The following is a 57,671-nucleotide window of genomic DNA, read 5'->3' on the forward strand; positions in this document are numbered from 1 at the left end:
CCTCAAGGCGATAGTAGGCTTTGCGTTCACCCTTGCTGTTGGTTTTATAGACTGTTCCTATGTGCATGGGACAAAGGTCGGCATTGTACCGACGACAGCCAAAAGTCTGGGGGTACTACAGAGGGGGTATGGAACCAAAATAACCTGATTTTAACACATAGACACAGCAAAAACCGCATAAAACCATCGAAATTAAAGATTGTTTAACCTTACGAAAGGTCTATTGTGGCAATGTGGGTTAAGCGGAATCAGGGTAAAGGCCCAGTTGTATTCCCGGTTTGCTGGTAATGTATAAGCTGGTTCCGGACGCGAACCCCAGCTATCGTAACCTGCTACGCCTTGTTGTTTCAAGTCGACGCAAACCTCAACGAAGTCGCGAGGCGTGATATCGTTGATATGATGCTGGCGGCGTAATACATTCTTTGCCGCGGCTTCATCATGGTTCGCTACTTGCTCCGGTGTGAAATTACTCCATTGACGGGGTAGGCCGGTCGCTTCCTCATCATCGAAATCCTCAATGGAATTTCGCAAAGCGCTAAATCCAATCGTGTTATCCGCTTGGATTAACAAACCCTTCTTCCCGGTGCTGACGGATACCCAACGCGTGTCGGTATGGTGGCCGTTTTCCTGTGGGCGTACATACGGGAAATATAATTCCTCGGCTGTAGATCTATATACGCTAATCATACTGCCGGCGTTTCTATCCCAATAGTTTTCCGCGGGTCCCCGTCCGAAGTATTCCACTTGGTTCATGCCGACCGGTAAGCGGAAGCGGACACCGATACGGGGAACATTCAACTTGGAAGCCTCCTTGCGGGCGGCATCACGTCCCGGAGTGAAAGTTGCCGTACGGGTAGCTTCCGATGCCTCGGTTTGGGCGGCATCCATATCCGTGGATGTGAAACGGGCGGCAATATTTACAGCTCCGCTAGGATAGATCGTATAATTAATAATGTATAGATTTCCTGCCGGCAATAAATAGTTTACGTTAACCACGGCGTTATTGCCTTTCATAGTGGCGGTAGCGTCTGTTACGTTGAAGTTCTTGCTGCTTTCCTTCCAGACCTGCAATCGTTTGGGCATACCATTCCCGTAATCGTTATCGGTCGGCGCACGCCAGAAGTTCGGTCGGATGCCGAAACTCTCGTAGAAATATTCTGTACCATCCACTTTATAAGAAGTAACGATTCCGGTCTTTTTGTTAAACACGAAGTTTACCTTTGAGGAGGATACCGATAAGTTATCTCCATTTGTTGAGACCGTTAATTTAGGACCCTTGGTCTTAAACGCCTTCTTGGGGCTTTCGATCGGTAAGCGGAATTGATCGCGAGCGATCTCGTGTCCGATAGAGAGTAACGGCTCTTTTTCTACGGTCATTACGTTGAAGTTTACGAAATATTCCGTACCGGCTTGTGGCTTTAAGTTGCCTACGGGAACCGTAAATTCCTTAGAGGCTTGTGGCTCTATATCCAAAGAGACTTTACCGGAGCGTACGACTTTGTTATTGGCCGTTACGCTATAGTGGATCCTATATTTCTTTAGGTTCGTGAAATAGAAACGGTTTACGGCGCGGAATAAACCGTTCGCCAAATCGATCGCCTCAAACCCGATATTTTGATGGGCGTATTTAACCTCCGCCATAGCGGGATGCGGGGTACGATCCGGGTTTACCAAGCCGTTACAAAGGAAGTTTCCGTCACTGGGAGCATTTGTTCCGTAGTCGCCGCCATAGGTGTAGTATTCACGTCCGTTTTCATCTTTTTCCAAGATACCTTGATCCACCCAGTCCCAGATGAATCCGCCTTGCAGGTTCGGGTATTTATAGATCGCTTTCCATTGATCCCATAAATTACCGGAAGAGTTACCCATCGCATGTGAATACTCCGAAGGAGTTACCGGACGATCGCTACCTTTACGTCCGATTTCTTCTAACCATTCAGCGCTCGGGTATTGAGGTACGTACATATCCGTATTCCATTCCCAAAGGGCACGTTCGTAGTTCACCGGGCGATTCATGCTATTTGTTTCCTTGTCTTTCAGATATAAATAAGTTTGATAGAAGTTGTATCCGTTTCCAGCCTCGTTTCCGAGTGACCAGAAAGTAACGCTTGGATAATTCTTGTTTCGTTCGTACATATTCATGGTACGGTCCATATGCGGGATCAGCCATTCCGGATTGTTTCCCAAAGTGCCGCCTTTCCTCAGGCTGTAATACATGCCGTGAGACTCGATATTCGCCTCATCGTAAACATACAATCCGTATTCGTCGCAGAGTTCATAGAATTTACGGTCTTGCGGATAGTGGCATAGACGGACAGCGTTGATATTGTTTTGCTTCATCAGTTCGAGATCCTTACGCATGATATCCTCGGTTACGTAATGTCCGGTTTCTGGGTTATGCTCATGGATATTGACCCCCTTGAACTTCACCGGTTGCCCGTTGAATAAGAAGACCGTATAAGGTTTCCCGTTCTCCGCTACTTGGTCGATTTGCCTCATCTCGAGCCGACGGAAACCAACGTTGAATGGGACGACCTCGATTACCTTACCATCTTCTTTGATCGTCATCAATAATTTGTATAGATTCGGATGCTCGGCGCTCCAAGGGGCCACGTTCTTTAAATCGTACTCGAATGATGCTGTTTGAGGACCTGAGGGACTTACCCATATGTCTTTAGCCTCGGAGGTCACAAAATTACCTTTCGCGTCCAAAAGCTCATATCCGACAGTTAAGTCTCTCGTTTCTTGCGTATGATTCTTTAAGTCAACCGCCAGTTTGAAGATTCCGTTCGTATACGTATCGTCCAAGGTCGAGATGACGCGGAAATCTTGAATACCGGCCTTTGGTTGAGACCAAAGGAATACGTCACGCTCGATACCGCTCATTCTCCAGAAATCCTGACATTCCAGATAAGAGCCGGTACTCCAACGGAATATCTTTAATGTAAGCACATTCTTTCCGGGTTGCAGGTATTGATTGATCAGGAACTCGGCGGGATTCTTGGAATCCTCGCTATAACCCACTTCTTTCCCGTTTAAGTATACGTAAAGGCCGGATTTAGCTCCGCCGATGTGTAAATAAATATCCCGGTTGTCCCAACTTGTGGGGATCTCGATATCTCTGCGGTATACGCCAACTGGATTCGCCTCCGGCAATAAAGGGGGTTGGGGATTTCTTGGCTTAAACTCGTAACCATGATTCGTATAAATGGCTACGCCATGTCCTTGTACTTCCCAGTTCCCGGGAACGGTTATATCATCCCATGAAGAGGTATTAACGGAAGGATCTGTGATATTTTGAGGAAGATCTTTGTAAGAGTCGACAAAGAAAAATTTCCAAGTACCGTTTAATAGGGAATAGTACGGGCTTTTCTCAAATCGAGAGGTGAGGGCGGTTTCTCGGTCCGCGTAACTCATGAAGGAGCTTCTGGGTTTTTCCTTGTTTACGGCTACGACTTGAATGTCTTGCCAATAAGGTTTTACGGGCCGGGGTGAAGAACCGTCCGCCGCATAAGTTATTCCGGAAACAAGGCAACCCAATGCTCCGGAAAGCATTATTTTCTTGATAGAGCTCATAGGTATCGTATTTCATTTAGATTAGCATTGAATCGTTGGAAATTGAAAGTTGGAAATTAAAAATCGGGAATAGCTCTTCCTTATAACTCTCAACTTTCAATTTTTGATCCTCGATTAGTTAGCCGCATAGTAAGAATATCCGTAAGCTACCTGCCGGAACGCCAAAACTCCGGATGGGCTTAACGCTACATTCATCTCTTTACCGTCCGGCAGGAACATGACAACTTCGTCATTGCTCTTGAATTTTAACAATTTTGTGCTTTCACCGTCAGCCTCCACATTCCAGCTCTGATCCGCTTCGTTGAAAACGAAGTCAACGGCTTTCTCATCGCCTTCCTTTTGGATATGGTATCCGTCGGCTTTTGTCTCTACGGTATAAACGCCGTCTTTACCATCGATTGTTTTAACGCTACCTACATCCGCTACAGGGTTGCTCCCGCTCCAAAATTCGATAGAGTTGATCACAAGGAAATCAGCCAAAGCAGAAATCTCGTAAACCGGGACAATCCAGAAAGCAATGAACACTAACTCATTAACAAACTTGCTGTCGATGCTTCTATTCCATGTTAAAAGCTTGTTCGTCAAACTAAAAGATCCTATACAGGACGAAAACAGGATGCTACCGGCCACCGTAGTCGCTAGTAATAAAGTTAAGCTTTTCTTTTTCATGATTTAATAATTAGTTATTAACAAGGGACGAAGGTACGAACTTTTTCAGGATAAATAACGGTTTATAAAGGAATAAATGGAATAGGTGCCTTACTATTGATCAGGCTTGTATAAGTCCTCCAATCCGCGACCATTCAATCAATCCTCCGTCGTGTTTGAATTAGGGATTTCTTTTGGAATCGTGTGTGATGTGCTGATATTGATTGAAAAGTTTGTGAGTAAACCTTGAACTGTTGTATCTTCGCGGTTATAAATAAAGAGGTAGTATGATTTCGGTTGAAGGACTAACAGTCGAGTTTGGCGGTTTCACGCTTTTTGATGACATCTCATTTGTAGTAAACAAGAAAGATCGCATAGCCTTGGTGGGCAAGAACGGAGCGGGTAAATCAACAATGTTGAAGATATTCGCCGGTCTGCAATCACCCACTTCAGGAACCGTTAGCGTGCCGAAGGATATCACTATCGGATACTTGCCGCAGCATATGCGATTGGTAGATACTCGTACGGTCCGGGAGGAGGCGGAGTGCGCTTTCGAGCATATCCATGAGATGGAGGAGGAGATCAACCGCCTGAATATCCAGTTGGCGGAGCGTACGGATTACGAGTCGGAAGGTTATCAAAAGGTGATAGACCGCGTCACTTATTTGACCGAGCATTTTCAGATGATGGGCGGCAATAACTATCATGCGGAGCTGGAACGTACGCTGGTCGGGCTAGGCTTCTCCCGTGAGGACTTCGATCGTCCAACTTCCGAGTTTAGCGGTGGATGGCGCATGCGTATCGAACTGGCTAAGCTTTTGCTCCGCCAGCCGGACGTCTTGTTACTGGATGAGCCGACAAACCACCTGGACATCGAGTCTATCCAATGGCTGGAGAGCTTTATCGCGACACGTGCCAATGCCGTGATCCTCGTATCGCATGACCGTGCCTTCATCGATAATACCACGTTTCGTACCCTTGAGATCGAGTTAGGGAACATCTATGATTATAAGGTGAAATATTCGGAGTACGTCGTGCTCCGGCGAGAACGTCGTGAGCAGCAGATGCGCGCTTATGAGAACCAACAGAAGAAAGTGGCCGATACGGAAGCTTTCATCGAGCGTTTCCGTTATAAGGCGACGAAATCCGTGCAAGTGCAATCCCGCATAAAGCAATTGGAGAAGTTGGATCGCATCGAGGTGGACGAGGTGGATAGCGCTATGCTACGGTTGAAGTTCCCACCTGCCCCACGTTCCGGCTCTTATCCGGTTATTTGCGAGGACGTGGCGAAAAAGTATGGTGATCGCGTGATCTTCGAGCATGTGACGTTAACGATCAACCGGGGTGACAAGGTGGCTTTCGTAGGTAAGAACGGTGAGGGTAAATCTACGCTCGTGAAATGTATCATGAACGAGATCACCGATTATACCGGTAAGCTACAATTAGGCCATAACGTGAAGATCGGTTACTTCGCCCAGAACCAGGCGCAGCTATTGAACGAGAACCTTACCGTTTTCGATACGATCGATTACGTAGCCCAAGGGGATATTCGTTTGAAGATCCGTGATATATTAGGCGCTTTTATGTTTGGTGGTGAGGCCTCCGATAAGAAGGTGAAGGTCTTGTCGGGTGGAGAGCGTACTCGTTTGGCGATGATCCGTTTGTTATTGGAGCCGGTCAACCTGCTGATTCTCGATGAGCCGACAAACCATTTGGATATGCGCTCGAAAGATGTATTGAAGGATGCCTTGAAGGAGTTCGACGGAACCGTGATTATCGTCTCTCACGATCGTGAGTTTCTAGACGGCCTAGTAGATAAGGTCTATGAGTTCGGAAGCCAAAGGGTGAAAGAGCATTTGGGGGGCATCTATGATTTTCTGGAGCATAAGAAGATGGATAGCTTACGTGAGTTGGAGCGTTCTTCGCAGACGAATATCTCTGCCGTGAGTATCTCGGAGGCGCGATCCTCCCGGAATAAACTTTCCTATGAAGCCCGGAAGGAGCAGAGCAAGGCGATCAAGAAAGCGGAGAAGGCAGTAGCCGAGGCCGAGGCCCGTATCTCGGAGCTTGAGGCATCCATGGCGGCTATCGAGGCGAAGTTGGCCACGCCCGAGGGTACATCGGATGTCTCCCTATATGGCGAGTATTCCGCCATGAAAAAAGAGCTGTCCGACGCGATGGATCTTTGGACGGAACGTACCCTGGAGCTGGAAGAGCTGTCGTACGCGGGTGCGAAATAATCGCTTGGGTAGGGAACCGTAAAGGGTTGATGAGGCTCGGTGGATTTTATTTCCTTTTGAGTCGAAAATAACCGTAAACAGGTAGTTTATTGTAATGAAAAGTCCTTAACTTTGTCAACCTAAAAGAACGCGAAAGCTTAAAACTCATATCATGTTAACTCAGATCATTAATGGAAAGATTCTTACCCCGCAAGGCTGGCTGAAAGACGGGTCGGTATTGATCAGCGACAGTAAGATTTTAGAAGTAACGAACTGCGACTTAGCAGTAGTAGGGGCAACCTTGATAGACGCCAAAGGTATGTATATTGTCCCCGGTGGTGTGAAAATCCACGTGCATGGAGGTGGGGGGCGTGATTTTATGGAGGGTACCGAGGACGCCTTCCGTGCGGCGGTAGCCACGCACATGAAACACGGTACGACCAGTATCTTCCCCACCTTATCCTCTTCTACTGTCCCGATGATCCGTGCTGCCGCCGAGACTACCGAGAAACTGATGGCCGAGAAGGATAGCCCGGTTTTGGGGCTTCATTTGGAAGGGCATTATTTCAACATGAAAATGGCCGGCGGCCAAATCCCGGAGAATATCAAGAATCCCGATCCGGAGGAATATATCCCTTTGTTGGAGGAGACGCATTGTATCAAGCGCTGGGACGCCGCTCCGGAACTTCCGGGAGCGATGCAGTTCGGTAAATATATCACCTCGAAAGGCGTACTCGCCTCGGTGGGGCATACTCAAGCTGAATTTGAGGATATCTTGACCGCCTATGAGGCAGGTTATACCCACGCTACCCATTTCTATAATGCCATGCCGGGGTTCCACAAACGCCGCGAGTACAAATATGAGGGGACGGTGGAAAGTATCTATCTGCTCGATGATATGACCGTCGAGGTCGTTGCGGATGGTATCCATGTGCCGCCTACGATCCTTCGTTTGGTCTATAAGATAAAGGGTGTGGAACGTACTTGCCTGATCACAGATGCCTTGGCCTGCGCCGCCAGTGATAGCCAAGTCGCTTTCGATCCCCGTGTCATCATTGAGGATGGCGTATGCAAGTTGGCCGACCGCTCGGCCTTGGCAGGTAGTATCGCTACGATGGACCGGCTGATCCGCACGATGGTGCAGAAGGCCGAGATCCCGTTGGAGGATGCTGTGCGTATGGCGTCGGAGACTCCCGCCCGTATCATGGGCGTATCCGATCGCAAGGGAACGTTGCAGCGGGGCAAAGACGCCGATATCGTCTTATTAGACCGAGACTTGAATGTCCGTGCGGTCTGGGCGATGGGTAAGTTGGTTGAAGGTACGAATAAACGAGTCTAAGCAAGAACGATTATGTTGACACAGATTATAAATGGCCGTATCCTTACGCCGCAAGGATGGGTGAAGGATGGTTCCGTATTGATTAGCGACGGGAAGGTCTTAGAGGTTACAAATAGCGATTTAGCGGTGATTGGCGCCAAGGTGGTGGATGCGAAAGGAATGTATATCGTCCCCGGTTTCGTGGCGATGAATATCCATGGCGGTGGGGGCTTCGACTTCTCCGAATGTACGGAAGAGGCTTTCCACGGTGCGGTGGCCGCCCATCAGAAGCATGGGGCCACGACGATATTCCCTACCGTGTTGGCTCCGGAAATCGGGGTGATCGATAAGGCGGTAACCGTATGCGAGGAAATGATGAGGAAAAAAGAGGGTCCTATCTTGGGATTGCATATCGAGGGACCGTATTTGAATCCGAAGATGGCGGCGAGCTTATTTATCGATAAGGAGAATCCCGCCGACCCGGAGGAGTATAAAGAGATATTGGAACGGACGGATTGCATCAAGCGTTGGGATTCCAGTCCGGAGATACCAGGTGCGCTTGAGTTCGCCCAATACCTGAAGTCGAGGGGAATCCTGCCCGCAATCTCGCATACGGAAGCGGAGTTTGATGATATTAAGACCGCTTACAACGCCGGTTTCACGCATGCGGCTCATTTCTATAACGCCATGCCGGGGTTTCATAAACGTCGGGAATATAAATATGAGGGAACGGTGGAAAGCGTTTTCTTGATGGACGATATGACGGTAGAGGTGATCGCTGATGGACGCCATTTACCCTCTACGATCCTCCGATTGGTCTATAAGCTGAAAGGCGTGGAACGTACTTGCTTGGTTACGGACGCTCTTTCTTGTGCCGCCAATGAGGGTAAGCCTTTATCCGATCCCCGCATTATCATCGAGGATGGCGTTTGCAAGTTGGCGGATCACTCCTCATTGGTGGGAAGTATCGCCACGATGGACGTATTGGTGCGTACCATGGTACAGAAGGCTGATATTCCGTTGGCCGACGCTGTCCGCATGGCTTCCGAGACCCCGGCCCGCCTCATGGGGGTAGGCGATCGCACCGGAACCTTGCAGAGAGGGAAGGACGCCGATATCGTGATATTGGATCGTAAGTTGAATGTGCGTGCGGTATGGAGCATGGGAAATTTAGTCCCGGAGACGAATACACTGGTCTAAGTTCGTTAATGATAAGGGAAGGGATTGTCCGGGTTGGCCGGGCGGCTCTTTTTTATTTTTAGACAATATGGATCAAACCTTTCGGCTAATAAATTTGTTCTATCGGCGTATGGCAGAATCAGTACTTATTTCCTATATTTGTGATTCAAGTAAGATTGTAATACTTAATCAATAATTAAACATGAAAACGAACCTTAGTTCCCAAATTACGCTGACGCGTATACCGTTGCGGTATTATCGTCCGGAAAATGCTTTCGAGCATTCTGTTTTGACCCGTCTGGAAAAGATTCCGACAAACATTTATGAATCGGCCGAGGAAGGTTCTTTCGCAGTCGCTAAAGAGATAGCGACACAAATCCGTAAAAAACAAGATATCGGTAAGCCCTTCGTGATCGCTTTACCCGGTGGACGTTCTCCCTTAAGCGTTTACAAGGAGTTGATCCGTATGTATAAAGAGGAGAAATTAAGTTTTCGCAACGTGGTCGCTTTCGTGGAATATGAGTTCTACCCATTGGCTAATCCCAGCGCAGGAAACCTGGCTCGCCTGAAAGAGGAGCTGTTCGATCAGATCGATATCGACCCGGCGAATATTTATTGTTCGGACGGAAGCATGCCGAAAGATGCTATCCTCGATTTCTGTCGCCAGTATGAGGAGACGATTCAATCCGTGGGAGGTATCGATTGCATGTTGTTAGGTATCGGTAACGCCAGTAATATCATGTTCAACGTGGGTGGAACGACGATTAGCTCACGTACCCGCATGGTCTTGTTGGAAGGCGCTTCTCGCAAGGAGGCGGCCCGTACGTTCCCCTCGCAGGAGAATGTCCCGGCAGGTATCATCACGATGGGTATCTCAACGATGATGAACGCTCGCAGCGTGATCTTGATGGCTTGGGGTGAGGATAAGGCCAGCATTGTCGCCAAGACCGTTGAGGGTAAGGTTAGCGATGCCGTCCCTTCCAGCTATTTGCAGAATCATCCGAACGCCAAGGTCGTGATCGATCTTTCCGCCGCTTATGATTTGACTCGTATCAGCCATCCTTGGTTGGTTACTAGCTGCGAGTGGGATAATAAGTTGATCCGTCGTGCGATCGTTTGGTTGTGTCAGTTGACAGACAAACCGATCTTGAAATTGACAAACAAGGATTATAGCGAGCACGGATTGGGCGAGTTATTGGCTCTATATGGTTCGGCGTATAATGTAAATATCAAAATATTCAACGATATCCAGCATACGATCACGGGATGGCCGGGTGGTAAGCCGAATGCTGACGATTCCAATCGCCCGGAACGCGCCAACCCGTACCCGAAGAAAGTGATTGTGTTCAGTCCGCACCCGGATGATGACGTGATCTCCATGGGCGGAACCTTGCGTCGTTTGTGCGACCAGCATCATGATGTGCACGTGGCTTACGAGACTTCCGGTAATATCGCCGTAGGCGACGAGGAGGTAATCCGTTATTGCGAGTATTTGCGTGATGTATGTGAGAAATACGCTCCCGACTCGGCCGTGAAGGATAAAGCGAACGAGATCATCGACTACCTGCGTTACGAGAAGGTGGAGAATGGCGAGCCGGAGCGGAAGGAGGTCCTCTTTATGAAAGGAACGATCCGGCGGGAGGAAGCCCGTCACGGTTGCCGCTACTCAGGCGTGAAGGACGATCATGTTCATTTCTTGGATCTTCCGTTCTATGAGACGGGTTTGGTGAAGAAAAATGAGCTGAGCGAGGCCGATAAGGACGTAGTGAAGGCTTTGTTGCTGGAGATCAAGCCGGATGAGATGTTCGTGGCGGGTGATTTGGCCGACCCGCACGGAACCCACAAGGTTTGTCTGGATGCCGTCCTTGCCGCTATCGACGAGGTGAAAGACGAGGAGTGGATGAAGAATTGCCGTGTATGGATGTATCGTGGCGCATGGGCGGAATGGGAAATGGATCATATCGAGATGGCCGTGCCTATCAGTCCGGAGGAGTTGCGCTTCAAACGTAACGCTATCTTGAAGCATCAATCGCAGGCCGAGAGCGCTCCGTATCTGGGTGACGACGAGCGTCTGTTCTGGCAACGTGCCGAAGACCGTAACCGTGCTACCGCTGAGTTGTATCGCCAGTTGGGGTTAGCTTCTTATGAGGCTATCGAGGCGTTTGTACAATACATCCCGTTGAGGTAATAACTGGCGATCCGGTACATACAATAGTCGAGAGAGGGGGGCTGAGCCGTGAAAAAGAATTACGACCCAGTCCCTTTTCTTGTCGCTTTCGACGGTTTAGGTGATAGTGTTAACAATAGGGATGTTTTTGTTTGTCTCTTTCGATGGAAAGATGTTATTTTGCAGCCCGGATTAAAAAGAATAGGCGTTATGTTGAAATTCTTCAAGACATGGACACTCCCTATCTCCATGTTAGCGGGTGCGATAGGGTATTTTGTTTTCGCCAATGTTACTTTTCTGGAGCCTACAAAGCCGTTCATGTACACTTTGATAGCGTATCTGACGCCTTTTTTTATTTTTGCCCAGCTGCTCCTGACCTTCTGTAAGATCTCTGTCCGGGAATTAATGCCCAGTCCTTGGCACGGTTGGCTATTGCTTATCCAAGCGGTTTCCAGTTTGGCGCTTGCCGCCTTATTGCTCTGGCTGCCAATGGGAGAGGCATACCGAGACGTGTTCGAGGGAGCGATGGTCTGCCTGATTTGCCCGACTGCTACGGCAGCCGCCGTGATTACAGGGAAATTAGGGGGAAGTGCCTCTAGCCTGACTACTTATACCCTATTATCCAATCTATTGGCGGCGATTGTCGTGCCATTGGTTTTCCCGTTAGTGGAACCGCGTGCCGAGATCACTTTCTTTGCTGCGTTCTTGAAGATATTAGGAAAGGTTTTCCCTTTGCTGCTGTTCCCGTTTCTTCTCGCTTTATTCTTGCGCAGGTTCATGCCGCCTATCCATCGCTTTCTCGCGGGACTTCGGGATATGGCCTTTTACCTCTGGACCATAGCTTTGGCTATCGTGACCGGGCAGACTGTGAAATCCTTGGTTAATAGCGAGGCGGAGGTTTATGTAGAAATCCTGATCGCCTTAGGCGGCTTGATAACTTGTATCGTCCAGTTTTATTGGGGAAAGCGTATTGGAACGAAATACAATGACCGTATTAGCGCTGGACAGGCCCTGGGACAAAAAAATACCGTGTTAGCGATCTGGATGTCTTACACCTATTTGAACCCCTTGTCTTCTGTTGGTCCTGGTAGTTACGTACTGTGGCAAAATATTTTTAACAGTTATCAACTGTGGAAAAAGAGGAAGAACGATGCGATGAAACAGTGAATATAAAGTATTCACGCGGTAGTTCTTCCGCCCGTTCGATCTGAAGCAGACTTTTCTTTTTGTCGATGCCTCCGGCATATCCGGTTAAGCTGCCATCGCTGCCTACGACACGGTGGCAAGGAATGATGATGCTGACCGGGTTATGGCCTACCGCCCCACCGATCGCTTGTGCGGACATACTTGATAGACCTTTTCCCCGGGCGATTTCCCGGGCGAGATCTTTGTAGGTTACGACTTTACCATAAGGAATTTTACTTAACAAGTCCCATACGGCAAGCCGGAAAGGCGTATCTTCCAGGTGGATAGGCGGGGTAAATCCGGGAACCTTTCCCATGAAATAGCAATCCAGCCACTCTTTGGTTCGCTCAAATATCGGCAGATTCCTTTCTTGGTTTTCTTCCGATAAAGTCGTGGCGAAATATTTCTGCCCGTCGAACCATAGTCCCGTCAGCTGGTCGCCATCGCTGGCTAGGGTCATTTCTCCCAAAGGAGATTTGTATTTATTTGTGTATTGCATAGTACCTGTCAAAATAGTGGCGTAAGTTAGAGAATTTTTCGAAATAACCCATCTTTAAATTGCCCTAAAAAAAGCGTGGGGCATGCTATCGAATCCGACTTTTAGTTATATTCGCGGAGTGGAATTTCGTGGGCGGATAATGTTTTGACATTTCTAAATAATGATAAAATTATGATCTTAAGTAAAAAATTATCAGAGGCGTTCAATGCCCAAGTTAATGCGGAGATGTGGTCTTCGAATTTGTATTTGTCAATGGCTGTATATTTCCAGAAAGCAGGGCTTTCCGGATTCGCTCATTGGATGAAGAAACAAGCCGATGAGGAATTGGGACACGCTCATAAGTTGATCGATTACGCCTTGGATCGTGGAGGTGATATTACGATTGGCCAGATCAACGTAGTCCCGACAGGCTGGGGAAATCCGTTGGAGGTATTCGAGCATGTTTACAAACACGAGTGCTATGTCTCAGAGTTGATCGACAAATTGGTTGATATCGCCGAGGCTGATAAAGACCACGCTACCCGTGAGTTCTTGACTTGGTTCATCAACGAGCAAGTTGAGGAAGAATCAACGGCGAAAGAAATCGTAGACCAATTGAAGAATTATGGCGAGTGCCATGTAGGTATCATGGATCACAGATTAGGAAAGAGATAATAAATCGTCGTCGGGAAATAGAAAAAGGCTGTATCTTCACCGGATGCAGCCTTTTTTATCGTACTTTTACCCGGCAAAGTCAGAGTAAGGAATACGTATAGATAAATAGAGATATGAGATTAAGCGATGTATGGTTTACGGCTCTCTCGGAAAACGAGTCAGGGCAAATAGTCACCGTTTACGGACGAGACGAGTTGAATGAGTTCATCGAATCCGGTAAGTACAAGGAACGTGTCGAGATCACTTGGAAATACGAGGGAGATGAAAGAGGCCTTCCCGGCGACGACCTTGGCGAGGAAATGGAGACCGTGGGGAAAACGCTTCGTAAGGCGATGGAAAAGAAAGACAAGCTGGCTATCCTGACGGGTGTCTATACTGGAGGAGGAGAGAAGGTCTGGGTGTTTTACACACGTACCGTGCGTGTATTCGGCGAACGCTTGAATGAGGCCTTGGCTCTTTTCGAACTATTGCCCATATCTATTTATACCGAGGTGGATCCGGATTGGGAAGAATACAAGGATATGTATGAGATGAAAGAGTGGGCGGTGGATTGAGCGTATACAAACATCACCCCCTCACACACCGTATATAGGTAGGTATGGGTCCACGCCTGTGTACGTGTGGTGCGATGCCTGTATACGTGTTTTTACCGGCTCATCAAGAAAGATTTGAATCCCTTGAAATCTTTTGCCAGCTCGATGCTTTGCTTGGTCCCTGCCATGAAGGCTTTCAGTTTCGCGGGGATCTCGATATCTGCCTCCAATATCTTATCGACTGTCCCTTTGAATTTTGCGGGATGAGCGGTCTCGAGGAACAGCCCCGTCTCGGTCTCGCTTAGGTCGCTGTCTAGTAATCCTTGGTAGCCACAGGCTCCGTGCGGGTCGAGGATATATCCCGTCTCTTTATAGAGGGCTCGTATCGTAGAGGCGATTTCCTCGTCCGTATAGCGATGTCCGGAGATCAGCGCGCATATTTCTTCGTGGGGATCATGAAATATGCCGAATAGGTCGATGATACGGGCGAAATTACTCGGATCGCCTACATCCATGGCGTTCGCTAGGGTGGCGACTGACGGGCGGGGTGTGTAAGTCCCTGTATTCAGGTATTCTAAGAATACGTCGTTACGGTTGTTTGCCGCTACGAAACGCTTGATAGGGAGCCCCATCCAATAGGCGAACAGTCCGGCGGTGATGTTCCCGAAATTACCGCTTGGCACGCAAACGACCAGCTCGTCCGCTTTCCCCAGCCTGTCCAGCTGAGCGTAAGCGTTGAAGTAGTAGAACGATTGGGGCAAGAAGCGGGCTACATTGATGGAGTTCGCCGAAGTCAGTTTCATATGACGGTTTAATTCCTCGTCCATAAAGGCGGATTTAACCAGCGCTTGGCAATCGTCGAACGTACCGTCTATCTCCAATGCCGTGATGTTCTGTCCTAATGTCGCGAACTGGCATTCCTGTATCGGGCTGACCTTTCCCTTGGGATAAAGCACATACACGTGGATGCCCGGAACACCCAGGAATCCGTTGGCCACGGCGCTTCCCGTATCGCCGGAAGTAGCGACCAATACGTTTACTTGCTTCAATCCCTCTTGCTTTATGAAATAACCGAGCAGACGAGCCATGAAGCGGCCTCCTACATCCTTAAAGGCCAATGTAGGCCCGTGAAATAACTCTAAGCTATAGATATTATCCTTTACGGGTACCACTGGGGTCTCGAAGGAGAGCGTATCTTTTACGATGCCGTCCAATACCTCCGGCTCGATGTCTTCCCCGAAGAACATCCGCGCTACCGTGCAGGCGATCTCGTGGAAGGACTGGTTCTTCATGTTGGCTATCACCTCCTCGTCCAAGGAGTCGATATACTCGGGCATATATAATCCCTTGTCGCCGGCCAGACCTTTTACGACGGCCTCTTCCAGGCTGGCTACGGGGGCTTGTTTGTTTGTGCTGTAATAGTTCATGGTCTAATCGTTTAGAAATGCGTTTATAAATTGATCTTTTTCCAATATGCCATATTTGCCGTTTAATACGGAAAACTCGTCAAATGTGGTAACGGAGTCGGGCTGCTCGCCCGGTTTGTAAATCAGGAATGGAACCGGAGTGCTCGTATGCGTACGGATGGCGCAAGGAGTAGGATGGTCCGGAAGGATAGCGATCGCTACCGGCTCGTCCCATTTTCGCGTTTCCTCATAGATGATACGTACGGCACGGTTGTCCAGATACTCGATCGTCTTGACCTTTAGGTCTACGTCCCCTTCGTGTCCGGCCTCGTCGCTTGCCTCGATATGCAAGTAGACGAAGTCGTTTGTCTTGAGGGCCTCAAGGGCGGCATGCGCTTTTCCCTCGTAGTTCGTGTCGTATAATCCGGTAGCTCCCTCTACGTGGAGCACCTCGAGGCCGGCGTAAACACCGATTCCCCGGATGAGATCGACGGCGGAGATCACGGATCCCTTTCCGAAGCCGTACATCTCCCGCATCGTTCGCATGGCCGGACGATAGCCCGGAGACCAAGGCCAGATGCTGTTCGCCGGATCTTTCCCCGCTGCCATACGTTTGAGGTTCACCGGGTGATCCTTTAAGATCTCTTGCGACTGGAGGATTAATTCGTTTAATAACCCGGCGGTTTCTCTCGCTTCCGGAACTTCCGGTTTTATCATGAAAGGCCGGAAAGGATGGAGAGGTACGTCGTGTGGCGGCGTACAATCCAGACGCTTATCGCCCCCCTTGATGACCAAGAGGTGGCGGTAGGAGATACCCGTATAGAACTTGACACGGTCGGAACCCAATCGCTCGTTGAGGCATTGGATCAACACGTCCGCTTCCTCCGTGGAGATATGGCCGGAAGAGTGATTCATCAAGATTTCGTCCTCTACGCGGATTAAGTTACAACGCATCGCCATCTCGCCGGGCTGCAGGGCGACGCCTATGCTGGCGGCCTCCAATACACCCCGTCCCTCGTACACGGCGGGCAGGTCATAGCCTAATACTGCCATGTTCGCGACTTCGCTGCCGGGATGGAAGCCATCCGCTACGGTCTTCATCTGCCCGGTTACTCCCTGTTTTGCCAATTTATCCATATAAGGCGTCTTGGCGTATCGCATTGGGGTTTTGCCTCCCAGGGCCTCTATCGGCTCGTCGGCCATTCCATCGCCTAAAATGATGATGTGCTTCATACCTATCGAATGTTTGCGATGGATATGATGTCGGCGAATACGCCCGCGGCTGTCACGTCGGCTCCGGCGCCATATCCCTTGATGATCATTGGGTATTCATGATACCTTTCGGTGGAGATCATGATGATATTGTTGCTACCCTCCAACTCATAGAACGGATGGTGGCTGTCCACGGCTTGTAAGCCTACCTCGCAAGCGCCGTTCTCCATCTTCGCCACGAAACGGAAACGCTTGCCTTCCGCTTCCAGCAGCTGGCGTTTCTCCTCGAAGCCGGCGTCTGTGTCCTTGATATGCTTCCAGAAGTCCGCGAGGGAACCCCCGAAGTACTTTTCCGGGATGAACAGGTTTTGTTTTACGTCGGCTTGCTCTACGGAATAACCGGCCTCTCGGGCCAAGATAACCAGCTTGCGGATTACGTCTTTGCCGCTAAGGTCGATACGTGGGTCCGGCTCGGCATATCCGGCCTCCTTTGCCATGTGGATCGCCTCGCTGAAAGGGATATCGGCGCTGATCGTGTTAAAGATATAATTCAGCGTACCGGAAAGTACGGCTTCCAGTCTCAATATATGGTCGCCGCTATTGATCAGATCGTTCATCGTATTGATGATCGGGAGGCCGGCGCCTACGTTCGTCTCGAACAAGAACTTGATGTCGCGGTGGCGGGCGGTCTCTTTGAGCTTGGTATAATTATCGTAGGAGGAGGAAGCCGCTTCTTTGTTAGCCGCTACGACGGATACGTTATTGTTCATCAATGTCTCGTAAAGAGCTGCCACGTCCGGGCTTGCCGTGCAATCCACGAATACGGAGTTGAAGATATTCATCTTTACAATCTCCTCGCACAGATGCTCCGGGTCACTCTCTTCCCCGTTCTCCTTCAGCTCCTCCAGATAATGGTCGAGGTTGATCCCTTCCCGGCATAAAAGGGCTTTCTTGGAGTTCGATATGCCTACGACATTCAGCTTCAAACCGTTTTGCCGCATCAGTTTCGGTCGCTGGATGCGTATCTGCTCCAATAAGTTGCCGCCCACGGTTCCTACACCGGCGATGAAAAGGTTCAATACCTTATATTCGGATAGGAAAAAAGAGTCATGAATGGAGTTCAATGCCTTGCGAAGGTATTTATGCTTGATAACGAAAGAGATATTCGTCTCGGAAGCGCCTTGGGCGCAAGCGATCACGCTGATACCCGCACGTCCCAGCGTACCGAACAGCTTACCGGCGATACCCGGGGTACGTTTCATGTTCTCGCCTACGATAGCGACGGTGGCCAGATCCTTCTCCGCTACGGTGTCGTTCATATCACCCTGCGCGCGCTCCAAGGCGAACTCGTCGTTCAATACTTGTACGGCCAGATCAGCGTCGGCGTTACGTACGGCGAAAGTCGTGTTGTTCTCGGAGCTGGCCTGCGATACCATAAATACGCTGATGCCATTCTTTGCGAGCGTCTTGAAGATCCGGTAGTTTACGCCGATCACGCCTACCATGCCCAGTCCTTGCACCGTGATCAGGCAGGTGTCGTTGATGGAGGAGATCCCTTTGATGATGGCTTTGCCTTCCTCTTTCACCCGCTCTTTCGAGATATAGGTCCCGGGAGCGGTCGGGTTGAAGGTATTCAGGATACGGATCGGGATGTTCTTATGATAAACCGGATAGATCGTCGGCGGATAGATTACTTTCGCCCCGAAGTTACACAACTCCATCGCCTCCGTGAAAGTAAGCCGGTCGATTACGTAGGCGGAGCTGATCACACGGGGATCGGCGGTCATGAAACCATCCACGTCCGTCCAGATCTCCAAGACTGAGGCGTCCAAGGCGGTTGCCAAGATGGAGGCGGTATAATCCGAGCCCCCTCGTCCGAGGTTCGTGACCTCTCCGGTTTCCGTGCTGGAAGAGATGAACCCGGGTACCAAGGAAACCTTGGGAAGCGGCGAGAAGGTCTCTTTTATGAGCTTGTTGGTCAAGTCGAAATCCACGATATGCTTGTTGAATTGCTTGACGGTCTTGATGTATTTGCGTGAGTCGAACAACTTCGCGTCCTTGATCACGTTCGAGACGATCAAGGAAGATAGGCGCTCGCCATAACTTACGATCGTATCGGATGTCTTGGCGGATAAATCGTTAATCAAATAAACACCTTTGAAAATATTGCTCAATTCATCCAGTAAAGCCATCACTTTCTTCTGGACATCCATGCGTACCTCCTTGTTTTCGATCACCCCCTCGATCACGTCCAGATGGCGGGCGATGATCTCCGATAATTGTTTCTCGTAGGCAAGGTCGCCTTGGGAAGCCATGGTAGAAGTGACCAGTAATTTGTCGGTGATGCCCCCTAAGGCGGAGACAACCACGATTACGGGCTCTTCGATAGCCTCTACTATTTTCTTTACACTTAAGATACTATTCACGGAACCTACGGATGTCCCGCCGAATTTTAATACTTTCATCGATATGTATTTTTAATGGTTCATCGAGGATTGACAATCAAGAAAAGGCTTTTTCAGGATTTGCAACCGTCCAACAACCGAATGATTAAACGTATGTATGTAAAAGGAGAAATAAAAAAAGGACGCGACACGAGATCGCGGCATAGCGTGACGCGGGCTACGCGAAGGCTTATTGATAGATTCCAACCCCCCAAGGGGTCATCAATGCCCATGTATAATAGGAGGACTCTACACTCATCATCGATTCTGTACGCTACATATATATATTGTGGGGGCAATATTACGCATTATTTTTCACATTGCAAGCGTTTTTGTCAAAAGATTGACTGTTCTGTCGTTCAAGGTCCGCCCGGCTCTTGCTTTGGGTCACTAAATAGACGCCGGAGAAGACAAGCGCGGCCGATACGAGTTTCATTACGCTAAAACTATCCTGACCGATGCATACGGCGATAAAGGACGCTACGATCGGTTGGATATAGTTGTACATGCTGACGGTAGTCGGGCGGATTCGTTTCAAGGCCAGCGGTATTAACAAATAGGGTACGAACGTGGCCCCGAATAGCACGAAAAAGATGGCTCCCAGCTCTTGGCCGTCGAAGATCTCCTTGTGGAAAGCCGGGGTATTCCAGATGGATTCGATGGCGAAAGGCAGGGTAATCAGCGTGGAGAACAGGAACATCCATTTCATCATCGTGACGGATGAGTATTTGAGTGTCAGTGGCTTGGATACTACCAAATAAATCGAGTACATGAATCCGCTAACCGTAATCAGCAGGTTCCCTCCCGGGCTGCTCGCTTGACCGGGACCTTGCGCGGATTGTAGTATCAGGGAGATCGCTCCGCATATACCCAGGAGTACCCCGAACGTCTTCATCCGTGTGATCGGTTCCTTCAGGATCAGGGCCGCCAAGATCATGACAAAGATGGGAACGGCGGTCGCTATGATGGAAGCGTCTACGGGCGACGTGATGTTCAATCCCCAAATAAACAGCCCTTGGTTCAAGCCTACTCCGCAAAGGGCGCAAAGGCATAGAAGCCCCAAGTCCTTCAGCGGCACCTTCTCATACGGAACGAACATCGAGGTGATCCAGAACATCACGCAAGAGAAGCTCATCCGCATGCAGGTCAACGCCTCGGGTTGCACATGCTCGGGTAGTAAATATTTGGATATGGGCATATTAATGGCGAACAGGATGTTGGTCGCTAAGATAAGGAGATGTCCTTTTAGCTTTTCTTGATTCATCATACGTACGATCCTAGATTGGTATAATATTAATGTATACAGGCTTCTGTTTTGATGAGCAAAGGTCTTACTTTTTTTTGTAAATAAGAAATGATCCGTAGGCAAAGTGTTACAGAGGTGTTGATCACGGCTCTTTCAGTTGGAGCCCAATGACCCGCGCCACCTCCGGAACCTCTTTCTTGCCGCTCCTTACAACCGATAAATCCGATTATCGATAAGATACCTAAATCGACCGCTTCCTTTCTTTCTGATTCTTTTTATAGGTAAATCATGACAGCGATGTTCCTGAGATCGGCCAAACCAGAAGCCAGGAGGAGCCACAAAAGGCTCTTTTGGGTGAGAATATTCCCGTTTTCAAGCGCGAAAGGGGACGAAAACCTACACATTTAGTCGCGTTGGGCAACTTCCAATGCTACCGTTGGGCATTGTAAACCGCTATGAATAGGGTTGTAAACCGCCGTGAATAGGCATCGTAACCCCGTTAGAACCCAGTCGTAAGCCCATGAAATCGCCCAAAGAAGTCAATGGATACGCATTTGGATGAAAGATTTTCGCTAAAACGAAAAGGTGTTTTTCGGTATCTGCCTAAAGATGAATTGATTAAATATATTTTAACGTAGAATCGAAGGCGCCTTGTCCCTTGCCCCGGAATCATCGATTCTCCGGGACTTCCGTTTACAAAATGTCAAAATGTCAAGATGTCAGATCGCGTACGTAACGAAATGATGTTGATAAAGAAAAAAGAGGAATATAGGTGATTTCTCCAACTTTGGAATATCTTTGTGATTGAAACCAATATACCTGCTGGTATAGCAAGAAGCACGAACGAGAATTTAACAAACTGAATAAATATGAAACGAATTGTTGAGATATGCGCGAACTCCGCTCAAAGTTGTGTGGAGGCGGAGGCGGGAGGCGCCACCCGCGTAGAGCTTTGCGCCGGGATACCCGAGGGGGGGACTACACCCAGTTATGGAGAGATCAAGACGGCGAAGGCTTTGACTTCCCGGATCGATATAAATGTGATTATCCGTCCCAGAGGCGGTGATTTCCTGTATACGGAAGCCGAGGTGCGATCCATGGTATTGGATATAGAACTGTGCAAGGAGCTAAAAGTGCATGGCGTCGTTTTCGGCTGTCTTACGAAAGAGGGAGATATCGATGTCCCCTTGATGCGGCGGTTGATCGAGGCGGCGAAACCGCTGTCCGTAACTTGCCACCGTGCTTTCGATGTCTGCCGGGATCCGTTCACCGCGTTGGAGCAGCTGATCGAGTTAGGATGCGATCGCGTCTTGACCTCGGGCCAGCAATCGGATGCCGTGAAAGGAATCCCCTTGATCGCCGAGCTGGTGAAACGTGCGGACGGACGGATCATCATCATGCCGGGATGTGGCGTACGTGAGAATAATATCGGGAAAATAGAGGCGGAGACAGGAGCGAAAGAGTTTCATACGTCCGCCCGGAGTATCGTATATAGCAAAATGGAATATCGTAATGAGAATGTCCCGATGGGAAGCAGTATCGTCTCCTCCGAATTCGAGACGGCGCAGACGGATCGGGAGAAGGTAAAGGCCTATATTTAAGTGCCGGCATCGCCTCATTGCCTATACCGGCGTGAGGCTTTGTCGCGATAAATCGTGGGGAGATGTGCTCTTTTCTGAAAAAAAGTGCGTACCTTTGGAGCCTGTCGCGTTCTTATAGTTTAGGCCATTATGAAATATCTGACTCTACTCGTATTTTTAGGGTACTCATTGTTGTGCGAAGCCCAGCAAGATTCGATCGTCCCTTTTGAGAAAGCGTATAAGCGTACCTATACCATCCGGAAGGTATCAGGCGTGAAACCGGCGATCGATGGTAAGCTGGATGAGGACTTTTGGACGAGGCAGGGTGAGTGGTCGGATCGTTTCGTGCAGATTGTCCCTTATGAGCGGGCGATCACCCCATCTCCCACCCGGGTGAAACTTTTCTATGATGATAAATACATCTACATAGGCGTGTATTGCAAGGAGGCCGTACCGGATAAGATGAACCGTTTTATCGGGAACCGGGATGATAACAGTCTGGGCGATTTGGTCAGTGTCGCTTTCGATACCTACCACGATTATCGGGCGGCGCCGGAATTCAATATCAATCTGGGAGGAAACAAGACCGATTTGATCGTTACCGACAAGTTGGATGTCAATAAGAGCTGGAACGCTGTTTGGGAGGGGCGGACGCATATCGACCGGGCGGATTCCAGCTGGACCGCCGAGTTGCGTATCCCGTTCAGCCAGTTGCGTTATAACCGGCAATCGGAGGATGGCGTTTGGGGCTTGCATGTGCGCCGTATCATCCGTAGGAATAACGAGGTGCAGAATTGGAGCATGATCCCCTTGAAGAATAACGGACATGTCTTTTCGTTCGGCGACATGAGCGGCATGGACTCTCTCCCCAAGCCCCGCGGCACCGAGTTCTTGCCGTATGTAATGGGAAAATATAGGCAGGAACCCCGGATAGCTGGCAGCCCTTATCAAAAAGGGCATAGCTGGAGAGGGAACGTGGGCTTGGACGCTAAGTTCGCCCTCTCGGATTATACGTTGGATATGACGATCAATCCGGATTACGGACAAGTGGAGTTGGACCCCTCCGTGATGAACCTTACGGCTTACGAGACGTTTTACGATGAGAAACGCCCCTTCTTCTTGGAAGGAAAACATATCTTGGATTTCGCGAACGGTAGCGATAGGATGTTTTATACCCGTAGGATCGGCGCCTCTCCCTCTTATACGCCGCGGGGTATAGACAACGTAAGCAGTTATGCCGAGACGAAAGAAAATGTGCCGATTATCGGCGCTTTGAAACTGACGGGCACGAATAAACGGGGCTTGACGATCGGAGTGATCGAGAGTGTAACGGCACGTTCCTCCTCCAAGGTTACCCGTAACGGGGTGGAGGATGTGGAAGTCGTGGAGCCTCTGACAAACTATACCGTGGCCCGTGTGCAAAAGAACTGGGAGGGGAATACCCTGCTGGGCGGTATGGTGACTTCGGTAAACCGTGCCCTGGATCAGCCTTATCTGGAAGATCTTAGGGTGCGTAACGCTTTCACGGCGGGTATTGATTTTACCCGGTATTTCAAGAATCGCCTCTATTATATAGATGTAAAGGGGATGTTGAGCTCCTTGCATGGCAGCGCAAGGGCGATCACGGTTTTGCAGAATAGCGTGGCGCATTATTATCAAAGGGCTTCTTCCGCCGATTATCTGGGGGTGGATCCTACCCGTCGCTCCCTGACCGGAACGGGCGGCTATGTGAAAGTGGGACGGACAGGGAATGCCAAATGGAACTTCTCGGAGACCTTCACCTGGTCGTCACCCGGGTTCGACTTGAATGATATGGGATATATGAAGGAAACGGATTATCTGATGAATGAGACGGAGGTCAAGTATCGGCAGACCGATACCTGGAAAATGTTCCGGTACAACACCCTTACCTTGTCGCAAAAGAATATGTGGAATTACGGCGGTACTCCTTTTAGCAACAACGCTTCCTTGCGTTGGCAAAGTATGGCGACGAACCGGTATGAATGGGATATCAAGGAAACGTTCGGCTGGAATTGGCTGGATAGCCGCTTGTTGCGAGGGGGGCCGGATGTCCGTTTCGGCTCTTATTTCTTAACTTCCGCTAAGTTTAATACCGATAAGGCGAAGCGGATGATGTTCATGCTCCAATACGAGGGGGATCATAATTTCGAGGGGAACCGCTTCAATACGATCTCGCCAAGCCTGACCTTCCGTTTGGGAAACCATGTCTATTTGTCCGGGCAGCTGGATTACGCGTGGAATACGGATGAGATGCAATATGTGGCTACGACGAGGCCGCTTGGCTCGAGCGGCTTGACCCCTTGTTATGTCATGGGGCATATGGATCAGAAGACCTATGGCCTCACGCTGAAATTGCAGGTGAACGTGACTCCCGATATATCTATTCAATTCTATGGCGCCCCATTCACCTCCATCGCTAAATACGATGATTTTAAATTGGCGGCGGATACGGAGTCGCATACCTTTGAGAACCGCTTTCAACGCATTGATCCGGACCGTCTGAGCTATGCGGATGGAGTCTATACCATCGGGGAGGGAGCCGGGCAGATGCCTTTCAAGAACCCGGATTTTAGTTTTAACGAGTTCCGTTCCAACTTGGTAGCCCGCTGGGAATACCTCCCCGGATCCACGCTTTATTTCGTATGGGAGCACCGGATGTCTGACCGGGATAACCGGTACTCGTCCGGCTGGGGAAGTAATTGGGATCGTATGTGGGGGCTTCCCGCGACAAATACGTTTATGATCAAAATGAATTATTGGTTCAACTTGTAAATATGAGTGAGATTCATTAGTTTTGCATATTGATAAAAATACGAAAGAATTATGGAAGAGAAGAAAAAAATGACCCGTTCGAATAACGGGATGATCGGTGGTGTTTGCGCCGGTCTTGCGGAGTACTTAGGCTGGGATCCGACAATCGTACGGATCGTGTGGGTATTGATGGTTTTCTTTGCCGGATTTGGTGGACTGTTATACGTTATCTTGTGGTTGGTAATGCCCAAACGACAGATCGGGTAGAGAATGAATTTTGAGATATCGTCTTCGTTCAGTCCCACGGGCGACCAGCCCGAGGCGATTGCGGCGTTGTCGGGAGGAATCAAGCGTGGTGTCCCTTTCCAGACTCTTTTGGGCGTTACCGGTTCCGGTAAGACGTTTACGATCGCTAACGTCATAAAGGAAGTTCAGAGACCCACCTTGATACTCAGTCATAATAAGACGCTTGCCGCCCAGTTGTACGGTGAGTTTAAAGCGTTCTTCCCCCATAACGCGGTAGAATACTTTGTCTCTTATTATGATTATTACCAACCGGAGGCCTATCTGCCTTCTACCGATACCTATATAGAGAAAGACTTGGCGATCAACGAGGAGATCGATAAGTTGCGTCTGAGGGCTACGGCTTCCTTGTTGTCGGGGCGTAGGGACGTGATCGTGGTCTCATCCGTATCCTGCCTGTATGGCATGGCGGATCCAACGGCATTCGCCGAGAAAGTGACGCGGCTGGAACGGGGTATGCGTATCGACCGGGACAAGTTGTTGCGCCGGTTTGTAGACGCCCTGTACGTGAACAATAAGCTGGATTTCAAAAGTGGCTGTTTCCGCGTGAATGGTGATACGGTAGATATCTTCCCGGCGATCGAGACTTTCGACGGTATGGCGTATCGTATCGAGTTCTGGGACGATGAGATAGACCGTATCTCCTCCTTCAATCCGTTGACGGGCGAGGAGTATGATGAGCAAGATGAGCTGAATATTTATCCTACCAATTTATTCGTGACCACCCAAGAGCGTATCAATATGGCGATTGGCCAGATCGATGTGGATCTGGGTACGCAGGTGAATTTCCTCAAGGAGATCGGCAAGCCCTTCGAGGCGAAACGCCTGTATGAACGTGTCACCTTTGATCTGGAAATGATCCGGGAGCTAGGGCATTGCTCGGGTATCGAGAACTATTCCCGCTATTTTGACGGACGTGCGGCAGGGGAGCGCCCCTTCTGCCTGTTGGACTATTTCCCGAAGGACTTCATGTTAGTCGTGGACGAGAGCCATGTGACGATCCCGCAGATTCGTGCGATGTATGGCGGGGATTATGCCCGGAAGAAAAACTTGGTGGAATACGGTTTCCGTTTGCCCTCGGCGATGGATAACCGTCCGCTTACCTTCGAGGAGTTCGAGTCGTTGACACCTCTAGGCATTTATGTGAGCGCTACTCCCGCCGACTACGAGCTGATAAAGAGCGAGGGAGTGGTGGTGGAGCAGGTGATACGTCCGACAGGCCTGCTGGACCCGATTATCGATGTCCGCCCCTCATTAAACCAAATCGATGATTTGATGGAAGAGATCGCGCAACGCTCGGCGAAAAACGAGCGGGTCTTGGTGACTACCTTGACCAAGCGTATGGCGGAGGAGCTGACTGCGTATATGACCCGCATGGGGATACGATGCAACTACATACATAGCGATGTAGATACCTTGGAGCGGGTACAGATCATGGACGACTTGCGGAATGGCCTGTTTGACGTGCTGATCGGTGTCAACCTGCTGCGTGAGGGGCTGGATTTACCGGAAGTCTCATTGGTCGCTATCTTGGATGCGGATAAAGAAGGCTTTTTGCGTTCCCACCGATCCTTGACACAGACAGCCGGACGTGCCGCCCGAAACGTGAACGGAAGGGTTATCTTCTATGCCGACAAGATCACGGAGAGTATGCGACAGACAATGGATGAAACCAATCGCCGGCGGGAGAAACAGATGGCTTATAACGAGGCGCATGGCATTACTCCGAGGCAAGTCCTGAAAAACAGTGTCTCTTTGCTTGCCGAGAAGCAACAAACGGCGGAGCCTTACGCTTATATAGAGCCTGAACCCAGCTTGGTAGCGGACCCGGTCGTGCAATACATGAACCGTACGCAGCTTGAGAAGGCGATCGAGCGGACTCGCAAACAGATGACGGAAGCGGCGAAGAAACTGGATTTCATCGAGGCCGCCCAATTCCGTGACGAGCTGATGAAATTGGAGGATCTACTGAAAACGAAAAAGGATTAACGTATGAGAAGGATAGTGGTATGGTTCGGTTTGTGTATGTGTGTATGCCTGGGGTTTTTGGCGAACGCCCAAGAGCATGCGTCCCGTATATTGTATTGTACGGATGAGGATCGTGCTATTTTCGATCGGTATTGTATTCGGATGGAGTCTGAGAAATCGTTACCCTTGGGCGAGCTAATGATCCGTACCGCCCTTTTCTTCCGGGAGACTCCTTATGTCGCCTCTACCCTGGAAAAGGAGCCGGAGGGCTTGGTGATCAATCTGCGGGAATTGGATTGCACCACATTCGCGGAGACCGTGTTGGCTTTATCCCGTACCCTGCGAGGAGAGAAACCTACCTTTGAGAACTTCTGTGAGAATCTACGGCAGATCCGGTACAGAGACGGCACGATCCATGATTACACGGATCGTCTGCATTATATGGCCGACTGGTTCTATGAGAATGAGCGAAAAGGAATCGTGAAAGATATGGGGCAGGAGATCGGTGGTGTCTCCCTGTCGTTGGATTTATCGTTTATATCCACGCATCCGGATAGCTATAAGCAATTGAAAAACCATCCGGAAAGGGTTCGAAGGATGGTCGATAAGGAAAAAGAAATAAACCAACGTCCTCATTATTATGTGCCTAAACAAGAAATCGACTCCTGTTCGTCCGGAATCAAAAACGGCGATATCCTCTGTTTTGTCACTTCCATCAAGGGACTGGACGTGACGCATGTCGGGATCGCCTATTGGAAGGGGGGGCAGCTGACATTTATCCATGCCTCTTCTTCCGCTAAAAAGGTAATCGTCCACGCATCCTCCTTGCGAGATTACGCCGAGGGGATAAAGAGCTGTAAAGGGATATGGGTAGCCCGCCCGCTATCCATTCATTGAAATAACTCGAAGGCAAACTTGAATCCCATGCTTTGGTAATGCCAGCGATCGAATCCGGCGAATATCCCGATATTAAAGATATGATTCCCGATCCCGTATCCGACTTCCGTATAGCTGGGCAAGACCGGTGTCCATAGCTGGCTCAGATAAAAGCGTTCGGAGAGGATATAGCGTGAGGCCGTCCGCATGAATTTTTTCGTGGAATTGATCCGGAGAATCTTGAATAAGATAAAAGGACTCTCATACATGAAATGCGCTTGCACATACTTGTCGGAGGCATTGAACCACTCACTTTTCAGCAGATTGAAAACTCCGCCGATCTGATCCTCCCACGTATCGGGGAAATTCCTGCGGGTGAAATACCTGAAGTCTGCGAAATAGGTAGACTTCTGCTGTATATAAAGGCCGGCGCTGATATGATAGTTCAACCGTCTGCACAGGCCCAGCATAAGGCTTTGATGCACGTCTGCCTCTATACGTCCGTAATCTCCCGAGCTTTTCCCGACTCCGGGGATACCTCTCGCTATTTCGATAGATATCGTGGGATAATACGAATAGACATACTCTTTCCGGTATCCGTCCATGCGATAATATTGGCGGGGGGTATAGGAGAAACCGAGCGTGGGCGTAAAGTCGTTGGCGTAATCGATCTCCAGTTGCTTATTAGAGGGGATGCGCCGGTGGTAAGAGATACCCGTTGTTACTTGAAACCCATTGAATAGCTCGATGGAGTTTTTTATTTCCGCGTAGTAATGCTTGAAATACTCAAGTTCCAAATCCTCGAAATCGAAGGTGGAATCCTTTAGCTCCTCGTGGATCTTTTGGATGATCTCGGAAGAATAGCTCTCGTTGCTGTTTCCGACCTCTACCGATAAGATTCCCCGTTTTTGCGGCGAGTATTCCCAATCGCCTCCGATCTTGAAAAAGATCTGCTTGCGCTTGAATACGTAACCGATCTCCGGATGGAAACGAATCTGTTTGTCACGGGCGAATGTCTTACTGATGCGGATTTGTTGTTTGTAGGTGACGCCGTTACGGGCGGAATAACCCAGCTGGAATGGATTTAGAAGGCCGGAATATTTAATACGGGTCGTTTTATAATTCATATTGACCGTATTCGTCAACTGCTCCGTCAGTTTAACATACTTCTGGAGATCATCGGCCGTATCGATCTTACTGATAGTTTGCTCTCGGGCTTTCTTGTATAAGTGGGCTTCCTCCGGACGCAAGGGACTGTCGCGATGGGTATTCCAATATGCGGAATCCCTGATAATAGGAACCGTATCGGACGAGAGTTTGTAATAATTGGTCAGGTCCAAGGACTTCCATTTATGGCTTTCGTTATCCTCTTCCACCCATTCCACCTCCTGATACTTGAAGGAAGAATGGTAGGTGGTGACCACCGCATTCCCCAATATCCTGTATCGGAGGAATAGATCTGCCTTCTCGGGTAGGATGAATCGCCTGAAATCCCGTCCGTAGCTCATGACCAGGTTGAATTCGGCGAAAGAGTAACGGCCGTTCATATCAATCTTATCGATCGTCCATGACTGGTCGATGACATATAAATCCCCGCATACCAATTTCTGGCTCCATTGCTTCGGCAGAAAACGGATTTTGTAAATCGTCAAGCCGTTGATCGTCTCCAGCCCTTCCAGGTTGAACGTATAAAACTTAAAAGCGTTGCCGGCTATCGGCATGAATATGGCATCATCGTAAGCGGTAGGGGAATATACGTTCAAATTCAAGAAAGCCAAAGCCTCCTGTTGTTTCTTTCCGTTGGGTATGCTGTTTCCGTTGATCGCCTTTAGATCATGGAGGTAATTCTGTGGGGCGTTAAATTTGGATTGGCTAACCATTTCAAAAAGCAGATCCTTGTTTTTCCGGTCGATGGGGAAGATGTGGTGGGCGAGACGTATCAATATGTTTTGTTCTAAAATTTCCGTACGTCCTTTGATATAAATCTCGGCCTCATAGTTCGATACCGTGTTTTTGTATTGGGTCGCCTTTCCGATGACAAGGCGCATGATCGAGTCCGCCCGTTCTCTCGTTTCTCGATTTTCCTTGCCAAAAGAGAGAATCTTATCACCATAAGCATCCGTCTCCTTCGCGGAAATACTCATAGCGATTAAAATCAAGGTAAGTATCGAGTATAACTTTTTCAACGATTTTACATTCTTTCCGGACAAACATAATGAATAAATCTCAGTTTAGACGTGAAAGAAAGTAAAATGTTACAATATGGTAAATTAATCGCACAAAAATTTTTATTTTTCCCAAAGAAAAATCGTACATTTGTGCTTCATAAGTATGTTATATAGCAGTCGTGATTAAACAGCAAAAAGAAGAGGTCGATTTATCGGCCAGTTTATCAGAGGTGTGGAGGGTTTTGACCGAGAAGGAACGCGAGATCCTCCGTTATAGTTCGAAGGTCCAGTATTTCAAACGGAACGAGTTGATTTATTGCGAGGGCGACGAGCCAAAGGACATGATGTGCTTGTTGAAGGGTAAAGTGAAGATTTACAAGGATGGAGTAGGTGGCAGAAGCCAGATTATCCGGATGATCAAGCCTGTGCAGTATTTTGGTTACCGGGCCAGTTTCGCGCAAGAAAATTATTTGACGAACGCTTCCGCTTTCGAGTCTTCCACGGTTTGCATGGTTCCTATGACAGTGGTTGTTGATCTTTTGATGAGCAATCCGAATTTGGCGATGTTTTTTATCCGTCAATTGTCCTTTGATTTAGGAGTGGCGGATGAACGTACGGTAAACCTTACGCAGAAACATATTCGCGGACGTTTGGCTGAGTCTTTGTTGTTTCTGAAAGATAGTTATGGCTTGGAAGAGGACGGTGCCACTTTGAGTATTTATTTGTCTCGGGAGGATTTGGCGAATCTGTCGAATATGACTACCTCGAACGCTATCCGCACGTTGTCCACCTTTATCAACGAGCGTCTCATTGCTGTCGATGGCCGGAAAATCAGTTTGCTTGACGAGGGGCGTCTGCGGAAGATCAGTCGGTTGGGATAACGGTCTCTCGTAGAATATATACTGCTTGGCCGATGCATATATACTAGCCGGGGCTAGTTGGTATATATGCGTCGGCCAAGTCTTTCTGTATAGATCCTTTGGCGAGCGAGCTTTACAGGGCTTGTCGTAAGCGTATCAAACGTGTCAGAAGATCCTCCAATAAATCCAGTCTGAGCATATTGGCCCCGTCGGATTTGGCTTGGCTTGGCTCCGGGTGAGTCTCTATAAACAGTCCGTCCGTGCCCACGGCTATAGCGGCTTTCGCTATCGTCTCGATAAGGGCAGGCAATCCGCCGGTCACTCCGGAGGTTTGGTTCGGTTGTTGCAAGGAATGGGTTACATCCATGATAACCGGGAAACCGAATGCCTGCATTTGCGGGATGCCCCGGAAATCGACAACAAGGTCGGTATAGCCAAATGTCGTTCCCCGCTCGGTGATCATGACCTGATCATTCCCTGCGTCCACTACCTTTTGTACGGCGAATCGCATGGCACCCGGCGAAAGGAACTGCCCTTTCTTTATATTGACGATCTTCCCGGTCTCGGCCGCCGCCACCAATAAATCCGTTTGACGGCATAGGAAAGCCGGGATTTGAAGGACATCGACATACGCGGCGGCCATGGCAGCCTCCGTTGCCTCATGGATGTCGGTAACGGTGGGGATATCAAACGTCTCGCTCACCTTCCGTAAGATCTTTAACGCTTTCTCATCCCCGATGCCCGTGAAAGAATCCAGCCGGGAGCGATTCGCTTTCCGATAGGAGCCTTTGAATACATAGGGTATACGCAGCCTTTCCGTGATACCCGCTATTTTCTCGGCGATACGTAACGCCATATCCTCCCCCTCGATTACGCAGGGACCTGCCATCAAGAAGAAGTGCTCGCTTTTATTTAGATCGTTTATTGTTATCATAGCTGATTATTTAGAATTCGCATGGTTGTCGCTATTTTTTCTTCGGTCGGGAGCGTGGCGTCTATCCAATGAATTTCGCAACCCCGGCGTTCCATACCCCGGAACCAAGTCATTTGCCTCTTGGCGAATTGATGGATCGCTATCTCCAGTCGCGAGACCATCTCCTCAAAAGAAAGCTCCCCGATAATATAGCGCGTAAGAAACTTATATTCCAATCCATAATAGATCAAGTCCTCCGGTTTGACTCCCGTGGCCAAGATCGCACGGACCTCGTCCACCATTCCTTCATCCAACCGGGTCCGCAGGCGTCGGGATATTCTCTTCCTTCGTAATTCCCGGTCGATACGGATACCGATGATCAGGCTGTTGATCGGATTATATTCATTTATGCCCGGTGCCTGTGTCTTATAATACGCCTCGATCTCGATCGCACGGATCGCCCGCTGGGCGGTGTCCACGTCCGTTTTATTATGCGATACCTTATAAGAGGCGAGGATGGTTTCCAGCTCCCTCAAGGTTTTGTTTCTAAGGGTTTCCCTTAGCTCTGGGTTTTGAGGCACGTCCAACAGCTTATAGCCTTTCAGCACGGCCTCTATGTACATCCCCGTCCCTCCGCATAAGATCGGGAGTTTACCCCTCCGCCTCATCTCCTCATAGACCCGGAAAAAGTCATGTTGGTACTCGAATACGTTATATTTATAGCCGGGTTCGCGGATATCGATCAAGTGGTAAGGAATTTGTTTCCCATCCACGTTGTAATCGGCCAAGTCCTTACCCGTCCCGATATCCATCGAACGATAGATCTGCCGGGAATCCGCGCTGATGATCTCCGTATCCAAACGGGCGGCGAGAGCGGCGGCGAAGGTCGTCTTTCCGGAAGCCGTAGGCCCTAGAATCGTGATAAGCTCATATGATTTCATGCTACAAACGTACGAAAAAAAAGGCCATCCTCAAAGAGGACAGCCTTTTCTATGTCGTGTGGTAATAACTTACTTACCAGCGATAACGCGAGCCATCTCACAAACTTTGTTTGAATAACCCCACTCGTTGTCGTACCAAGATACGACCTTAGCGAAGTTAGCATCCAAAGAGATACCGGCTTTAGCGTCGAAGATCGAAGTGTTGGAGCAGCCGCGGAAGTCGGTTGAGACAACAGAGTCTTCCGTATAACCAAGAACACCTTTCAACTCGCCTTCAGAAGCTTCCTTCATAGCGGCGCAGATGTCAGCCATAGAAGCCTCTTTCTCAAGAACGACTGTCAAGTCAACAACCGAAACGTCGGAAGTCGGTACACGGAAAGCCATACCTGTCAATTTACCGTTCAATACAGGCAATACCTTACCTACAGCCTTAGCGGCGCCCGTTGAAGAAGGGATGATGTTCTCAAGGATACCACGACCACCTCTCCAGTCTTTCTTAGAAGGACCGTCTACCGTTTTCTGAGTAGCAGTAGCAGCGTGAACCGTAGTCATCAAACCTTTAACGATACCGAACTTGTCGTTCAAAACCTTAGCGATAGGAGCCAAGCAGTTTGTAGTACAAGAAGCGTTAGAGATAATGTCTTGACCCGCGTAAGTCGTATGGTTAACACCGTAAACGAACATAGGGGTAGCGTCCTTGGAAGGAGCAGACATGATAACTTTCTTAGCGCCAGCCTGGATGTGCTTGCGAGCTGTCTCGTCTGTCAAGAAGAAACCCGTAGACTCAACAACAACGTCAGCGTCAACCTCGTTCCATTTCAAGTTAGCGGGATCCATCTCAGCTGTCAAACGGATCTTGCTGCCATTTACAACCAAAGCGCCGTCTTCTACAGCGACCTCGCCGTCGAAACGACCGTGTACTGAGTCATATTTCAACATGTATGCCAAGTAATCAGCATCCAAAAGGTCGTTGATACCTACAACTTGAATGTCGTTGCCAAAGTTAGCAACTGCAGCACGGAACACCATACGTCCGATACGGCCGAAACCGTTAATACCTAGTTTGATCATTGTAATAAAACTTTTTATGGGTTTATTAATAATAAGTCCTTATTTCCATTTCCTATTCCGGCGCAAGGGGTAGATATACACCTCTCCCCTCTCCCGACGACCGCGAATGTAGTCAAGTTTTTTGTATTGAGCCTTATAATATAGGCAGAAAAACCTGCCCCCTAACATAAATTAATTGTTAGAGGCTATTTCTTTTTCTTGAATAAGAGATTAGAGAACCATTTTCTCGCTTTCTTGATTCCCCAGGTCATGATAAATGGTTGAGCGAGATCCCAAGCGAAGGGTATCAAGCCTTTCGCTATGGACAAATAGTCCGATATCCCTAAAGCGATGGGAGGTTGTCCGGCCGCTACGGGAGCTGTGTTTTTGTCAGCTGTTTTTGTCGTTGACTTATTGCCGGGGAAAAGTAGAGACGGTAATCCGGATAACAACAAACTTCCGGCGTTCTCCTGTATATAAGAGAACTCCTCGTTTAATTTCTGTTCCTGTCGCTTACATTGTCTTTGTATGCGTTCTTTGTCAGAAATCAGTTTCTCCAGTGGGGTTTGCCGGTTGTTCATCGTTTGTCGCGTCATTATTATCGTCATTCGCCGTCATGGCGGCTATTACCTCGTTTAATACTTTTGTGCAGATCCTGTCCCTATTCATCATTACTGCACCGATAAGTAGCAGGTACAAGACCGCTACGATACCGAACCCGAACCCGGATGAGCCGAGCCAATCCCCTAGGAAGAAGCCTAAGGCTAAGAATATGAACAAGATGGCGAAGAACGCCAAGAACAATACTACCAAGCCATATGAGAGAACGCCTATGACCTTACCCGTTCTCTCATACGTGCTCAACTTTAAGAGCTCAAGTTTTAACTCCACATAAGCCGATACATCCTCTTTCAGCTCACGGAAGACCGTTCCTGAATCCTTCTCCATACAAAGCTTATTCAGTTACGGTTCCTTCGGTTGCCTGCACCGCTTCTTGCTTCCCTTCTTTGTATTTGGCAAGAGCGGAGTTAAAACCCTCTTTTACTTTCCCGACAACACTGTTCAACTCTTCCAGTAATTGCTCTCTCTTATCTGTCGCTGCCAAATAACCTACAGCGGCACCAACAGCCGCGCCTACCACAAGGCCAAGTAATAATTTTGAATCTACGCTTTTCATAACTTTTTCTTTTTAGAAGTTTCCACTAAGATAACGTATTTATTTGGATTAAGGTTTATCCCAGTCTCCGCTTTTGTCGTTAAAAAAAGTTATCCTTTCAAGACCTTCACGGCAACCCAGTTATTTCTTTCGTTATAAGAATCCAGTTTCAGCCCGTTCTTCCGACATTCTGCTTCTATCGCCGGGATATCTTCTACGTAAAAGCCACTCATAAACAGGAGGCCTCCCGGTCTCATACCGGTTGTGTATTGACAAATGTCATTCAGGAGGATGTTCCGGTTGATATTGGCGAAGACAATGTCGAATCGCCCGAATTCCTTGATTTTCTCGGCGCCGCCCAAGGCGACTTGTATATCTTCGGTATGATTCAGGCGGATATTCTCCAGGGCGTTGTTGTAAGCCCACTCGTCGATGTCGATGGCCGTTACCCGTCTCGCCCCTTTCAGCCGGGCCAAGATAGCCAGCACGGCTGTGCCGCATCCCATATCCAGCAGCTCCTTGCCTTCCAGGTCTAGTTTCAGCATCTCGTTTATCATCAAACAGGTCGTTTCGTGATTGCCGGTACCGAAAGCCATTTTCGGGTCTATCAGTAGATTGTAGGTATAGCCGGGCTCCGCCTCGTGGAAGGAGGCACGGATGATACATTCGTTTCCGATCCGGATCGGTTTGAAATAATTTTTCTCCCATTCCTCATTCCAATCCTTGCTTTCCACCCATTCGGAGGTATAATCGATCTGGGTATTCTCCAGCGGAAAACAGGTCAGTTTATCATCCAATGTCTTTTTATCGTAGAAAGCCTCGGGTATATATCCCAACAACCCCCTCTCGCTTTCCGTAAAGCTCTCAAACCCGATTTCCCCCAACTCGGCGGCTAGCACGTCATTGACAATCTCTTTCTCGATAGGAGAGGTGTATGTGAAACGAAGTTCGTAATAGTTCATGTCAGTTGATTTTAGCCGGTACTTACTTTCCGAACCGTGCGTACACCCGCGAATATAGTTACATTTTGTGGGAAACGAAACAATACGTCTTCAAAATAATTCAGCAAGAGTTGCTTTCGCAGGCGTGTCGAGAGGGAGAGCCGGGCGACATCTGTCTGGAATCGGGTAGCCAAGTCACTGGAATCCGTCGTGCGTTCCATTGACTTAGCGCCGTATCTCAATGGTTTTCCGGTCGGGTTTCAATGAGAAACGAACGGGGAGAGTAGGGCGCAAAGGGCGCATCTTTACGAGCCTTTATAAAAACTTTTCGGACTATCTTCTTGCCCTTTAATGATTTCAGTCTCCCTTAAGCGGCAGTTCTCCTTTGCTTGGCAAGCGTGCGAAAAATGGGCTGTATGTGATCCCTGTGATCTCAAAAAGGCGTTTTTCGCTTGATTTCGTGAGCAAAAAACCGTGCTTTTTCAACGTCTCGCTCGACGTAAGTAGACGGAAACGCGTCGGCGCGATACGTAAAAACGCACTTGTTTTCGCCTTAATTTCGATCTGCGTGAGATACCGTGGCGTGTCGATACGCATCGGTGCGGGCTGTTAAAAGCCTCTGTTATGCGTGGCATTGCCTTTTTTTTGTTAGCTTTGTGGGAGTATAATCTAATTAATATCGTGAAAAGAATGAGTATAGAGAAGAAAAAGGCTTACATCGGAGTGGATTTAGGGGGGACGAATATGCGTGCCGGCCGTATCGTAGGGGATCGATTAGTGGCTCAGGGGAGCGCGCCGACTCCCAAGGACGCCGCGGATCGCGAGGAGACATTGGAGGCTTTGATAGCGGTGATCCGTTCCGTGTGGGACGAGTGTGTGGTAGCTATCGGTATCGGTGTGCCGAGCGTGGTGGATCGCGAGAAGGGAATCGTATACAATGTGGTGAATATCCCGCTTTGGGAGGAGGTCCATTTGAAGGAGATCTTGGAGGCTCGCTTCTCCGTGCCGGTTTATGTGGATAACGACGCGAATTGCTTCGCCCTGGGTGAGCGGATCTTTGGCGAAGGGAAAACGGTTGATAACTTCGTGGGCCTCACCTTAGGTACGGGCTTGGGAGGTGGAATTATCCAGAAAGGCAAGCTGCTGGCCGACGCTAATTGTGGCTCGGGAGAGTTTGGCATGATTCCCTACCAAGGAAAGATCTTGGAATATTTCTGTAGCGGCTCCTATTTCATGAACGTGTGGGGAGTGGATGGGAAGGAGATGTACTCTCGTGCGACGCGGAGGGACGAGCAGGCACTGGAGGCTTACCGGCAGTTGGGCGTACATGTGGCCGCCGCTATCAAGATCGTGGTATTGACGGTTGATCCGGAGATGATCGTCTTCGGAGGCTCGGTGACCGCCGCCCATGCGTTGTTTGAGGAGAGTATGTATGAGGACTTGAAGAATTTCGCTTATCCGAACTCTATCAAGAACTTGAAGATACGTTTCTCTAAGCTGGAGAATCCGGGGCTGTTCGGCGCGGCTTCTCTTTGTTATGACAAATAAAACCACCTGGCACGCTGACAATGGGCATTCTAAGAAGCTAACGGCGGGCGTCGTGCTATTTTGCCGGATCCTTGCGCGATAGATAACCGTCGCTTAATGTGAATCGGGGATCTTGATCCGCCAGAAAGCGAATGGCCGTGAGGCTCCTCTCTCGTGGGAAAGACAATTTCGTAATAAGTGCTTTCACGGGGATAGGGGATTCTCCGGCCAATATCTTCATGAGACTTTCCCGGATAGCGTCGAATTCCCAATTCGTAAGCTGTGATTCGTGCTTCGATAGGCATACGTCGCAATGGCCACAAGGTGCGGAGTCTTCCTCGCCGAAATAGGATAGGAGCATGCGGCTACGGCAGGCCCGTTCCTCGTTGATATATTCCAGCACTTTCTCGATCCGTTTCCCGAAACGCTCCTTGCGTTCCTCATACGCCGCGCGGGGTATGGATAGGTATCGCTGTTCCTCCCGGGTACGGGTATAGATAATCAACGGGGTTTTCTTATGCGGGATGTAGTTTACGATCCGGTATCTGGATAAGCCTACCAAGGTCTCATACACCTCGTGAGGTGTCACGTGCGCGCGGGTAGCGATTACGCTCTCATCGATATAAGCATAATCGGCGAATAGCCCGGTGTAAGAGCGTAAGATCGTCTGAATCACCTCATCCGTTCGCTTGTTCTCATTCAAGTACCTGTATAGCTCGTCGCGAGTAGCCGTGAACATCAGGCGGGAAGCGTTGTCCACCTCTTCCGTATACTCGATATAGCCCGATAACTCAAGGATCTTCAAGGCATGATGCGCTTGCGATAAAGAGAACTTATAAGCGGAACAGAAATCCGTCAACGAGAAATCGTGTACCGTATCCAGCCCGTACCCTACGGCGATCTGGTAATAATTGCCCAATGCCTCATAGACCCGGTGGATAAACGCTTTGTCCGGGAACTCATCCGCCAGCCGTTTCTTTAGCTTGGCGCTATCCGCGGAGGAACAAAGGGCCACGGCGAAGGCTTTTTCCCCATCGCGTCCCCCGCGTCCGGCCTCTTGATAATATTCCTCCAACGATCCCGGCATATCCATATGCACGACCAATCGCACGTCTGGCTTATCGATACCCATGCCAAAAGCGTTGGTCGATACGATTACCCGGCACTCGTTGTTTTTCCAGCGAGTCTGACGCAACTCCTTCTCGTCGCGGTTTAACCCGGCATGGAAGAAATCGGCGGAGATACCCGCCTGTCGCAGCGTGACGGCGATTTCCTTGGTGCGTTTCCGGCTGCGGACATATACGATGGCCGTGCCCGGAACTTTTCCCAATATATAAACGAGTGTATTTAACTTATCCTCCGTCTTCCGGACAACATAAGCCAGATTCTCGCGAGCGAAGCTCTTTTGGAATACGTTCTTCTCCTTAAACCGCAGGCGCTTTTGTATATCATTCACTACTTCCGGGGTAGCCGAGGCGGTCAAGGCCAATACCGGGACGCCTGGCAACAGGTCCCTGACCTCCGCGATATTGAGATAAGAAGGACGGAAATCGTATCCCCATTGAGAGATACAGTGACTCTCGTCGATCACTAGCAGACAAACCCGCATGGCCTCCATCTTGACCCGGAAAATATCCGTACCAAGCCGTTCCGGGGAGACATACAAGAACTTATATTCCCCAAAGATGCAATTCTCCAGTCGCTCGATAATCTCCTGCCGGCTCATGCCCGAATAAACGGCCGTAGCCTTGATACCGACCCGGCGTAAGTTCTCCACTTGGTCTTTCATCAAGGCGATCAAGGGCGTTACGACGATACAGATCCCCTCCATCGCCAAGGCCGGCACCTGGAAGGTGATGGACTTTCCACCACCCGTAGGCATCAGCCCGAGCGTATCTCTCCCGGCGCAGACGGAATGGATAATATCCTCCTGCAAGGGGCGAAAAGCAGGGTATCCCCAGTACTTCTCTAATATCTTATGGTAGACGTCCACCTGCCCTCCTCATAGATCGTGGGGTTTGATGTCTTTAATCATCAGCTGGATAGAGGTGTTGCCGTTGTAGGTGTTCTCCTCCACCGTGTAGCAGATGTTGAAAGGCTTCATTCCCTTGATATGGTCGTTGTACCTGTGCATACCGAAAGCGATGGCATGCATGGGGGTGCTTGAGTTCCCGTCGATCAATTCCAGCTTAAGATGTTCCAGTTCCTTACCTACGAGCTTGCTGGTGCCGTAGTCTTTTACGCCAAGCGAGCAGAACACGGGCTTCTGGTTGTCCGGCCCGAACGGGCTCATCGTCTTCAGGTCGTTCACGAACTTCTGGTTGATCTCCTTCAAGTCTAAAATGGCGTCGATGTCGATCTGCGGGATCAACTGTTCCGGTATGATCTCCTCGGAAGCGATCTTCAAGAAACGCTCGGTGAATGCCTCCAGGTTCTCCTCCCGGAGGGAAAGCCCGGCGGCGTAGGTATGCCCCCCGAAATTCTCCAATAAGTCCCGGCAACCCTCTATCGCCTTGTAAATATCGAAACCTGTCACGGAACGAGCCGATCCGGTGATCAACTCGGACGATTTTGTGAGGACGACCGCCGGGCGGTAGTACTTCTCGGTCAATCGGGAAGCCACGATACCGATTACGCCCTTATGCCATCCTGGGTTATACACCACGATCGCCTTCCGGTCCTCCATGTTCTGGAACTCATCGATGATGGCGTTCGCCTCGTCGGTGATCTTCTTGTCCAATTCCCGGCGTTCCTCGTTGTATTGGTTGATGCTCTCGCTCTTTTCCCGGGCGCTGGCGCTATCCTTGGACAGTAGTAGCTCCACCGCCTCCTTCCCGTTCATCATACGGCCGGAGGCGTTGATACGGGGGCCGATCTTGAAGACGATATCACTGATCGTGATCTCCTTCCCGGTTAATCCGCAGATATCGATGATCCCTTTCAGCCCAAGGCTGGGGTTGTTGTTCAATTGCTTCAGCCCGTAATAGGCGAGTATACGGTTCTCTCCCGTGATCGGGACGATATCCGAGGCGATACTGACCGCCGTCAGCTCCAGCAACTTCTCCAGATCCGAGAACGGGAAATTATTGCTCTTGGCGAATGCCTGCATGAACTTGAATCCCACTCCGCAACCCGATAAATGCTCATACGGATAGATAGAATCTGAGCGCTTGGCATCCAATACGGCGACAGCGTCCGGCAAAGTGGCGTCCGGCATATGGTGGTCACAAATAATAAAGTCGATGCCTTTCTTCTTGGCGTATTCGATCTTCTCGATCGCCTTGATACCGCAATCCAGCGAGATAACCAGCGATACGCCGTTCTCGGCGGCATAATCGATGCCCTTGTAAGAGACACCGTATCCCTCGTCGTATCGATCCGGGATATAGAAATCCAAGGTAGACGAGTAAGGTCTTAAATACTTGAAGACGAGCGACACCGCCGTCGTCCCATCCACGTCGTAATCGCCGTAGATCAAAATCTTTTCTTTATTCCCCAAGGCCTTGTTCAAGCGTCTCACCGCCTTATCCATATCCGGCATAAGGAATGGGTCGTGCAAATCGTTCAAGCTGGGTTTAAAGAATCTATTCGCCTCTTCGATCGAAGTGATACCTCGTTGAACGAGCAAGAGACAGATCACCGGGCTGAATCCCAGTTCAGCCATCAGTTGGTCTCTCTTACGCAACTCTTCTTCTGATGGGGTTTGAAAGTTCCATTTGTTAATCATTATATATTGTTTTTTTTCTTTTTTGCTTGCCTGATACTACGGATGCCTTGTCATCCCTAATCATTCGTATGACAGAGGCGAGACTTCCGCGATATATTTCAACCCGTAAAGTTAGGAATTAAATATGGTATATCCGGTATGGCTTAAAGAAAATAGTTTTTTTGTTATTATTTTTTTGAAGTAGGAGAATGATTCGTACATTTGCCCGCATATTATAAAACACAATGACGGAAGATATTAAAAAGGCTTGCGAGGTGATGGCTGCGGGCGGCATAATACTTTATCCTACAGATACTATCTGGGGAATTGGTTGCGATGCTACCAATGAAAAAGCCGTACAAAGGGTGTACGAGCTGAAGCGAAGGGCGGACAATAAGGCTATGCTGGTCTTGATGGACAGCGAGGCTAAGTTGGATAGGTACGTGCCGGATGTCCCTGATATCGCTTGGGACTTGATTGGCGTGTCTGACAAGCCGTTGACCATCATTTACTCAAGTGCCAAGAACTTGGCGCCAAATCTGTTGGGAGCCGATGGTAGCGTGGGTATCCGCGTTACGAACGAGGAGTTCTCCAAGAGATTGTGCGAGCGCTACCGTAAACCGTTGGTCTCTACTTCCGCCAACGTAAGCGGTGAGCCTTCTCCCGCTAATTTCAGCGAGGTGTCGGAGGTGATCAAGGAGGGTGTGGATTATATCGTGAGTTATCGTCAGGATGACATGCGTAAGGCCGCTCCGTCCGGCATTATCAAGTTAGGAGCCGGTGGGCTTGTGCAGGTAATTAGATAAGGATGAAGAAAAGCGTACAAGCCGGCAAGTATATTGTCTCGGATTTTATAGCGTCGTCGGTAGTCTGGTTATTATTTAACCTGATACGCTATGAAAAGGTGGCGGTGTATGAAGGGTTTGATACCGTCGGGGTCTTTTTGTTGCATATTCTCTCGTTGAAAGGGCAGTTGTTGATCCCGTTTTTCTGGTTCGTATTGTATTGGTTTTCCGGTTATTATAATAAGCCCTTCGGTAAGTCGAGGCTTACCGAGTTGTTCTCTACCCTGGGGAGCGTGTCGATCGGTGTCGTGATATTGTTTTTTGCCTTGGTGCTGAATGACTTGCCCCGTTCCTATCAAGTGTATTATGATATGTTTTTCTCTTTGTGGGGATTGCAGTTCGTCCTGACGTATGCCCCCCGATTATTGATTACGCAGGCCGGGTTACGGAAGATAAAGCGCGGGGAATGGGCGTTGAATGTATTGATGATCGGGGCGGGGAAGAGAGCCGCGTGTATCGCCAGCGACCTGCATGGGTTGGGCTATAATATCGTCGGCTTTGTCTCTGAGTCCCATTTGGAATCTTTGCCGGCGATCGTCGAAGAGAAAAAGGTGGATGAGCTGGTTGTCGCCTTGGAGACGGCAGATAATAGCCGTTTGATGGATATCCTGTACACGTTATATTGCTATAAACGGCCGATCAAGATATTGGCGGATAAGTCCGGCTCATTATCGCGCGTGAAGATCAAGACGATAAAGGGTGTTCCGTTGGTGGACGTGACGGATAACAACTTCTTGCCCATCGAGCAGAATGTAAAGCTCTTTATGGATAAGACGCTCTCCCTGTTTTTCTTGGTGCTCTTATCTCCCTTGTTCCTGTATATCGCTTGGCGGGTGAAGAGGGATTCCCCCGGCCCGGTGTTTTTCAGTCAGGAACGGATCGGATACATGGGCGAGCCTTTCATGATCTATAAATTTCGCACGATGTATACGAACGCCGAGGAGGAAGGCCCGTTGCTCTCTTCCGAGGACGATCGCCGTATCACTCCCTTCGGACGGGTGATGCGGAAATACCGCTTGGACGAGCTGCCCCAGTTCTGGAACGTGCTGAAAGGGGATATGTCGCTGGTCGGCCCTCGTCCGGAACGTAAATACTTCATCGAACGGATCGTGAGGAAAGCCCCCTTCTACTATCTGCTGCATAACGTACGTCCGGGGATCACCTCGTTGGGAATGGTGAAATATGGATATGCCGGCAGCGTGGATGAGATGATCGAGCGCTTGGAATATGATATATTATATTACGAGAATATGTCCTTGATTCTGGACATAACGATTCTTATTTATACAGTTAAGACAGTGTTTACAGGGAAAGGTATTTAAAATGGCAAACGAAGGTTTATTCTATAAATTCTTGTTGTGGCGGGAAAAGCGCGTCAAGGAGAAGCATTTCATCTTGATTATCAGTTTTATCGTGGGGCTTTGTACGGCTGCCGCCGCCATGCTGCTGAAACAGCTGATTCATTTCATACAGCATATGTTGACGGGCGATTTCAACGCTGATGGCGTGAATTACCTCTATTTGCTTTATCCGGTGATCGGGATCCTGTTGGCCGGATTGTTCGTGAAATACATCGTGCGAGATGATATCAGCCACGGCGTGACAAAGATCTTGTATGCCATCTCGCAACGAAAGAGCCGTATCAAGCCGCATAATACATGGACTTCTATCGTAGCCAGTTCCGTTACGATCGGCTTTGGCGGATCGGTCGGGGCGGAGGCTCCTATTGTATTGACAGGGGCGGCTATCGGCTCTAATCTGGGACGGTTGTTCAGGATGGAGCAGAAGACGTTGATGTTACTCGTGGGATGTGGCGCCGCCGGAGCTATCGCCGGTATCTTCAAGGCACCTATCGCCGGGTTGGTGTTCGTGATCGAAGTATTGATGCTGGATCTTACGATGACTTCCGTGCTCCCTTTGCTGATCTCGTCGGTGACGGCGGCTACGATGTCTTATATTTTTACCGGTACCGAGGCCCTGTTTAAGTTCTCTCAGACCGAGGCCTTCGAGATCGGGCGTATTCCCTACGTGCTCTTGCTGGGTGTCTTTTGCGGGCTGGTATCCCTTTATTTTACTCGTGTGATGAACAAGGTGGAAGGGATGTACCGGAAGTTGGGTACGTATTGGAAGCGGTTTATGCTGGGTGGCGTGATGCTGAGTATCTTGATATTCTTGTTTCCGCCGCTCTATGGCGAGGGCTATGATACGATCGGCTCGTTACTGAACGGGCAGTTCTCGCATATCATGGACAAGAGCTTGTTCTATGATCTGAATGACACGTATTTCGGGGTCTTGATCTTCTTGGCCTTGATCTTGCTTACGAAGGTATTCGCTTCCAGCGCCACGAATGCCGGGGGCGGTTGCGGCGGTATTTTCGCTCCTAGTCTGTATCTGGGCTGTATCGCCGGTTTTATCTTCGCGCATACGTCTAATTATTTCCCGTTCACGATGTATATCTCGGAGAAGAATTTCGCTTTGCTGGGCATGGCGGGCATTATGTCTGGGGTGATGCACGCTCCTTTGACTGGTGTTTTTTTGATCGCCGAGCTGACGGGCGGGTATGATTTGTTCCTCCCTTTGATGATCGTCTCGATCAGTTCCTATATCACGATCCTTATGTTCGAGCCTCATAGCATCTACTCCATGCGCTTGGCGCAGAAAGGCGAATTGCTGACGCACCACAAGGATCGGGCGGTGCTTACCTTGCTGCGGGCAGATAGCGTGATCGAGAAAGATTTCCAGGTGGTGTCTCCGGAGATGACGCTGGGCGATATGGTAAAGGTTATTTCCCGAAGCGGACGTAACTCTTTCCCTGTCGTGGACGAGCGGGGCGTGTTACTCGGCATTGTCTTGCTGGATAATATCCGGAATATCATGTTCCGTCCGGAGTTGTATAATCGTTTCCATGTATCGAAGTTCATGGTTTCCGCCCCGGCCAAGATCGTAATCAACACGCCGATGGATCAGATCATGCAGACGTTTGATGACACGAAAGCGTGGAATCTTCCGGTGGTCGATGAGAAGGGGCATTATATCGGCTTTATGTCGAAATCGAAGATATTCAATTCCTACCGGGAAGTCTTGGTCGATAATTTTTCCGGGGACTGACTTGTTACAAACAAATCCAAAATGATTACATATGAGAAAAGCGGATTTACGAATCGTATATATGGGCACTCCCGACTTCGCCGTGGAGAGCCTGCGAGCCTTGGTAGAAGGTGGCTATAAGGTAGTCGGTGTTATTACGATACCGGATAAGCCGATGGGCCGTCACGGCAGCGTGCTACAGCCGAGCGCCGTGAAGCGATATGCCGTGTCGGCAGGCCTTCCGGTCTTGCAGCCCGAGAAGCTGAAGGATGAGGTTTTTTTAGAGGAACTGCGTGCCCTGCGCGCGGACTTGCAGATCGTGGTGGCGTTTCGTATGCTGCCGGAGGTGGTATGGAATATGCCGCGCCTGGGCACTTTTAACCTGCATGCCTCCTTGCTTCCGCAATACCGGGGCGCCGCTCCGATCAACTGGGCGGTTATCAACGGCGATACGGAGACCGGCGTGACTACCTTCTTCCTTACGCATGCGATCGATACGGGTAGGATCATCCGCCAGAGACATCTGCCGATCGACGATACCGATGACGCAGGTACCGTTCATGACGCTTTGATGAAGATGGGGGCGGGGTTGGTTACCGAGACTGTGGATTTGCTGTTGGATGGAAAGACAGACGCCGTTCCTCAAGAGGAATTCTATAAGGATGCTTCCGAGTTGCGCCCAGCACCGAAGATATTCAAGGACACCTGCCGTATCGACTGGAGCCAGCCGGTGAAGAAGATCTATGATTTCATCCGCGGGATTTCTCCTTATCCTGCCGCTTGGACGGAATTGATCTCGACGGATGGCAAGCGTCTGGCCTTAAAGATTTATCAGGCGGAGAAACGTCCGGCGGAGCATGACTTCTCGGTCGGCTCTATCCATACAGATCACAAGTCGTATATCGACGTGGCCGTGCGGGACGGTTTCCTCCGCCTGCGTTCCTTGCAGCTCGCTGGAAAGAGACGGATGGATACGACGGACTTCCTGAATGGCTTCAAGCAAATCGCAGAATATACGGTGGGCTGACCGCCATACCTCCACTGCGTATTGGATTATTATTCATACATTTAATCGTGGGTTTACGACATCCGTAATAGCGCCGTTACGGGTGTCGTAACAACCCGGTCACGATCCCCGTAAGAGGAAGGCCCTATTATTTACTTAGTATCAGTGTGGAAGGCATCTTCTGCAAGGCCTCTTTCCGGTGCTCGGAGACATCATTCCAGGTCTTATAGCTGATCAGCATGAAGTTGAAGCCATTGAACGACTGGGGCGTAAGGTCTTTCTCTCCTAAAAGTGCGGCCTGCTCCACTTCGTTCGCGAACCGCCGGATTCCCTCCCGGATCGCCTCGTGCCCCGGGGTCGTGCCGCTGGATCTGTCAAGTATGCCGACCGAGCCGTGCGTGGACTTCAATAGGATTCGGGCATATCCCAACAGGAACAGATCCTCCCCGGAGTCGATGACCACGATCACGCTCGATGCCTTGACAAAATTCCGGTTCACGAATACGCCCACCGGGCAATGGCTTTGCTCGATAAACATCTTCGTCTTGTCTTTCAGCAAGGCGCCCGGATAAAACCAGGACTCCGGAGCCTTGAGGCGTTTGAAATAACGGTTGTAGAAAGAGGACCGATAGTGGCTCGCCGCTATATCGTCCGGCGTGTCGCTCATCGATATCCCAGAACCAACCAGCAGGAAATCGTACCCCTCGTTGTTTACGATGCTGCAAATATCCATCCCGGCATTGTTCGACACCTCGTAGCGGGTCTGCAGCTGGATACCCAGCTTCTTGGCCCCGTAAAGGATCGGACCGAAGCTGACCTCCTCGAAATTATCCGTGTGCAGTGGGTTTACGTCCGGACCCACCGTCAGGTGCAACGCCGTCAGCTCCAGCTTGTTCTTGCCTTGGGCGAACATCTGGTAGGCCACGTCCAGCATGATCTGCCCGTTCCCGGCCCGTCCGAAAGAGAGCAGTACCTTGAATATCCCTTCTAGCGGCATCCACTCTTTCTGCTCCATCCGCTTATCGTGCGCCCGGTAGCAGAATTTGATGAAGGAGACCAAGGGCGTTGTCATAAAGGTGGTGACCAGTGTCATCAGCACCAAGATCACGAATACGGAAGGTGTCAATATCCCCATCTCGTACCCGATCGTCAACACGACCAGCTCCATCAGCCCGCGGGTGTTCATGAGCGCCCCGATGTAGAGGCTGTCCCTCCAGCTCTCACCCGCGAACCGGGCGGAGAACATCGCCCCCCCGAATTTCCCCGCGATGGCCGCGACAATGAAGATAAGGCATAGCCACCATAATTCGGGTTTGTTTAAAAGACCGATTTCCGTACGTAACCCAGTGGACACGAAGAACAGGGGAAGAAACAGCGCGAGGGATACATCCTCTACTTTCTCGGTCATGATCTTGCGGAACTTGATATTTCCCGGCATCACCACCCCGGCGATAAAAGCGCCGAACAGGGCATGCAGTCCCAATATCTCCGTCAGGTAAGCCGAGGTGATCAACTGCAGGAAGATGAAAGCGACCAACCCCTTGTCGATCACCTCCTTGTTGTGGTAAATATGCCCGATCATCCGCAGGAATGGTCGCACTGCCAAAAACATAAACGCTAGGTAAAGGACCGAGAACAGGATGTTGTAAATGGCGCTTAGCATCGAGCCTGCCTGTGCGATCGCTATGACGACCGCCAGCAAACACCATGCGGTGATGTCCCCATTCGCCGCGCTTGCCAACGAGATGGTACCCAAATGTGTCTTCGTAAGTCCTTTCTCCTGGATAATACGTGCCAATACGGGGAAGGCGGTGATACTCATGGCGATACCGATGAACAGGGCGAAAGAGAGGAAGGGCGTGCTTTTATCCGCGTATTTGCCGTACACGAAATAGGCGGTCAGCATGCCACAAAAGAAGGGGACGATCGTACTGGTATGACTGATTAAAATCGTTTCGTTCAGCTTTTTCCTCACTTCGGAGATATTAAGCTCCATCCCGATAGCGAACATGAAGAGTATCAGCCCGAATTGGCTCAGCATATTTATATTCGCTAACGATTCCGTCGGAAAAAGAAAGGCGGAAACCTCCGGGAATAAATGGCCTAATACGGAAGGCCCCAACACGATTCCCGCGACGATCTCGCCGATGACGGTGGGTTGCCCGATCTTCTGGAATAACCAGCCGAACAAGCGGCACGTAAGCAATATCGTGATGATTTGTAAGAGCAGAATCCCTATGGAAGACTCGATATTATGTACCAATAACTGCGTAAACAGGGTAAATCCCTCTTCTAAATTGCCGGGCGTGTTTTGGATGGACACAATCGAATCCTCCGGTTGCCGACTTTCCCCCTCTTTGGCGATGAGGTACATCAGCGAACCAAAAACGAGGACCATCATCAAGTAAAAGGCTATACTCTTCGTTCCTTTGCTCATCTTCGTACGGTTTACCGCGAATATAAGAAATATCCTAATATTATCAATGGGTATGTTTTTTTCTTTTATCTTTGCCGGGAACCAAATTATAATACATCATGGAGTCTCTAAATCTGATAAAAAATGACCCGTGGCTGGCTCCTTATGAGGCGGCTATAGAAGGCCGGTATCAATACGTGATTGATAAAGAAAAGAGCCTGACGAATAATGGTAAACTCACCTTGTCCGAGATGGCTTCCGGATACCTTTATTTCGGGTTGCACAAAACTGCGAGAGGCTGGGTGTTCCGCGAATGGGCGCCGAATGCCACCGCTATTTATTTGATCGGAACATTCAACAGCTGGCAGAAAGATGATAAATACAAGCTTAAACGTAAGGCGAACGGCGTATGGGAGATCACTTTGACCGATGCGCGGATGCGTCATGAGGATCTGTTCAAGTTGCTGGTCGAGTGGGACGGCGGTAGCGGAGAACGTATTCCCGCATGGATCCGCCGTGTGGTGCAAGATGAGCGATCCAAGATCTTCAGCGCCCAGGTATGGGATCCGGAGAAACCCTATAAATTCAAGAATAAACGATTCAAACCCAAGAAATCCCCCCTTTTGATCTACGAATGCCATATCGGTATGAGCACCCAGGAGGAGAGGGTGGGGACCTATAATGAGTTCCGTCAGAAGGTATTGCCTCGCGTGGCGAAGGATGGTTATAACGCCATTCAGATCATGGCCATACAGGAACATCCCTATTACGGATCGTTCGGCTATCACGTAAGTAGCTTCTTCGCCGCCTCTTCCCGTTTCGGTACGCCGGACGAGTTGAAACAGCTGATCGACGAGGCGCACGGGATGGGTATCGCCGTGATAATGGACATCGTACATAGCCACGCCGTAAAGAACGAGGTGGAGGGATTAGGCCGCTTCGACGGTTCGTATGACCAATATTTCCTGAATGGCGAACGCCGCGAGCATCCGGCATGGGATTCTCTGTGTTTCGATTATGGAAAGAACGAGGTGCTTCATTTTTTATTGTCGAATTGTAAGTTCTGGCTGGAGGAGTATAAGTTCGATGGTTTTCGTTTCGACGGCGTGACTTCCATGCTTTACTACAGCCATGGCTTGGGTGAGGCTTTCTGTAATTACGGCGATTATTTTAATGGACGCCAAGATGGTGACGCGATCGTTTATCTAACCTTGGCCAATAAATTGATCCATGAGGTGAACCCGAGCGCTATAACGATCGCTGAGGAGGTGAGTGGCATGCCGGGCTTGGCCGCTGGGATAGAGGATGGTGGGTATGGCTTTGATTACCGTATGGCTATGAACATCCCGGACTATTGGATCAAGACGATCAAGGAAAAGAAGGATGAGGATTGGCATCCGTCTTCGATCTGGTGGGAGACGACGAACCGCCGTGCCGACGAGAAGACGATCAGTTACGCCGAGAGCCACGATCAAGCCTTGGTGGGTGATAAGACGATCATCTTCCGCCTGATCGACGCCGATATGTATTGGCATATGCAAAAAGATGACCATAATTTTATGGTAGATAGAGGTATCGCCTTGCATAAGATGATTCGTTTGGTTACGGCTTCTACCATTAATGGTGGCTATCTGAACTTCATGGGAAATGAGTTCGGACATCCGGAATGGATCGATTTCCCGCGGGAAGGCAATGGCTGGTCTTATAAATACGCTCGCCGCCAATGGGATTTGGTGGACAACTTGGATTTGAAGTATCACTTCTTGGGCGATTTCGATCGTGAGATGTTGGCATTGATCGCGGACGTGAAGAATTTCCAGGATACCCCTATCCGGAAGGTTTGGGATAATGATGGTGATCAGATACTGGCTTACATGCGTAAAGACTTGGTTTTCGTGTTCAACTTCAGCCCGACGAAATCGTTCACGGATTACGGTTTCTTGGTTCCGAAGGGCGAATATGAGGTCGTATTGAACACCGACGCAACCCGTTTCGGGGGCTTTGGCTTGTCTGATGATACCCTAAGGCATTTCACGCAATTCGACCCGTTATATAAGAAAGAAAAGAAAGAATGGCTGAAACTTTATATCCCGGCACGCAGCGCTGTCGTATTGAGGAAAGTGAAGGTCAAAAAGTAAAACTCTATACACAAAACACGTTATGTTATATCCATTTACATTTAAGCCGATCCTCAAGAAGGTGATTTGGGGCGGTTCAGATATCTGCCCGTTTAAGGGCATTACTCCGGTAGAGAACGGTGTGGGCGAGAGCTGGGAACTTTCTCATGTCGAGGGAAATTATTCGATTGTCGACAATGGTGAGTGGGAAGGTAAGTCTTTGGATGAATTGATCCGTTCTTCCGGCAAGGAATTGCTGGGAGAGAAAGTGATGGAGAGATTCGGGACGACTTTCCCCCTGCTTATTAAGTTTATCGATGCCCGTGATAATTTATCCATTCAAGTTCACCCGGACGATGAGTTAGCGAAAAAACGCCATGACTCTTTCGGTAAGACAGAGATGTGGTATGTGATCAAGGCGGAGAAAGGTGCCGGCCTGTATTCCGGTTTCTCTGAGCAAATCGACGCTGAAGAATACGTGAAACGGGTGGAAAACAATACGATCATGGATGTACTTCAACGTTACGACGTAAACGAAGGTGATGTATTTTTCTTACCGGCAGGACGTGTACACGCAATCGGAGCGGGTTGTTTTATCGCTGAGATCCAGCAGACCAGCAACATCACGTATCGTATTTACGATTACAACCGTAAGGACGCGAATGGCAACGGCCGTGAGTTGCATACGGAGTTAGCGAAAGATGCGATCGATTATACATTGTATCCGGATTATCGCACTCACTACAAAGGCCATACAAATGCCACGGTCGAGTTGGCGGACTGTACGTATTTCACGACAAACCTTTTGGATCTGGATACGATTATGGTTCGTAATTTCTCGGAACTGGATTCTTTTGTCGTTTACATCTGTATGGCAGGCAAGGCTTCCATCCGCGACAATAAAGGAAATGAGATCTTTGTGCACCAAGGGCAAACCATCCTGATCCCCGCTGACACGGAGGTCGTAACCCTCTCTCCGGCTCCGGGCGCTAAGTTCATGGAGACTTATATCGGTCAATAAGGCCGGTCCGCTGAAATAATAATGAAGGCGGGAACACGAAGTTTCCGCCTTTTTCAGTAGGGTTTTCCCATAATGAAACTTTTCGTATTACTATAGCAATGGAAGTAGATGATTTACCAATAGCGTTAGAAGTAGCGAACGCACTTAAATCAGGACACCTAATGATGGGTACGGCAGAGAGTTGTACAGGTGGAAAGATCGCCAGCCTGATAACCTCCATGGCGGGCAGCTCGGAATACTTCAATGGGGGTGTGGTAGCCTATTGCAACGAGGTGAAACGCCATGTGCTCGGTGTCTCCGAGGCGGACTTGAATATGTACGGCGCCGTAAGCCAACCGGTCGTGGAACAGATGGCCCGTGGGGCTATGCGGGTATTGGGATGTGATTGTGCCGTCGCTACCTCTGGGATCGCCGGGCCGGGAGGCGGGACTCCCTCGAAACCGGTAGGAACGGTATGGATTGCCGCCGCTTATAAGGAGAGGATTCTCTCCGAGTGCTGTCATTTCGGGGAGAATCCTCGTAGGGAGAACATTCGCTTGTCGGCAGAGGCGGCGCTGCGTATGTTACTCGGATTGATTCGTGAGTAAAGGGACCGCTTAATGAGCGATCTCGTCCACGATTTGTTTATAGCCTTCCTCGTTCGGGTGTAATCCGTCCGAGAATAAGGATTCGTTTATCTTGCCGTCTTCCCGGAGCAACTTCGTACCCGGGTCCTTGAACGTATACCATCCGGTCTCGGCCATTTGACGGATGCGGAGATTGAGGTGCCTTACCCGTTCTTCTTGGTCGCGGCGGGGCAAGATGCCGATTACCTTGATCTCGGCCTCCGGCTGCTGTTGCCTGATGGCGGAAAGCAAGAAGCGAAGACCTTCTACGATCTCGTTGTCATTGTTGATCCCGATGTTGTTCGTGCCGATCATCAATACGACTTCCTCGGCCTTATATCCATCCAATTCTCCGTGATAAACTCTCCAAAGTACATTTTCGATCCTGTCCCATCCATATCCGAGATTGTGGAATCCGGCCGGGCGCATGATTTTCTCCCAGGTCTCTATACCTCGCACGGACGGTCCTTTGGGCTCTCCTCCCCAGAAATGCGTGATGGAATTACCTAGGATCACCCTTCGAGGCGGGTTACTCTGATTCAGCGAGAGAATATCCCGATGACGTTTTTGCCATTCGTAATTATTGGGTTCCCGGCGCTGGGTGACAGGCCTTGTAGTAGAGAGATCTCCTTGGGGGACGCGTAATATTTCCCGTACTTTTCGCTCTACGGCCTTCGCCTGTGTTTCCATGCCCCAATCGGAAGGATGGACGTAATCTACCCAAGCGTCCGGGCGCAGTCCCAGCTCTTCTCGTGAAAGGTAGTAGATCTCCTTTATCCCTTGCGCCTGCAACTCTTCGAAAGCCTTTTTAGCTCCTTCGTTCATGCGTGTATAATCTTGTAACTTCGTATCGTCGGCGAGCGCGTTGCTATATCCGGCATGCTCCACCAATAAGATCGGAGAGGAGTGGGTGGCACGTATTTGCTTGACTGCGTCCGATATGAGTCGCGAGATCTCTTCTTTGCTCTTTGGCGTGAGGTTGGGCAGGCAGTCGAGGATATAAAGGCGTGCGTCTATCTCACAAATAAAATCCAATACCTCTTTCTCTAAACGTCCGTTACCGGAGAAGCCCAGGTTGATAAGCGGATATCCCAAAGAACGCCGCAAGATCGTGCTCCAAGTCATGCCCGGGCGAGAAGCGCATGCGCCTTGGGCGATCGAGGTCCCGTATAAGAGAATCGGTTTCTCGGGCGATACGGGGATAAACGTAAGCTCATCGTTCTCGGGCACGCCGATTTCCAACCACTTTGTCGTATTATAAGGAGGTAGGTAGAGGCGGAACTCATAGCCCCTGTCATGATATATATCTTTGCCTATGTTCGTATAATGGTATTGAAGCGTATCGCCGGAAGGATAACCGCCGAAATAAAATCTCCATTGGCCGTCACTATCGATACTATATAGATCTACACCGGATACGCCTGTCGTGGGCATATGCGGCATATTCAGCGGTCCGCTTACTTGATAGCGTACTTTCAGTTCAGGGGCGTTGCTGAAAAAGTGAATCGCCAAACCGGCGGAGTTACGGGATAAATCCCATACGGGTTTACGTACCTTGCCTTCGGCTCTTTGGGGAAGCCGGACATAGCTGTCTCCGATCTCTTCGCTCCATCCTTGGTTTTGTATGACAGGAAATCCGCATTCGAGCGGGTTGAGCCATTTCCATTGCGCGTGGGCGGAAAGAGTCGTGAAACATACGAGCGTTAAGAAGATTTTGTGAAGTCTCATCATTCCGGTATTACTTTGTTACAAGTATGACAAAGATAATGTATATATTTGTATTCATAAACAAACATAAATCCATAAATCATGAGTAAAAATATTTTATTCGCTTTTCTCTTTTTAATGGGCGCTATCCCGTCGATCGCTCAAAAGAATTATCAGGTCCAGTCTCCGAACCGGGACATAAAGGTGGAGGTTACGGTAGCCGATAAAGTCACTTTCACCATCGCGCAGGATCATTCGGAGGTGATGAATTCTGCCGTTTCTATGACTTTACAGGGAGGTGAGGTACTTGGCGCTAACCCGAAAGTCTCGAAAGTGACGAAGACCTCGGTGGATAAGGAAATACCTTCCCCGTTCTATAAGAAAGATGTAGTAAAGGATATCTATAATGAGATGCAAATCTCGTTTCGGGGAGACTACGGATTGGTGTTCAGGGTTTATAACGATGGCGTCGCTTACCGTTTCACGACGAAAAAAAAGGGATCGATCGTTGTCGCCGACGAGGAGGCTGTCTATACCTTTCCCTCGGATTATAAGACATTCACCGCTTACGTGAATAGTACAAAGCCGACGTTCGAGGAGCAATTCTTCAACTCCTTCGAGCAGCCCTACGTAAACGAGACGATCACAAACCTGAATGATAAACGCTTGAAGATCCTGCCTCTTTTGGTGGATCTGGGAGATGGTCGCAAGATCTGTATCACGGAAGCCGATCTAGAGGATTTCCCCGGGATGTTCTTGAATAACGAGACGGGAAAACCTTCCTTGAAAGCGGTTCATGCGCCTTACCCGAAAGTGAAGGAGCAAGGTGGCCATAATCAGTTACAGATGTTGGTGAAAGAGCGTGAGAACTATATCGCCAAAACATCCGGAACCCGTTCTTTCCCTTGGCGTGCGTTTATAATCTCCCGGAATGATAAGGAGTTGGCCGATTGTGATATGGTCTACCGTCTGGCTTCTCCCTCCCGGGTAAGCGATATCTCTTGGATCAAGCCGGGTAAAGTGGCTTGGGATTGGTGGAACGATTGGAATCTATACGGCGTGGATTTCCGTGCGGGAATCAATAATCCCACCTACAAGTATTATATAGACTTCGCCGCCCAGCATGGTATTGAGTACGTAATCTTGGATGAGGGATGGGCCGTGAACCTGCAAGCGGACATGATGCAAGTGATACCGGAGATCGATCTTCAAGAATTGGTGGATTACGGTAAGTCCAAGAATGTCGGTATTATCCTTTGGGCAGGTTATTGGGCCTTCGCCCGTGATATGGAGAATGTCGTGAAGCATTATTCGGATATGGGCGTGAGAGGCTTCAAGGTGGATTTCCTGGATCGTGACGATCAGGAAATGGTGAACTTTGTCTACAAAGCCTCCGAGGTATGCGCGAAATATAAGATGCTCGTGGATTTCCATGGTGTATTCAAGCCGACAGGTCTTCAACGGACCTATCCGAACGTGTTGAACTATGAGGGAGTGAACGGATTGGAGCAAGTGAAGTGGTCTTCCGAGAAGGAGTTCGATATGGTGACGTATGATGTCACGATCCCGTTTATCCGTATGATCGCCGGCCCGATGGATTATACGCAAGGTGCTATGCGTAACGCCGCCAGAGGTAATCATCGGCCGGTAAACTCGGAGCCGATGAGCCAAGGGACCCGTTGCCGCCAGTTGGCTACTTACGTGATCTTCGAGTCTCCTTTCAACATGTTGTGCGATGCCCCGTCTAATTACAGGAGGGAAAAGGAATGTACGGATTTTATCGCTCATATACCCACCATCTGGGATGAGACGGTCGCGTTGGATGGAAAAGTTTCCGAGTATGTGGCGATCGCCCGCCGTCATGGTAATGCTTGGTATATCGGAGCCTTGACCAATTGGACACCGAGGGAGCTGGATTTAGATTTGTCTTTCTTGGGCGAAGGTGACTATACCTTGGAATTATTTAAGGATGGCATAAACGCCGATCGTGCCGCCTGCGATTATAAGAAAGAGATAATCCCCGTGCCGGCAGATCGCAAGTTGAGGATCCATATGGCTCCCGGTGGTGGCTACGCGGCTCGTATCCAGAAACGATAATCCTTCTATCGTCTAAAGTGATCCTGCCACTCGTCGAATAAACGCTTGCGCTCATAGGCGCAGGCGTTGTTTGGATCACCTTAGGACACATCCCTGAACTTTATGCGTATATTCGCGCCTTAATCCAGAGAAAATGATATGAAGAATAGTATTCCTTTAGGGTTTATCCGGATCTTTGTTTTACTTGTATGCCTGGCCTCGTGCGGTAGCGTGAAACAACAAAAAGTAGCTTTGCCTGCCGATTTCAAGGGGCCGAAGGAGTTGGCTCGCTTATATGGGGTGCGTATCACACCGGAAGATAATATATTCTTGTACAACGAGGGAGCCCGTTGGTTGGGTGTACGTCATAAATTGGGAGGAAGCACGAAACGGGGCGTGGATTGCTCCGGTTTCGTGTCGATCGTTTATCGGGAGGTGTACGGAAAACAGCTGGCCCGTTCATCGGCGGATATGCTGAAGTATAATTGCAAGAAAGTGAGTCGTGGCAAGTTACAGGAAGGAGATCTGGTCTTTTTCAAGACGAGCCGTGGCGGGAAGCGTGGCGTTCCGAATCACGTGGGGATTTACTTGAAAAATGGGCGCTTCATCCATACCAGCACTTCTAGCGGCGTGATGGTAAGTAACCTTAGCGAACCCTATTATACAAGAACTTGGTTAACGGGTGGTAGGGTAAAATAAAATTACTAAATTCGCGCCTTAGAAAAACTATTATAAGCATAAATAGAATATGTTGACAATCAAATTAATCACTGAAAACACGGATGCTGTGATCCGTGGATTGGAAAAGAAACATTTCAAGGGTGCGAAAGAAAGCATCGATAAAGTGTTGGAATTAAATGATAAAAGACGTGTCGCGCAAAATCAATTAGATAAGAACCTGGCGGAGGTAAACGCAACTTCGAAGTCGATCGGACAATTAATGAAAGAGGGCAAGCGGGAAGAGGCGGAGGCCGCCAAGAAACATGTTTCCGAGATCAAGGAGGTGAGCAAGGCTTTGCAGGCTGAGATGGATCAGGCTGCCGAGGAGCTGCGGAACCTGCTTTATACGATCCCGAACGTACCTTATGATGAGGTGCCCGAGGGTGCCTCCGCTGAGGACAATGTGGTAGAGAAAATGGGAGGTATGGAAACGGAACTTCCGAAGAACGCTCTTCCGCACTGGGAATTGGCAAAGAAATATGATTTGATTGATTTCGATCTGGGTGTTAAGATCACGGGCGCTGGTTTCCCGGTTTATAAAGGACAGGGCGCTCGTTTGCAGCGTGCGTTGATCAATTTCTTCCTGGATGAGGCCCGTGACGCCGGTTACTCGGAGATCATGCCGCCTACGGTGGTGAACTCGGCCTCCGGTTATGGTACGGGACAGCTTCCGGATAAAGAGGGACAGATGTATCATTGCGAGGTGGACGATTTATATTTGATCCCGACCGCGGAGGTGCCCGTGACAAATATTTACCGGGATGTCATTCTGGATGAGAAGCAGTTGCCGGTTAAGAATTGCGCTTATACACAATGTTTCCGTCGTGAGGCAGGTTCCTATGGCAAGGATGTACGCGGTTTGAATCGTTTGCATGAATTCTCTAAGGTGGAGTTGGTTCGGATCGATAAACCGGAACACTCCAGGCAATCTCACCAAGAGATGTTGAATCATGTGGAGGGATTGCTTCAGAAATTGGAGTTGCCGTATCGCATCCTTCGTCTTTGTGGTGGCGATATGAGTTTC

The 57,671-nt window shown here is 49.4% G+C and carries 45 protein-coding genes (1 of these 45 running past the window's edge); 24 read left to right on the plus strand and 21 right to left on the minus strand.

Annotated elements, in window-relative coordinates; translation table 11 throughout:
• Positions 1 to 192: 192 nt before the first annotated feature.
• Complete coding sequence (locus G7Y39_RS06245) at positions 193 to 3,576, minus strand: glycoside hydrolase family 2 TIM barrel-domain containing protein (protein WP_165156135.1); 3,384 nt, start codon at positions 3,574 to 3,576, stop codon at positions 193 to 195.
• A gap of 114 nt (positions 3,577 to 3,690) precedes the next feature.
• Positions 3,691 to 4,245, minus strand: coding sequence for a DUF3332 domain-containing protein (locus G7Y39_RS06250; RefSeq protein WP_165156137.1), 555 nt, complete (start codon positions 4,243 to 4,245; stop codon positions 3,691 to 3,693).
• A 266-nt stretch (positions 4,246 to 4,511) separates the two neighbouring features.
• Between G7Y39_RS06250 and abc-f the strand changes: the two genes are divergently transcribed.
• From abc-f to G7Y39_RS06275, 5 genes are all read left to right on the plus strand, one after another.
• Entirely contained in the window at positions 4,512 to 6,464 is a 1,953-nt protein-coding gene (gene abc-f, locus G7Y39_RS06255) for a ribosomal protection-like ABC-F family protein (RefSeq protein ID WP_165156139.1), read from the plus strand.
• A gap of 151 nt (positions 6,465 to 6,615) precedes the next feature.
• A complete protein-coding gene (nagA, locus tag G7Y39_RS06260) occupies positions 6,616 to 7,782 on the plus strand; it encodes an N-acetylglucosamine-6-phosphate deacetylase (protein WP_165156141.1) in 1,167 nt (388 codons plus the stop codon).
• A 12-nt stretch (positions 7,783 to 7,794) separates the two neighbouring features.
• Positions 7,795 to 8,961 (plus strand): N-acetylglucosamine-6-phosphate deacetylase, encoded by a 1,167-nt coding sequence (nagA, locus tag G7Y39_RS06265; RefSeq protein WP_165156143.1) that lies wholly within the window; start codon positions 7,795 to 7,797, stop codon positions 8,959 to 8,961.
• Between the two features lie 181 nt (positions 8,962 to 9,142).
• On the plus strand, positions 9,143 to 11,128 hold the full coding sequence (locus tag G7Y39_RS06270; protein ID WP_165156145.1) for a glucosamine-6-phosphate deaminase: 1,986 nt from the start codon (positions 9,143 to 9,145) through the stop codon (positions 11,126 to 11,128).
• A gap of 189 nt (positions 11,129 to 11,317) precedes the next feature.
• A complete protein-coding gene (locus G7Y39_RS06275) occupies positions 11,318 to 12,274 on the plus strand; it encodes a transporter (RefSeq protein ID WP_165156147.1) in 957 nt (318 codons plus the stop codon).
• On the opposite strand, the gene G7Y39_RS06280 is transcribed toward G7Y39_RS06275, so the two are convergent.
• Positions 12,222 to 12,791 (minus strand): methylated-DNA--[protein]-cysteine S-methyltransferase, encoded by a 570-nt coding sequence (locus tag G7Y39_RS06280; protein WP_165156149.1) that lies wholly within the window; start codon positions 12,789 to 12,791, stop codon positions 12,222 to 12,224. The two genes, G7Y39_RS06275 and G7Y39_RS06280, sit on opposite strands and share 53 nt — an antisense overlap.
• Before the next feature lie 171 nt (positions 12,792 to 12,962).
• On the opposite strand from G7Y39_RS06280, the gene G7Y39_RS06285 reads away from it, so the two are divergent.
• Together G7Y39_RS06285 and G7Y39_RS06290 are read left to right on the plus strand one after the other, a co-directional pair.
• The gene (locus tag G7Y39_RS06285; protein WP_165156151.1) at positions 12,963 to 13,445 is read left to right on the plus strand and encodes a ferritin; all 483 of its coding nucleotides are present in this window, start codon (positions 12,963 to 12,965) and stop codon (positions 13,443 to 13,445) included.
• Between the two features lie 113 nt (positions 13,446 to 13,558).
• Positions 13,559 to 13,999, plus strand: a complete 441-nt coding sequence (locus G7Y39_RS06290) for a DUF695 domain-containing protein (protein ID WP_165156153.1) — start codon at positions 13,559 to 13,561, stop codon at positions 13,997 to 13,999.
• A gap of 92 nt (positions 14,000 to 14,091) precedes the next feature.
• Here G7Y39_RS06290 and thrC read toward each other — a convergent pair whose 3' ends face one another.
• The 4 genes from thrC to G7Y39_RS06310 form a co-directional block, all read right to left on the minus strand.
• Entirely contained in the window at positions 14,092 to 15,405 is a 1,314-nt protein-coding gene (gene thrC, locus G7Y39_RS06295; RefSeq protein ID WP_165156155.1) for a threonine synthase, read from the minus strand.
• 3 nt (positions 15,406 to 15,408) lie between these two features.
• Positions 15,409 to 16,617: a cofactor-independent phosphoglycerate mutase gene (locus tag G7Y39_RS06300; RefSeq protein ID WP_165156157.1), complete on the minus strand. Its 1,209-nt coding sequence runs from the start codon at positions 16,615 to 16,617 to the stop codon at positions 15,409 to 15,411.
• 2 nt (positions 16,618 to 16,619) lie between these two features.
• Positions 16,620 to 19,061: a bifunctional aspartate kinase/homoserine dehydrogenase I gene (gene thrA / locus G7Y39_RS06305; RefSeq protein WP_165156159.1), complete on the minus strand. Its 2,442-nt coding sequence runs from the start codon at positions 19,059 to 19,061 to the stop codon at positions 16,620 to 16,622.
• 280 nt (positions 19,062 to 19,341) lie between these two features.
• Entirely contained in the window at positions 19,342 to 20,307 is a 966-nt protein-coding gene (locus G7Y39_RS06310; protein WP_165156161.1) for a DMT family transporter, read from the minus strand.
• An 848-nt stretch (positions 20,308 to 21,155) separates the two neighbouring features.
• On the opposite strand from G7Y39_RS06310, the gene G7Y39_RS06315 reads away from it, so the two are divergent.
• The 5 genes from G7Y39_RS06315 (at position 21,156) to G7Y39_RS06335 (ending at position 27,806) form a co-directional block, all read left to right on the plus strand.
• The gene (locus G7Y39_RS06315) at positions 21,156 to 21,887 is read left to right on the plus strand and encodes a copper homeostasis protein CutC (protein WP_165156163.1); all 732 of its coding nucleotides are present in this window, start codon (positions 21,156 to 21,158) and stop codon (positions 21,885 to 21,887) included.
• 129 nt (positions 21,888 to 22,016) lie between these two features.
• On the plus strand, positions 22,017 to 24,659 hold the full coding sequence (locus tag G7Y39_RS06320; protein ID WP_165156165.1) for a DUF5916 domain-containing protein: 2,643 nt from the start codon (positions 22,017 to 22,019) through the stop codon (positions 24,657 to 24,659).
• Positions 24,660 to 24,710: 51 nt separating this feature from the next.
• Complete coding sequence (locus G7Y39_RS06325) at positions 24,711 to 24,905, plus strand: PspC domain-containing protein (protein WP_165156167.1); 195 nt, start codon at positions 24,711 to 24,713, stop codon at positions 24,903 to 24,905.
• A 3-nt stretch (positions 24,906 to 24,908) separates the two neighbouring features.
• Complete coding sequence (uvrB, locus tag G7Y39_RS06330) at positions 24,909 to 26,930, plus strand: excinuclease ABC subunit UvrB (RefSeq protein WP_165156169.1); 2,022 nt, start codon at positions 24,909 to 24,911, stop codon at positions 26,928 to 26,930.
• 3 nt (positions 26,931 to 26,933) lie between these two features.
• Positions 26,934 to 27,806, plus strand: coding sequence for an N-acetylmuramoyl-L-alanine amidase-like domain-containing protein (locus tag G7Y39_RS06335; protein ID WP_165156171.1), 873 nt, complete (start codon positions 26,934 to 26,936; stop codon positions 27,804 to 27,806).
• Here G7Y39_RS06335 and G7Y39_RS06340 read toward each other — a convergent pair.
• Positions 27,800 to 29,971, minus strand: coding sequence for a DUF5686 family protein (locus G7Y39_RS06340; protein WP_165156173.1), 2,172 nt, complete (start codon positions 29,969 to 29,971; stop codon positions 27,800 to 27,802). The two genes, G7Y39_RS06335 and G7Y39_RS06340, sit on opposite strands and share 7 nt — an antisense overlap.
• A 161-nt stretch (positions 29,972 to 30,132) precedes the next feature.
• Between G7Y39_RS06340 and G7Y39_RS06345 the strand changes: the two genes are divergently transcribed.
• Positions 30,133 to 30,834 (plus strand): Crp/Fnr family transcriptional regulator, encoded by a 702-nt coding sequence (locus G7Y39_RS06345; RefSeq protein ID WP_165156175.1) that lies wholly within the window; start codon positions 30,133 to 30,135, stop codon positions 30,832 to 30,834.
• A 112-nt stretch (positions 30,835 to 30,946) separates the two neighbouring features.
• On the opposite strand, the gene kdsA is transcribed toward G7Y39_RS06345, so the two are convergent.
• The 9 genes from kdsA to G7Y39_RS06390 form a co-directional block, all read right to left on the minus strand.
• On the minus strand, positions 30,947 to 31,747 hold the full coding sequence (gene kdsA / locus G7Y39_RS06350) for a 3-deoxy-8-phosphooctulonate synthase (RefSeq protein WP_165156177.1): 801 nt from the start codon (positions 31,745 to 31,747) through the stop codon (positions 30,947 to 30,949).
• Positions 31,744 to 32,667: a tRNA (adenosine(37)-N6)-dimethylallyltransferase MiaA gene (miaA, locus tag G7Y39_RS06355; protein ID WP_165156179.1), complete on the minus strand. Its 924-nt coding sequence runs from the start codon at positions 32,665 to 32,667 to the stop codon at positions 31,744 to 31,746. Before miaA ends, kdsA begins: the two co-directional genes overlap by 4 nt.
• A 69-nt stretch (positions 32,668 to 32,736) precedes the next feature.
• Positions 32,737 to 33,738, minus strand: coding sequence for a type I glyceraldehyde-3-phosphate dehydrogenase (gap, locus tag G7Y39_RS06360; RefSeq protein WP_165156181.1), 1,002 nt, complete (start codon positions 33,736 to 33,738; stop codon positions 32,737 to 32,739).
• A 185-nt stretch (positions 33,739 to 33,923) separates the two neighbouring features.
• Positions 33,924 to 34,298 carry a hypothetical protein gene (locus tag G7Y39_RS06365; protein WP_165156183.1) on the minus strand — a complete coding sequence of 125 codons (375 nt, stop codon included), beginning with the start codon at positions 34,296 to 34,298 and terminating at the stop codon, positions 33,924 to 33,926.
• Positions 34,258 to 34,665, minus strand: a complete 408-nt coding sequence (locus tag G7Y39_RS06370) for a phage holin family protein (RefSeq protein ID WP_165156185.1) — start codon at positions 34,663 to 34,665, stop codon at positions 34,258 to 34,260. The genes G7Y39_RS06365 and G7Y39_RS06370 overlap by 41 nt, the downstream gene beginning before the upstream one ends.
• Before the next feature lie 7 nt (positions 34,666 to 34,672).
• Positions 34,673 to 34,894, minus strand: a complete 222-nt coding sequence (locus G7Y39_RS06375; RefSeq protein ID WP_165156187.1) for a YtxH domain-containing protein — start codon at positions 34,892 to 34,894, stop codon at positions 34,673 to 34,675.
• Positions 34,895 to 34,983: 89 nt separating this feature from the next.
• Positions 34,984 to 35,835, minus strand: coding sequence for a 50S ribosomal protein L11 methyltransferase (prmA, locus tag G7Y39_RS06380; protein ID WP_165156189.1), 852 nt, complete (start codon positions 35,833 to 35,835; stop codon positions 34,984 to 34,986).
• 11 nt (positions 35,836 to 35,846) lie between these two features.
• A complete protein-coding gene (locus G7Y39_RS06385; protein WP_165156191.1) occupies positions 35,847 to 36,035 on the minus strand; it encodes a hypothetical protein in 189 nt (62 codons plus the stop codon).
• Positions 36,036 to 36,171: 136 nt separating this feature from the next.
• Positions 36,172 to 36,411, minus strand: coding sequence for a hypothetical protein (locus G7Y39_RS06390; protein ID WP_165156193.1), 240 nt, complete (start codon positions 36,409 to 36,411; stop codon positions 36,172 to 36,174).
• A 93-nt stretch (positions 36,412 to 36,504) separates the two neighbouring features.
• Between G7Y39_RS06390 and G7Y39_RS06395 the strand changes: the two genes are divergently transcribed.
• Entirely contained in the window at positions 36,505 to 37,362 is an 858-nt protein-coding gene (locus tag G7Y39_RS06395) for an ROK family protein (protein ID WP_165156195.1), read from the plus strand.
• Between the two features lie 55 nt (positions 37,363 to 37,417).
• Here the strand turns inward: G7Y39_RS06395 and G7Y39_RS06400 are convergent, their stop codons facing one another.
• Together G7Y39_RS06400 and recJ are read right to left on the minus strand one after the other, a co-directional pair.
• Positions 37,418 to 39,334, minus strand: a complete 1,917-nt coding sequence (locus tag G7Y39_RS06400; protein WP_165156197.1) for an ATP-dependent DNA helicase RecQ — start codon at positions 39,332 to 39,334, stop codon at positions 37,418 to 37,420.
• Positions 39,335 to 39,343: 9 nt separating this feature from the next.
• Positions 39,344 to 41,068: a single-stranded-DNA-specific exonuclease RecJ gene (recJ, locus tag G7Y39_RS06405; protein WP_165156199.1), complete on the minus strand. Its 1,725-nt coding sequence runs from the start codon at positions 41,066 to 41,068 to the stop codon at positions 39,344 to 39,346.
• Between the two features lie 224 nt (positions 41,069 to 41,292).
• On the opposite strand from recJ, the gene G7Y39_RS06410 reads away from it, so the two are divergent.
• From G7Y39_RS06410 to fmt, 4 genes are read left to right on the plus strand one after another with little or no spacing between them, the layout of a single operon-like run.
• Positions 41,293 to 41,853 carry an L-threonylcarbamoyladenylate synthase gene (locus G7Y39_RS06410; RefSeq protein ID WP_165156201.1) on the plus strand — a complete coding sequence of 187 codons (561 nt, stop codon included), beginning with the start codon at positions 41,293 to 41,295 and terminating at the stop codon, positions 41,851 to 41,853.
• Between the two features lie 2 nt (positions 41,854 to 41,855).
• Positions 41,856 to 43,214, plus strand: a complete 1,359-nt coding sequence (locus G7Y39_RS06415) for a sugar transferase (RefSeq protein ID WP_165156203.1) — start codon at positions 41,856 to 41,858, stop codon at positions 43,212 to 43,214.
• Position 43,215: 1 nt separating this feature from the next.
• Positions 43,216 to 45,000: a chloride channel protein gene (locus G7Y39_RS06420; protein ID WP_165156205.1), complete on the plus strand. Its 1,785-nt coding sequence runs from the start codon at positions 43,216 to 43,218 to the stop codon at positions 44,998 to 45,000.
• A 31-nt stretch (positions 45,001 to 45,031) separates the two neighbouring features.
• On the plus strand, positions 45,032 to 46,006 hold the full coding sequence (gene fmt, locus G7Y39_RS06425; RefSeq protein ID WP_165156207.1) for a methionyl-tRNA formyltransferase: 975 nt from the start codon (positions 45,032 to 45,034) through the stop codon (positions 46,004 to 46,006).
• A gap of 127 nt (positions 46,007 to 46,133) precedes the next feature.
• Here the strand turns inward: fmt and G7Y39_RS06430 are convergent, their stop codons facing one another.
• The gene (locus G7Y39_RS06430; RefSeq protein ID WP_165156209.1) at positions 46,134 to 48,422 is read right to left on the minus strand and encodes a cation:proton antiporter; all 2,289 of its coding nucleotides are present in this window, start codon (positions 48,420 to 48,422) and stop codon (positions 46,134 to 46,136) included.
• 98 nt (positions 48,423 to 48,520) lie between these two features.
• On the opposite strand from G7Y39_RS06430, the gene G7Y39_RS06435 reads away from it, so the two are divergent.
• From G7Y39_RS06435 to G7Y39_RS06445, 3 genes are all read left to right on the plus strand, one after another.
• Complete coding sequence (locus G7Y39_RS06435) at positions 48,521 to 50,539, plus strand: alpha amylase C-terminal domain-containing protein (RefSeq protein WP_165156211.1); 2,019 nt, start codon at positions 48,521 to 48,523, stop codon at positions 50,537 to 50,539.
• 22 nt (positions 50,540 to 50,561) lie between these two features.
• On the plus strand, positions 50,562 to 51,539 hold the full coding sequence (locus G7Y39_RS06440) for a type I phosphomannose isomerase catalytic subunit (protein ID WP_165156213.1): 978 nt from the start codon (positions 50,562 to 50,564) through the stop codon (positions 51,537 to 51,539).
• Between the two features lie 98 nt (positions 51,540 to 51,637).
• Complete coding sequence (locus G7Y39_RS06445; RefSeq protein WP_165156215.1) at positions 51,638 to 52,126, plus strand: CinA family protein; 489 nt, start codon at positions 51,638 to 51,640, stop codon at positions 52,124 to 52,126.
• Between the two features lie 9 nt (positions 52,127 to 52,135).
• Here the strand turns inward: G7Y39_RS06445 and G7Y39_RS06450 are convergent, their stop codons facing one another.
• Positions 52,136 to 53,875 carry an SGNH/GDSL hydrolase family protein gene (locus G7Y39_RS06450; RefSeq protein WP_165156217.1) on the minus strand — a complete coding sequence of 580 codons (1,740 nt, stop codon included), beginning with the start codon at positions 53,873 to 53,875 and terminating at the stop codon, positions 52,136 to 52,138.
• Between the two features lie 78 nt (positions 53,876 to 53,953).
• Here G7Y39_RS06450 and G7Y39_RS06455 point away from each other — a divergent pair, with 78 nt between their 5' ends.
• The 3 genes from G7Y39_RS06455 to serS form a co-directional block, all read left to right on the plus strand.
• Positions 53,954 to 55,948: a glycoside hydrolase family 97 protein gene (locus tag G7Y39_RS06455; protein ID WP_165156219.1), complete on the plus strand. Its 1,995-nt coding sequence runs from the start codon at positions 53,954 to 53,956 to the stop codon at positions 55,946 to 55,948.
• Positions 55,949 to 56,086: 138 nt separating this feature from the next.
• Positions 56,087 to 56,626: an NlpC/P60 family protein gene (locus G7Y39_RS06460; RefSeq protein WP_165156221.1), complete on the plus strand. Its 540-nt coding sequence runs from the start codon at positions 56,087 to 56,089 to the stop codon at positions 56,624 to 56,626.
• A gap of 49 nt (positions 56,627 to 56,675) precedes the next feature.
• Positions 56,676 to 57,671 carry the 5' portion of a serine--tRNA ligase gene (gene serS, locus G7Y39_RS06465; protein ID WP_165156223.1) on the plus strand. The gene runs 279 nt beyond the window's last position, so only the first 996 of its 1,275 coding nucleotides appear in the window; the start codon lies at positions 56,676 to 56,678; its stop codon lies off the right edge, out of view.

This window comes from Parabacteroides sp. ZJ-118 (assembly GCF_011038785.1).
In the GTDB taxonomy this organism is placed as follows: domain Bacteria; phylum Bacteroidota; class Bacteroidia; order Bacteroidales; family Tannerellaceae; genus Parabacteroides.

Coding starts and splice junctions, on each gene's coding strand:
- G7Y39_RS06440 (WP_165156213.1), top strand. CDS start 50,562: ATGTTATATCCATTTACATTTAAGCCGATCCTCAAGAAGGTGATTTGG.
- G7Y39_RS06310 (WP_165156161.1), bottom strand. CDS start 20,307: ATGATGAATCAAGAAAAGCTAAAAGGACATCTCCTTATCTTAGCGACC.
- thrA (WP_165156159.1), bottom strand. CDS start 19,061: ATGAAAGTATTAAAATTCGGCGGGACATCCGTAGGTTCCGTGAATAGT.
- G7Y39_RS06395 (WP_165156195.1), top strand. CDS start 36,505: ATGAGTATAGAGAAGAAAAAGGCTTACATCGGAGTGGATTTAGGGGGG.
- G7Y39_RS06245 (WP_165156135.1), bottom strand. CDS start 3,576: ATGAGCTCTATCAAGAAAATAATGCTTTCCGGAGCATTGGGTTGCCTT.
- G7Y39_RS06270 (WP_165156145.1), top strand. CDS start 9,143: ATGAAAACGAACCTTAGTTCCCAAATTACGCTGACGCGTATACCGTTG.
- G7Y39_RS06385 (WP_165156191.1), bottom strand. CDS start 36,035: ATGGAACGCACGACGGATTCCAGTGACTTGGCTACCCGATTCCAGACA.
- G7Y39_RS06390 (WP_165156193.1), bottom strand. CDS start 36,411: ATGCGTATCGACACGCCACGGTATCTCACGCAGATCGAAATTAAGGCG.
- G7Y39_RS06290 (WP_165156153.1), top strand. CDS start 13,559: ATGAGATTAAGCGATGTATGGTTTACGGCTCTCTCGGAAAACGAGTCA.
- G7Y39_RS06325 (WP_165156167.1), top strand. CDS start 24,711: ATGGAAGAGAAGAAAAAAATGACCCGTTCGAATAACGGGATGATCGGT.
- abc-f (WP_165156139.1), top strand. CDS start 4,512: ATGATTTCGGTTGAAGGACTAACAGTCGAGTTTGGCGGTTTCACGCTT.
- thrC (WP_165156155.1), bottom strand. CDS start 15,405: ATGAACTATTACAGCACAAACAAACAAGCCCCCGTAGCCAGCCTGGAA.
- G7Y39_RS06430 (WP_165156209.1), bottom strand. CDS start 48,422: ATGAGCAAAGGAACGAAGAGTATAGCCTTTTACTTGATGATGGTCCTC.
- gap (WP_165156181.1), bottom strand. CDS start 33,738: ATGATCAAACTAGGTATTAACGGTTTCGGCCGTATCGGACGTATGGTG.
- G7Y39_RS06460 (WP_165156221.1), top strand. CDS start 56,087: ATGAAGAATAGTATTCCTTTAGGGTTTATCCGGATCTTTGTTTTACTT.
- miaA (WP_165156179.1), bottom strand. CDS start 32,667: ATGAAATCATATGAGCTTATCACGATTCTAGGGCCTACGGCTTCCGGA.
- G7Y39_RS06445 (WP_165156215.1), top strand. CDS start 51,638: ATGGAAGTAGATGATTTACCAATAGCGTTAGAAGTAGCGAACGCACTT.
- uvrB (WP_165156169.1), top strand. CDS start 24,909: ATGAATTTTGAGATATCGTCTTCGTTCAGTCCCACGGGCGACCAGCCC.
- G7Y39_RS06455 (WP_165156219.1), top strand. CDS start 53,954: ATGAGTAAAAATATTTTATTCGCTTTTCTCTTTTTAATGGGCGCTATC.
- prmA (WP_165156189.1), bottom strand. CDS start 35,835: ATGAACTATTACGAACTTCGTTTCACATACACCTCTCCTATCGAGAAA.
- fmt (WP_165156207.1), top strand. CDS start 45,032: ATGAGAAAAGCGGATTTACGAATCGTATATATGGGCACTCCCGACTTC.
- nagA (WP_165156141.1), top strand. CDS start 6,616: ATGTTAACTCAGATCATTAATGGAAAGATTCTTACCCCGCAAGGCTGG.
- G7Y39_RS06320 (WP_165156165.1), top strand. CDS start 22,017: ATGAAATATCTGACTCTACTCGTATTTTTAGGGTACTCATTGTTGTGC.
- nagA (WP_165156143.1), top strand. CDS start 7,795: ATGTTGACACAGATTATAAATGGCCGTATCCTTACGCCGCAAGGATGG.
- G7Y39_RS06315 (WP_165156163.1), top strand. CDS start 21,156: ATGAAACGAATTGTTGAGATATGCGCGAACTCCGCTCAAAGTTGTGTG.
- G7Y39_RS06450 (WP_165156217.1), bottom strand. CDS start 53,875: ATGATGAGACTTCACAAAATCTTCTTAACGCTCGTATGTTTCACGACT.
- G7Y39_RS06410 (WP_165156201.1), top strand. CDS start 41,293: ATGACGGAAGATATTAAAAAGGCTTGCGAGGTGATGGCTGCGGGCGGC.
- G7Y39_RS06285 (WP_165156151.1), top strand. CDS start 12,963: ATGATCTTAAGTAAAAAATTATCAGAGGCGTTCAATGCCCAAGTTAAT.
- G7Y39_RS06280 (WP_165156149.1), bottom strand. CDS start 12,791: ATGCAATACACAAATAAATACAAATCTCCTTTGGGAGAAATGACCCTA.
- G7Y39_RS06335 (WP_165156171.1), top strand. CDS start 26,934: ATGAGAAGGATAGTGGTATGGTTCGGTTTGTGTATGTGTGTATGCCTG.
- kdsA (WP_165156177.1), bottom strand. CDS start 31,747: ATGATAACAATAAACGATCTAAATAAAAGCGAGCACTTCTTCTTGATG.
- G7Y39_RS06370 (WP_165156185.1), bottom strand. CDS start 34,665: ATGGAGAAGGATTCAGGAACGGTCTTCCGTGAGCTGAAAGAGGATGTA.
- recJ (WP_165156199.1), bottom strand. CDS start 41,068: ATGATTAACAAATGGAACTTTCAAACCCCATCAGAAGAAGAGTTGCGT.
- G7Y39_RS06415 (WP_165156203.1), top strand. CDS start 41,856: ATGAAGAAAAGCGTACAAGCCGGCAAGTATATTGTCTCGGATTTTATA.
- G7Y39_RS06435 (WP_165156211.1), top strand. CDS start 48,521: ATGGAGTCTCTAAATCTGATAAAAAATGACCCGTGGCTGGCTCCTTAT.
- G7Y39_RS06275 (WP_165156147.1), top strand. CDS start 11,318: ATGTTGAAATTCTTCAAGACATGGACACTCCCTATCTCCATGTTAGCG.
- G7Y39_RS06250 (WP_165156137.1), bottom strand. CDS start 4,245: ATGAAAAAGAAAAGCTTAACTTTATTACTAGCGACTACGGTGGCCGGT.
- G7Y39_RS06375 (WP_165156187.1), bottom strand. CDS start 34,894: ATGAAAAGCGTAGATTCAAAATTATTACTTGGCCTTGTGGTAGGCGCG.
- G7Y39_RS06420 (WP_165156205.1), top strand. CDS start 43,216: ATGGCAAACGAAGGTTTATTCTATAAATTCTTGTTGTGGCGGGAAAAG.
- G7Y39_RS06300 (WP_165156157.1), bottom strand. CDS start 16,617: ATGAAGCACATCATCATTTTAGGCGATGGAATGGCCGACGAGCCGATA.
- G7Y39_RS06365 (WP_165156183.1), bottom strand. CDS start 34,298: ATGAACAACCGGCAAACCCCACTGGAGAAACTGATTTCTGACAAAGAA.